Here is a 57,671-nt window from a genome sequence, read left to right on the forward strand (position 1 = left end):
CAAGTTATTACCGTGAGCAAATTTGTAGAGTGGGGGAAATTATGAAAACCCCAGTATTGTCTATCAAACCTTATATGTCGGTAATAGAGCTTGCGCAGTTGTTGTTAAAGGAAAAGCCACGAGTTTACCCCATTGTTGATGATGATGGGGTGCTTCTAGGCTGTATTAACCGAACGGCCGTGCTGCGCGCTATTGATGTTCAATTAAACGATGGATACCGACGCGCGGGCTAGACGTTGGTTGAGCTAACGCACTGTAATTTAGCTTGGTAGGATTTAGTGCTGCAGGTAGCGTAATGAATGAAGATGCGGCGCTGGGTTAGAAGGGCTAGAAGCTAGTGCGGCACTATGTATTTTTCATATACCGGGGAGGAGGCGTTGACTAGCTTAACGCCTCCTTTTTATTTACTTTTCGAATTATTCGTTACATGTCTGAGTGGCGTTTACGCTTGGCGTTCGCTAATTTTCTGATCGCATTCTTAAGTGAGGCACCAGCAACTAGCTTAAAGTTTTGGGTCTCGCTAGGCATGACGTTTCTTCCATCTTGTACTACCCAAAGCCCTTCGGTGAACCTTCCTCCCAAGTTAGCGTTGGTTACATCAAGCCCATCTGTTTCAGACACGCCGTCAATTTGCGCGGCTTTATCTGCCGTAATTTGAACAAGCCCCATAAGTTCCAAGACTTCAGAATTTTCAGGGTGTACGTGATAGATAGCATAGCTGTTATTACCCTGACTAGATGCGATTAGGTAAGTTTGTGCATCTACATTAAACAGAGCCAAACCTTCTACATCAGCTTCTACCGGGGCTTCTATCTCAGCGATGAACTGAGGCTGATTGCTGTTTGAAGTAATATCCAAGGCCCAAATCCCAGCACCTTCCTCACCTAGGTAGGCAGTTCTCGTTTTAGTATCCACAACACATCCTTCTGGCTGTGAGGGCAGTGAAAAGGACTGTGTTAAATGTCCATCAATAGTTTTGTCTGGGGCGATAGACACGCTATATCGTTCGAAGCGGCCACTGGTGTCGTTAGCAAATACATGAGCTATTCCGCCTGACACAAACAGACACATGCCGTATATATCATTGAGTGTAGTGCTTATGTGGCCAAGCTGAGTCATATGGCCGCGTTTATCTATTTCAAATACAGACAAACTGTTATTCGACCGGTTTGATGCCACTGCGATATCGATAAGTGGCGTATCGCTTTGCTGTGCTTTGATTTGTGCCATAGACACATTGTATCCCACATCAACGTTATTCACTCTGCCAACAGGAAGGCTTTGCACTAGCTTGCCGGCTAAGTCATAGCTATTTAACGCGCCTTTTTTGTCGGTGCCGATTATGCGGCTTTGTGAAGCGCTGTGCGAGTTAACCCAAATGGCAGGGTCGTCAGCGGCGTCGCCATGATTTTCCACTGGGTCAGTTTCAACATCGGGTTTAACCTTGATAGTTAGGTTTGCATGTTGGGACGCTCTGTTATCTGTATAAGCCTTCTCCATGTAATTTTCTTTTAGCGAGGTAGCTTTAAAATCGGTACTGCATTGTCGATTAAGTATAGCTGCGCTTAGTTTTGAAGGAAGCTCGGCAGTAAACATGTCGCCTGATTCGTCATCGTCAACAACAAAAGAAATGTGTGTGCCTTCTTCACTTAACAACAGGTGAACAAATTCAGGCTGAATAAAAGTAGACTTGTTGGTTGCTTTCAACTGGCGATCTGCTGAGTTACTTTCGTTCGCAGTATTCATTAGCGAGACAAATTGCGTAAGACATGGCGTTTTAAGCCATACCCCGCTGGCATCCGGACTCACCCAGGCAGCGATATCCACGCCATCTACCGTCGTTGAAGATAGGGTGGCTACACCTTCAATGGCAACATCTTGATCGTGAAAAATAAGGGTTTTTGCTAGCTCACTTTCAATATCGGTGGCTAATTGCCACACACCGGCAAATTCGTCAGCAAGGTATAGCGTTTCGGTGTTGGCATTTATCGCGCAACTTTTAATGCCTGGACCTATCGCAAAGTCTCTAAGCGATAAAAAGCGCCCGTCATGAAATTCATACTGATTCAGTGTGCCTGTCGCATCGATATTAATAATGTGCAGTTCGCCAGCGCTTGATGTTGTAGCACAAATGGCTTCAGAACCTTTGGTCAACTGGGTTTGCGGTTGACCAACCTCAAGAGACGCGGCGTTAATGCGATACACCTCTATGTACTGGGTGTTGTTATTGAACACTACTAAAGACACCCATTGTTTTGAATTAGACTCCACAACTTCAGCATTTGCTAAGGTGTAATGTCCCGCAATGAAGTGTTTTTTTCCTTCAGAGTTGCTTAGTGAAATACCCTTATGTTCGTTAACATTAATGTTGATAGCGTGGGTGTCATCGTAAGCTTTATGTTTGTTGTTGGCGCGGGCGTCCTTGCTAGTGTTGTTAGCATTGGTGTCTTTGTAAGCGTCTTTGTAAGCGCTTTTGGTGTTAGAATGGTCGGCGTGCGTTTGGTAGTGCAGAGTCAGACTTAGACCATTTTTTAGCTTTGTCAGCGGTAATGTGATGTCTTGGCTTTCTGCTTTTACTAGCTGGCTTTCGCTGTGCGCTAACTTGATATTCGCACTGGTATCTGTGCTGGTATTAGTATCGTGATTGGCTGCGCAACCGAACAACGTCAAGAGTGCGCTCGAAAGTGCCGCTGTGGTAAATGTGGTTTTAAAAACTGTTTTGGTGTGACGCTGATTGGTCATTGTTGTTATTGTCCTGAATCTTACTGAGATCAAACCATGCATGGCGCATTGACTAAAGCATGGCCTACAGATTATTAAGAGCAGGTTTGAAGGCCAAACTACCTACGGCCTTCAAACCCGATAATTAACTTTCGATATACCTGCCTAGTTAAGCTGCCAAGTAAAGCCAAGTTCGAACGTGCGGCCGTATTCTTCATACTGCGCGTTTTGGTTACGCGTATCGAAATAGTGATAGAAAGGTTCGTCACCTAAGTTGATGCCGTTGAAATACACCTGCATGCTGTCGTTGATGTAGTAGCGCGTCATGAAATCAACCTGTACGTGGTCGTCTTCAATTCTGAGCATGTCACCATCAATCTCTTCGAAATTGTCGCTTTTATAGGTGGTGGCTAGACGTACACTGAAGTCATTCGCTTCGTACCCAATGGTGATATTGCCAATACGGTCTGATTGATTTGGTAACTGGGTTTCAAATTTTTCGCCATCTAAGAAGGTAGTCGCTTCAGAATCGGTAAAAGTAGCATTGGCGGAAACAATGAAGCCATTGTTAAAGGCTTTCACCCAAGAAAGTTCTAAGCCGGTTAAATCGGCAGAGTCGCCGTTAATTGGCTGTATGACTTCTTCAAAACCTTCCCAACCGGTTGTATCTGCAACATCAGCGTATACAACGAAGTTATCGATATTCTTGTAGAACAGCCCTGCTGAAATTACACCGATGTCACCAGGATAGTATTCAATCGACAAATCAACGTTTTGTGCTTCGTAAGGCTGAAGGTCAGGGTTGCCAACTTCCGCCTCTCGTTCAGTTACAAATACGCCATCATCTTCTTCTGTTTTACTCTCGATGATTTGAAATGCCGCTACATCTTCAAATTTTGGCCTTGAAATAGTTTGGGTGTAGGCAGCGCGAAGCTGAAGTTTATCTGAAACAGTGTATCTGGCATTTACACTGGGTAACCAATGATCGTAGTCGTGCTCTGCTTCCCATGGCGTATTTACCACTTCTTCCACATCGGTTTCTTCGTTTTCTACAAGCTCTACTCGCATACCCGATGTAGAAAAGTCAGTACGTTCATAGCGTACACCTGCTACCAAATGAAGTTTATTTATATCTACGCTGCCCATGATATAAGCGGCAAAAATATCCTCTTCATTCACATAGGTCGCGCCACGAGACTCTACTTCAGAATTTAGGCTGTCTAATTCCAAGCTCTCGCGGTTTTCGTTAAAGTAGTTGCGCATTTCACTTCGATTAAGCCCAGGCCCAAAGTCATCAAGAGAATAGTCTGGACTGGCAGCTCCGAATTGCGAAGCGTTTAGGTCGTCGAATTCTCCATCAAAAATAGCGATGCTGCTGTCGCGGTCTTTTTCTCGGCTTCGGTATTTCGAGCCAATTTTTAACTCACCGATATAGCCACCAAGGTTGATGGGGCGGGCGGCGTCGAATTTAATACTGGTTTCGGTATCTTTCGTGTAGTTATCTTCAAAGCTGATCTCATCGACTTCATAGGTTGATAAGTCCATGGCATCAGCGTTTTGTGACACGGTTGGACGCATAGTATTTAAGTCTGCGTCGATACTGTCACTTTCGGTTTTGAATACGTAATACAGTGCATCTGGCTCGTCTTCATCAGACTTTGCATAACCGAGCTGCCAGTTTGCTTTCCAGGTATCTAGTTGGTGTTCACCACCAAGCGCCACAGTAAAAATACTCTGGCTTTCAAAGCGGTCTTTACTTTCTCTTTCTATTTCTGAGTCTTCGCCATCGAACGTGAATATATTACCTTGACGGTATTCGTCGTCAGAAAACTCACTGTAAAGTGTGCGAAGAAAGTATTGGTTGTTGAAGTCAGGACGAAAATCGATATTTAACGCACTACCCAAACGTTCACGAGTGATCGTGTAGTGACGTTGCTCAAGCTCATCGTCACCGTTACTTTCAACATTGTCTGAACCAAAATCTCGGTCAAAGTAGGAAATAGCGCCAGCCACCCCCCATTCAGGGGAAAGCTTCTTGGTAAACGTACCAGAAAGCTTTGGACTGGTTTCATCGCGTAAATCATTTTGACTGGCTTGCACGGTAATGCTCGCGGTATCTCGAGCCTTATCAAACGCACTCACGCTTTTCACCGCGACTGAACCACCAATGGCGTCTCCGTCCATATCGGGCGTTACCGATTTAGATACCTCTAATGTTTGGATGAGTTCAGAGGGAATAACGTCAAGGGCTACTGAACGTACGCCTGATTCAGGCGAGGGAATATTCAAGCCGTTAATGGTTACGTTATTCAAGTTGGGGTCGATACCGCGTATGCCGACGAAACGACCTTCACCCTGATCTCGCTCAATCGACAAGCCTGGTAAACGCTGTAACGACTCAGCAGCATTTTGGTCTGGAAATTGTCCAATGGCATCTGCGGATACAATAGACGAAATACGATCTGACGTTCGCTGCTGGTTTATGGCACTTGCCTGACCGCTTCGTTGACCACGCACCAAGATTTCATCGATAGTATCGCCGCTGCCAAACTCCACGGCTGCGCGCGCAATGCCGTTATCTGTCACTTTTATCGCTTGCGTAACCGTTTCCTCACCAAGATAAGAAATTTCTAGCGTGTAAGTACCCTCTGGAATAGAGGGAAACCGAAATGTACCGTCTGTGCCTGCTTCAGTAACTAGTCCTAATTCTTTAAGCTTAATTTGAGCACCGGTATAGCTGCGCGTCTGTGCGGCGTCTTTTACTGAACCGATAATTACGCCATCAGCAGCTGAAGCAGGTGTAGCGACGCTAAGGCCCATTGCCGCTATGCAGGCAAGTGTTAGAGAAGAGTACGCGGTTTTGATTTTCATTTATTTTCCAATTAATTAAGCAGTAAAAAGGCGTTTTGAATAAGTGCTAAGTAAGTGAATGAATACCCTAAGAATGCTGCATGACAGTTATATGACGATTTGATGGAACAAGCGGTACACAGTCGGTAATTGTCGCCTATTTGCAATTGGCTGAGCTAAATTGACCCTTGCTTAAATTACTGATTTTGTTTGGTTTGTGTGTCTTTTTTTATGCTCCTAAAGTTCGCTGCCATCAAGATGTCACATTGCTGAGCCAAACTGACCCTCGACAGTTTCATCAGATTTGGGCAAGACTCTCGTTTTGTTATAAACGCTGGCGGTGGCCGGACTAACGCGTGATGTATCCAATTCAAGAGATTTCCAAAGAGAGCACTATGTTTACCTTTACAAATTCAACACAATTTAGGCATCACAAGCTTTGGCTAGCATTTACATTTTGCGTAGTGGCGTTAGCGGTTTGTTTAGCTTTTATGTTTGGCAATGCAAAAGAAAGCACCGTGATATCAGGCCTCGATATTGTGGGGGAAGGAAGCATTGCTTTTTTAACTTTGGCGTGGATGCTAGCTGCGCTTGCCAGCCGTCCTCCAGGTAAAGTAACGAGCCTTCTCACGGTAGGACTCGGCTTCTTTCTATTTTCAGTCAGTTTAGATTTCTTGGATGAGTTTTTTCATTATCCCGAAGAGGCTTATTGGCTAAGCATGATTGAGTCTTATCCTGCGGCTGTGGGTATGGTAGTAATGACCGCGGCACTGTATCAGTGGCACCTAGAGCAGCGCGCGTTAAACTTGCAATTACGACGCAGAGAATGGGACTTTCGCGATCACGATGCTATCGACCCCATCACTCAGCTTTACCGCGCAGAGTATTGGAAAACACAAATTAATAAATTACAGCAGTCTGGCAAGTCAGCTGTCATCGCCATTATCGATATCAATAACTTCTCTTTGTTCAACCAAAAACATGGGTATACAGAAGGCGATAGGTATCTGCACGATATTGCGCAATTGGTGATCATGAATTTGCGTCAGCAAGATTTAGCGTGCCGCTATGCCGGTGATAGGTTTGCTATTCTGATACCTGACGTCTCGCCCATGCAGGCTGACGTTATTCTCAACGATATCAAAGTGAGCATTCAGCACCTTGCGTTTAGACACAGCCAAAATGCAAACGCTATTTACACTACCGCTCGCAGTACTCAAGTGACTTTGTTACCTAACCAACGCCTTGCGACAGTGCTTAACACCATGCTCTTAGAACTTGAACGTGCCCATGATAGCGCAGCGTAATTAGGCCGGTTTGATCAGTGTATTTGGCGAAAGTAATTGGTAGGGGTAACCGGTGAAGATGAATGAAGATGCCTGCAGCGAGTAACTTATGGATTTAATGTTACCAAGACTAATCGCACTACGAGACTCTGAGGACGAAGCTGCAATTGCAGGTGCTGAGTACCGTCATTCAACTCGTCTTTCTGGGGTGGGTGTCTCTCTAAAAGATGATGCTAAAGCGCTTGGCATGGGTGTCATCGAAAGTGCTGGTAGTGCTCATGTAGTGATGTCTAGCCAAGATAAAGTAATAGTTGGGTATTGGTTAGTGAGGGCAGCACTTAATGTGGCGCTCTCTCGTGGCGCGAATAAAAATAAGCTCTTGCGCGGTACAGGTATTTTTGAAGATGTGCTGAAACCCAATTCACTATTAAGCATAAAGCAATATTCATCGCTGTTAGTGAATGTTCAAAGCCAGGCGAGAGGCGGCGACGTTAGTTTTTTGCTGGGGGGAGCTTTCGCCTCGCAGTGGCTATCTAGTCCACTTAATGCGCTCAAAACATGTGAAAATGCAGAGCAGCTACTTTTACAGCTGACTCAACGCCAAACATTCCGGTGGTGTAGCCTACCGCTCTGTCAGTTTCAGCGTTTTGAAAACGCAGACCAAATAATGTTAGTGCCTCAGTTTACAGGGGTAAGCAGCAAACAGCTTCAGTTCTCCATTGAAGTGGCATTCGCAAGCGTTGTTGCACTTATGAAAAGTATAGCGAATAAGCGAATTCGTTTATCTTTCTCTTTTACCGATAGTCGACCAAGAAATATTGCTGATTACGAAACCCACCTTGGGCTTAAGTTGTCGTTTAATCGTGCTTTTAACAGTATTTGCATTGAGAAAGACGTATTACGCCAACCTTTGGAGCTAACAGTTCAGTCGGATTGTTCTGCTGAATCACATGTTTCTCTGGAAGGTGTCGTTAGTAATAGCGCAACGCAAACAAAAGGTGGGGCTTCTATTGAATTGCAAAACCGCTTGTCATTGCCTGATTTTGTGAGGCGTTATATTTATGCATCCTCCAACACACAGGCAGCAAATATCGGATTTCCTGAATTAGCGGAAACCTTAAACGTCAGTGTGGCTACGCTAAAGCGGAAACTAAAAGAGTACGGCACTAGCTATCGCGCGCTCTGCGAGGAAGTACAGCGCAATCATGCACTTTTACTTCTTTCGGTGCACAAAGTGAGTAACGAGACGGCGGCCAATGCAATGGGCATTAACGATTTACCTAACTTTCGACGAACGGTAAAACGGCTTACAGGTAAAACCCCTAGCGAGCTTAGAATTTAACGTGAATGACTGATAGCGCCTGTCCATATTTCTACGTAACAGAGCTATGCCACACACTTATGCAACACAGCTATGTAAAATAGCTATGAAAACTAGCTAGGCGGCAGTCGCGTTCTACGGCTAAATGGTTGTAGCTTCACTCCTTTAATAACTCGAAATCTAATCGTAGCGTCTGGCACAGTGCAGATGAGTTAAATATTGGAAAGTAAATTTCTTTTCAATGCTTTAAAAACCTTTTATCCTTTGTTGCTTTAGCTTTTCACCGTCAAAAACCGTCACGTTATGGTTTCGTTGAAGCTTTTTTTACGCACTCGCAACCGGCAGGTGGCTTTCCCGCGTAGCCTTTAAACTTTTGCTGTCACGCAATAAAACCCAAAAAGAGAGTTTTCTGTGCACGAAAATAATGACATTGCACCAAATTCTATCGCACCCAACCCGTTAGGTTTAACGCCCATTTTGCTTTTTGTAATTCTTGTTGTAGTGACCGGTATTACCACAAACGATATTACTGCGATGCCTATTTTGGTGGCGTTTTTTATCAGCGCTGGGTATGGCCTATGTTTAAATCCGAAAGGGAAAAAGGTCAGCTTCTCTGAAAAAGTACAAACGTTTTGTAAAGGCGGCGGTGATAAAAACATTATTCTTCTAGTGCTTATATTCTTGTTAGCTGGTGCATTTTATGCGGTGACTATTGATATTGGCGCTCGGGATGCCACGGTCAATATGGCACTACAATTTGTGCCTTCCGCACTTATATTGCCAGGCCTCTTTTTGATTTGCTGTTTCATATCATTTTCAATGGGCACGTCCATGGGCACCATTACCGCTCTCTCGCCAATAGGTGCGGGGCTTGCCACAAGTTTGGGGCTACCGGTAGAAATGGCGCTAGGTATTGTGGTGGGGGGCGCAATGTTTGGTGATAACCTCTCGTTTGTTTCAGATACCACCATTGCGGCAACCCGTACGCAAGGCGTACAGCTTAAAGATAAATTTAGGGCGAATTTAATGGTTGCTGTGCCGGCGTGCATTGTCACCATGGCGTTACTGCTTATGGTGGATGTCGATACTTCTGGCATCGTTGAAGGCGGCAGCTACGATTTTTGGCGCATAGTGCCTTACTTGTGCATTATCGCTTTTGCGCTAACAGGGTTTAACGTCATTAGCGTGCTTGCAGTGGGAATTGCCAGTGCCTGCGTAGTGGGATTGCTTCAAGGCAGCTTCACGCCACTTTCTATGATGCAAAGCATTCAAAAAGGGATGGGCTGGATGCAGGACTTGGCTATGATCGCCATAACCATAGGCGGTATTGTTGCGCTTATGCACGCTAACGGCGGTATAACATGGTTAATCGAGCGCTTAACCCGAAAGGTCACGTCAAAGAAAGGCGCTGAGTTCAGTATTGCTGGCTTGGTTAGCTTTTTGGACATTACAACGGCGAACAACACTATTGCGATTGTTACCGCAGGTCCAATTGCTAAAGACCTGAATGAAAAATACGGCGTCGACCCTCGTCGTACGGCATCACTTTTGGATATCTTTTCGTGCAGTTTCCAAGGTTTAGTCCCTTACGGCGCGCAGCTTTTAAGTGCCGCAGCCGTAGTGGGTATTTCACCATTAGCTATTACGCCGTACTGCTGGTATCCCATGCTGATTTTTGTGTTTGGTGTGGCGGCCATTTGGTTCGGTTTTCCCCGTTTTAAAACGCCCCAGGACGATGAATTAACCCAAAGCGCTTAAATTCTCGTAACGCTTAACACACTGGCTTTTTAGGGCGGTATCTTCTAGGATCACCGCCCGAATTTTATTGATGATTAGATACACGCTTTAGGATGTCACTTTGTCTTCACCATTTGCTATAAAACCTCTTTACAACCAACTAGACGATTGTTTAAGCGCAGATAAGTTTCGTTTAAAGCGACGCATTACGCAGCTTGCACAAAAAGTGAATGATACATCTGGTGTTGAAGGAAAAGGCGCGGAGAAAAAAGCTGCTAATCCCAAAGCTTCAAAACGTGACATTGCGGTTAGCGAAGAAAGCTTAAAAGCGCAGTTTGAAAAGCTCGAAAGCGACATCAATGCATCGATAGAAAAACGCCAATGGCGTAAAGACAACCTTCCTAAAGTTGAATACCCACCGCTGCCGGTTAGCGATAAAAAAGAAGATATCAAAGAGGCGATTGCGAATAACCAAGTGGTGATTGTTGCGGGTGAGACCGGGTCGGGTAAAACTACGCAGCTACCTAAGATATGCTTAGAGTTAGGTCGCGGTGTAAATGGCATGATAGCCCACACCCAGCCAAGACGTTTAGCGGCGCGAAGTGTAGCTACCCGTATAGCTGAAGAGCTAAACACGCCGCTTGGCGAAAAGGTGGGTTTTAAAATTCGCTTTAGCGATCAGGTAAGCGAGCGAAGCTACGTTAAGCTTATGACCGACGGCATGCTGCTGGCTGAAATGCAGCAAGACCGCTTTTTAAATCAATACGATACTATCATCATCGATGAAGCCCACGAGCGAAGCCTTAATATCGACTTCTTGTTGGGCTATCTGCGTCAGCTTTTAGATAAGCGCCCTGATTTAAAACTCATCATCACCTCTGCCACCATCGACCCAGAGCGATTCTCTCAGCATTTTAACAATGCGCCGATTATCGAAGTAAGCGGACGTACCTATCCGGTAGAAATTCGTTACCACGCGCCAGAAGACAATGATGACGATATTGATCAAAGCGACGCCATCGTAAACGCAGTCGACGAGCTGATGCGTGAAGCACCGGGCGATATCTTAGTGTTCTTAAGCGGAGAGCGCGAGATACGCGACACCCAAGATGCCTTGAGCAAACAGCATTATCGCAACACTGAAATTGTTCCGCTGTATGCGAGGTTGTCGGCGGCAGAGCAAAACCGCATATTTCAGTCGCACAGCGGCAGACGCATTGTACTTGCAACCAACGTTGCAGAGACCTCGCTTACGGTGCCTGGCATTAAATACGTCATTGACCCGGGGTTTGCCCGTATTTCACGTTACAGTGCCAGAAGTAAAGTTCAGCGTTTACCTATCGAGCCAATATCTCAGGCGTCAGCGAATCAGCGGGCAGGGCGATGCGGCCGTGTGTCTGACGGTATTTGTATTCGTCTTTACAGTGAAGAAGACTATTTAGGCCGCCCAGAATTTACGGACCCAGAGATCCTGCGAACCAACTTAGCGTCGGTTATTTTGCAAATGCTTGCTTTAGGGTTAGGCGATATCGCTGCTTTTCCATTTGTTCAGCCGCCTGATAACCGCAATATCAACGACGGTTTCCGCTTACTTGAAGAAATTCAAGCTATCGCGAAAGGCAAAGATAACCGAAAAACCAAGCAAAGCGGCAAAATGCAGCTTACTCCGCTAGGTCGTCAAGTAGCACGTTTACCTATCGACCCTCGCTATGCTCGTATGGTGGTTGAAGCCGAGCGTACTAATGCGCTCAGCGAAGTAATGGTGATTGCAGCGGGACTTTCAATTCAGGATCCGCGAGAGCGCCCACAGGAAAAACGCCAGCAAGCAGACGAGAAGCACAGCGAATACCACGATAAAGATTCTGACTTTATCAGTCTTTACAACTTGTGGTTGGCGTTTAGAGAGCAGCAAAACGCACTCAGTCAAAACCAATTGCGCAAATGGTGTAAGCAAAATTTCATCAACTATTTACGTATGCGTGAGTGGCAGGACATTGTTAGCCAACTTAAAAAGTCTATCGCTGAGCTGGGCTTTGGCATTTCAAAGCAAGAAGCCGACTATCAGGCTATTCACCAAGCTATTGCCAGCGGCTTGCTGTCGCACATGGGCTTTAAAGATAAAGAACGGGAGTATATGGGCTCGCGTAACTCGCGCTTTCTTATTTTCCCTGGTTCAGGGCTATCAAAGTCTCAGCCCAAATGGGTAATGGCAGCTGAGCTTGTAGAAACCTCTAAGCTATTTGCTCGTATGGTGGCAAAAATTGACCCAGCATGGGTAGAGCCTTTGGCCGAGCATGTTGTGCAAAGAAGCTATTCAGAGCCACACTGGTCTAAAAAGCGCGGTGCGGTGATTGCCTTTGAAAAAGTATCCTTGTTCGGGCTACCCATAGTAATGAAGCGTGCGAAGGTTTATAGCCTCATCGACCCGCCAATTTGCCACGAGCTATTTATCCGCGAAGCGTTAGTCGAGGGCAATACTAAACTCAATTACAGTTTCTTACAGGAAAATCAGGCACTGCTTGAGCAGGCAGACGAATTTGAACAAAAGACCCGTCGTCGCGATTTGATAGTCGATGATGAAGAGCTTGTAAGCTTTTACGCGAAGCGTATTCCGGTTGAGGCCAATAATGATGCGGCGTTTAAGAAGTGGTTTAAGCAACACGGAAGCAACGACAGTTTAACGTTTAAAGAAGAAGACGTGTATCGTCAGCAGCCTGGGCAGTCGGTAGCAAACGCGTTTCCCGATGTATGGCGCCAAGGCAATATTACGCTGCCGCTTCGCTATAACTTCGAACCTAACGCTGAAGATGATGGCGTAACTGTTGTCATCCCGCTGCCTGTACTTAACCAAGTCGACAATATAGGTTTTGATTGGCTGGTGCCGGGGCTAAGGCACGACCTCATTGTGGGTTTAATTAAAACCTTGCCTAAACGCTTGCGTCGTAACTTTGTGCCTGCGCCAAACTTTGCTGAAGCATGCCTTGCTGATATCAGTGAAACGGATAAAAACAACCGTCCAGTGCCTTTGCTTGAAGCCGTAGCCGATAAGCTACGCAAAATGACGGGCGTTATTATTGAGAGCGAAGAGTGGAATTTAGATCAGCTTGATAAGCATTTGAAAATGCACTTTGCGGTAGTTAACGACAACGGTGATGATATTGCTAAAGGCGACGACCTTCACGCGCTTAAACAGCAGTGTGCAGGGCAGGTGAAACAAACCTTTGAGAAAGCCGCAACACCTGAGTTAGAGCGCAATAACATCGAACAATGGGATTTCGAAAGCTTGCCGGAAACCTTCGTGCAGAAAGTTGGCGGGTTTGAAGTTCAGGCGTTCCCGGCTCTGGTGCAAAAGGGTGATAAGGTAGATATTGCGTTAATTGAAGAAGCGGATAAGGCCCAAGTGCTGCACAAGCAAGGCGTGAATGTCTTGATTAAAAACGCGATGCCGTCACCGCTTAATTATTTGCAAAGCAAATTACCTAACAAAGCCAAGCTGGGTTTGTATTTCAATCCATTTGGCCAAGTGAAAGCGCTAATTGATGATTGTATTTTTGCGGGTATCGATGCCATTGTCAGTGATTACTGCAAAACCAATAACACCGACATTCGCAGCAAAGCCGATTTTGAAGCCTGTTTAGAGATTGCTCGTGCAAACATTAATGACAGGGTGTTAGAAATTGCCAAACAAGTGGAGCAAGGGCTTACCCTTGCGCATCAATGTCAGAAGCAAATGAAAGGGAATGTGCCGCTGACCATGATAAACGCCTTAGGCGACTGCAAAGCGCACTTGGCATCGTTAGTTTTCCCTGGTTTTGTTTCTGAAATTGGCGAGAGTAGGTTAGATGATTGGAATCGCTATATTAAAGGCCTAGCCCGCCGTTTGGAAAAGCTTCCCGTCGATCCTAATAAAGACAGAATGCATCAGGTAACGGTAGAAAAGTCGATTAAGGAATGGGAGAAAGCGTGCAGCAAGTACCCCAAAGGTAAAGTGCCGCCAGCTCTTAAAGACGTGCGCTGGATGATAGAAGAATTGCGCGTTTCTTTGTTTGCCCAGCAACTTGGTACCGCATATCCCATTTCGGCTAAGCGTATTACTTTGCACCTTGCTGATTTTTAGCACAATACGTTGAGTAACAGTTAAATCGCCCCAAGGAATTGGTGTGCAAAACGTCGAAAAGGAAGATTTTTCATCCAATTCAAAGGCAATTGAAGGGTCTGAATTAGTCATATTTTTTACGTTGTGAAAATCGCTGAGATTAGACCAAAGTACACTTTTAAGATTTGTTGAGTAAATATTGTACAGTTCGATTGACAAGTTATCAGCATCGCCCTATAACATCAGATGTAGTTGTCAGCGTAATGCTAAAAATCAGGAGAAGTAGACATGTTGGGATACGACGATAAGCGAAATTTTTTCAGGATGATGGTAAATTCGCCTTGTCAGTTACAGATAACTGATGATGAGTCGAGCCGCACCATGCAGGCAATGTGTAGAGATATCAGTGCAACGGGGATGTCGTTGGAAGTTGATGAGCCGTCAATTGAAGTAGGTACGCAGGTAAGTGTCGCAATTGAATCGTCTAGCTCACAGATTCCTTCATTAGCCGCGTTAGCCACAGTGGTGCGTTGTGAACCCGAGTCTGAGTCAAGCTGCATTATAGGCGTTGAAATTTCTCAGATGAAGTAACCACTTCTTTTATAGTTAGGCGAAGCAATTTCTTCGCCTTTTTGCTATGGCTAATTACAGAGCCATTCACTTAATACAATCAATCGCGTTTCATTTTGATAGGGCGAAAAGCTTTTACAGTATGCAAGCGGTAGCCATCCTTACTCAATTTATTTTCACTTCTACGGTTCTCATTCATTAAACCGAACATGCTGTTCAAATTTTTCAATTTTCCATTGCGTCTCTAATTGATAATAATTCTCATTAATGCGTAAGCAAAGTGATTTAATTTTTGAGAGAGTATTGATTATGAAAAAGACGATTACCTTTGCAGTGATGCACTTTTCGGTAGCTTTTACTGTTGCCTACTTACTTACAGGTAGCCTGGTGGTTGGCGGAGCGGTAGCGCTGGTAGAGCCTGCCATCAATACCGTGGCGTTTTATTTTCACGAGATGGTATGGAAGAAAGTTGAAAGCAAAGGAAACGCTATTGAAGAACAGGCGAATGAACGCTCGCAACAGCTATCGAGTAGTTTTTCGAATAAAAATGTGACGTTTGCTTCTTAAGGAAATTTACTCGCTTCGAGTTCTTAGGTATTGAGAACAGCTATTAAAGACAGTTTAAGCGCCCCGGTTTTCAGAGTAACCAGGGCGCTTTTATAAAATTAGTCGTCGGTGACTTCACACACCAGGCCTTTCAGATAATAGCCTTCAGGATAGCTACCGATAATAGGGTGGTCTGAGGCTTGATTTAGCCTTGCGATAATTTTGATTGTACGACCTGCATCAAGTGCAGCGTCTGCCACAACTTTCTGGAATAAATCTGCCGGCATAAGGCCTGAGCAACTAAATGTAAGTAGCAGTCCGCCAGATTTTACTGCATGTATGCCGTACATATTGATGTCTTTATAGCCGCGCGCAGCGCGGTTTAATGTTGCTTTGCTGTCGACAAACTTTGGCGGGTCGAGTATCACCATATCAAACTGTTTGCCCTGCTCGTGATACTCCCTGAGTGCCTTAAATACGTCTTGATTTACGTAATTGGCTTTGTTCTCGTCTAAACCATTGATGGCTACATGGTGTTTGGCCAAATCAAGAGCAGGCTGAGAGACATCAACGTTTGTAACTGACTTAGCACCGCCAGCAAGTGCGTAGCAAGAAAACGTACCTGTGTAACTAAAACAGTTGAGTACGTCGGCATCTTTCGCATAATGCGCTGCCGCTGCGCGACTGTCTCGTTGATCTAAGTAAAAACCGGTTTTATGGCCGTTCTCGATATCAACCACTATGTTAATACCGTTCTCTTTTACCGTAACTTGCATAGGTGGTTCACCATGCAGTACACCTGTAACTGGCTCTAAACCTTCTTTCTTACGCACATCTACGTCGCTTCTTTCGTATATGTGCACATCAGGCATTAGCTTGGTAATTGCCCACACTATTTTATCTCTGTGCTTTTCTCCGCCCGCGCTCAAAAGCTGAAGCACTGCAACGTTGTCGTATAGGTCTATAGTGATCCCCGGAAGGCCATCACTTTCAGACGCTATCCAGCGAAACGCGTTGGTTTTGTTTGGGTCAAACAGGCGTTTTCGAAGCGCTAGCGCAGTTTCTAAACGGCGCAGGAAAAAGCCATTATCAATGCTTTCGTCTTTTTTGAACGTCCACATACGAACGCGAATTTTTGAATTTGGAGAGTAAGCGCCTCGACCCAACCAGTCGCCTTCAGAGTCAAATACGTCTACCGTATCGCCAACTCGCGCGCGGCCTTTTAGCTCAGCCACGGCGCTTTCGAATACCCAAGGGTGTTTGCGGCGAAGTGATTTGTCTCTGGATGGCTGTAAAATGACCTGTGCTGACATGAAGGCTCTCGTACTAATTTAATAAATGTGAAACAGAGTTAAGCGGATTTAACCGCTTATGAGAATGGACGCGATTATACGCAATTTCATACGTTCTGTGTTAATTATACCAGTCCACATAGATAATTACCCACTCAGCGAGAGTGAGCAATTATCTGTGCGGATTAGTATAAGAGTGCGTACATATGGTGAGTAACCACAGTTCGAACAGAGATTTTTAACACTTAGATTGGATGTAACTATGCAATATGTCGATTTTGAAAAAGGGTGCGGCCCAAGCGAACTCGTTGTAAAAGAACGTGCAGGGCTGTCGTTAGCACCAGGGAAAGTGAAAGTTGACGTTAAGGCATTTGGCGTAAATAGAGCGGATACGTTGCAGCGCCAGGGAAATTATCCACCTCCACCTGGGGAGAGCGATATTCTTGGGTTAGAGGTAGCCGGTGTAGTGTCAGAGGTTGCCAGTGATGTCACTGCATTCAAAGAAGGTGACGAAGTATTTGGTTTGGTTGCAGGTGGTGGCTATGCCACTGAAGTGATGGTTAATCCAGCGCACTTAATGCCTATTCCCAAAGGCATGCCGTTTTTTGAAGCCGCGGGTTTGGCCGAAGTGTTTCTTACGGCATTTCAGTGCTTACGCACAATTGCGCATATAAAACCGGCTGAACGGGCGTTAATTCATGGCGGAGCAAGTGGTGTAGGGCTGGCTGCCACACAACTTTGTCGATATTGGGGCGTACACAGTGCGGTAACGGCCTCAAGTCAAGAAAAGCTTACCCTGTGTGAAATCAATGGCGCAGAACACCTTATTAACTATAAGCGGCAACAATTTGATGATGTGCTTAAAAAAGTATGGCCAGAAGGGGTTAATATGGTACTTGATATGGTAGGTGGCGACTACCTTAACCGTAACTTAAAGGTTTTGAAGCAAGACGGCAAAGTCGTGTACTTGGCCATGTTGGCAGGCCGATATGCAGACAACCTTGATATGGCAATGCTATTAGGTAAACGAGCGTCAATTATTGGCACCACACTTAGAAATCGAAGTGACGAGTACAAAGCGGATTTGGTGCGGGATTTTACTAACGTATGCTTGCCAGCTTTTGAGAATAAAGAACTTAAGGTGAACATCGATACGCACTACGGCATTGATGACATCAACAAACCCCATGTACGTTTAGAAAACAACGAAACACAGGGTAAGCTAGTGCTCTCTTGGTAAAGTGCGTGATAGAAGTGCTAAGTAATAGCGCTTAGCAGCAAGATAGTTTAATTGCCAACAAAACCTTCATCCGCTTTTGTTGGCTTCGCTTCTGCCGCACTTCGGGCTAGTTCGTCGCAGCGCTCGTTTTCAGGGTGCCCTGAATGACCCTTCACCCAATGCCAGTTCACTTTATGTTTTTTTACCGCTTCATCTAAACGCTTCCACAAATCTGCATTTTTTACCGGCTTCTTATCGGCTGTGCGCCAACCGTTCTTGCGCCAGTTATGGATCCACTGGTTGATACCATTTTTCACGTACTGGCTGTCGGTAGTTAGTTCAACATTACACGGTTCATTTAAGCTGTTAAGCGCTTCGATAGGGGCTAAGAGCTCCATGCGGTTATTAGTTGTGTGGGCAAAGCCATCGCTCAACTCTTTTCTGTGTTGCTTATAAATTAACACAGCGCCGTACCCGCCCGGTCCTGGATTACCCAAGCACGAGCCGTCGGTGTATATATGAATGGTCTTTTGAGCCACAGCGTTTCCTTTGATTTAACTAGCGTAATTTATCTTGTCTTTTCCCTTAGCGGATTGCGAAGGGGTTGATATACTATCAAAAAATGAAAGTGTAATTATAGTAGAGGTTCCATGCGCCAAATTGTTCTCGATACCGAAACCACAGGTATTGACCCCAAAGAAGGCCACCGCATTATCGAAATAGGGTGTGTTGAAGTTGTTAACCGCCGTTTGACGGGGAATCACTTTCACGTTTACATCAATCCAGGCCGTCACATTGAACAAGAGGCAATTGAAGTTCACGGTATAACCAATGAATTTCTAGCCGATAAGCCTACATTTTCTCAAGTGGCTCAGGAGTTTGTGAACTTTATCAAAGGGGCACAGTTAGTCATTCACAACGCGCCGTTTGACGTTGGTTTTATGGATCACGAGTTTGGAATGGAGGCATCCACCAAAGGCGTTATCACTAACCAGATTTGTGATGTACTCGACACACTGACCCTTGCTCGCCAAATGCATCCAGGTCAAAAGAACAACCTAGATGCACTGTGTAAGCGTTATGGTATAGACAACAGTCATCGTACCCTCCACGGCGCATTGCTAGATGCGGAAATTCTGGCAGATGTTTATCTGTTAATGACCGGTGGGCAAACTAAGCTAAAATTGGCATCTAGTTCGGGCAGCGACGCAGACTCCACGGCAATTCGCAGGATTCAGCGAAGTGCAAATAAATTAAAGGTTATTAAAGCTACCGCCGATGAGATAACACAGCATGAGGCTCGCCTGGATATTGTTGAAAAGGCAGGAGGCAAATGCTTATGGCGCCCTCAACCTGAAGAGGTGTCTTAACACGTTTAAATAGAAATAAAATAGCCAAACAGTGCAGGAGCAGCGTAGCGTGAGAGTGTGGTTTTATTGGGTAATTTTTTTATCATTGTTTATACACTTAAGCGCTGGCGCGCAGTCGCAAGAAGCTGAACGCGACGCTGCTCGGCAGCTCACCGACAGTGCCCTACAAAATACGCAATCAAACAATGACGCACTGGACACATCCCCACTCACCGATTTAGGTGATGAATACACCAATTCAATTCAATTATTGCAAAACCGATTTCGCGTCGACTACAACGTTAAAGAAATCACCATGGTTTTCTTCAGAGAATATGGCTCTGCGCCAGTGGTGCTCGTTAGGCCTGACGGATCAAAGTTGTTTCAGGGGCGAGTAGATGAAGAAAAAGTAAAATGGTTTGACGCCGATACGTTTGACATGATCACGATTAAAGATCCTGTTCCAGGGCCTTGGCAGGCGGTGGGTCAAGTGTTGCCGCAAAGCAGAGTTATGGTTTTATCAAATGTAGAACTTCATGCTGAACCGTTACCAAATGTGCTTTTTGCTGGCGAAATATTGAAATCTACTGCCTACTTAACTAACAACGGTAAGCCGATAGAAAATAAGCAGTTTAGGGATGTCGTTGACTTGGATATAGAGTTCAAGAGTACCAATAACCCAAACTACGGTAATTTCGGTACGAATGACCAAAGCATTGCCACATTTAAAGACGACGGAAGGGGAATGGACGAGCGGCCTGGTGACGGGGTTTTTACAGGGCAGTTCAATTTGAAAATTCCGGCAGGCGAGTGGAAACCAGTTTTTCGCGTGAGTACACCAATGTACACCCGGGAACAAATAGGGGAGCTCATCATTTTACATGAAAATCCGGTGTCTATAGATGTAGAACTGGATGGTGGCGGCGATGGCTATCACAAAATTATTATTGATGTAGACCGTGACTTGGTCGACATTGAATCACTATTAGTCGACGGGAAAGTAAAGTTTCCCAACGCCGATATGCAGAATTTTTCGTTAACAGAGGGGGGAATAGACCCTCGTGAGCATCTAATTGTTGCTTATGAAGAAGGAATATTCAGGGTAAAGGTAACGGCTTACGGCACAACGATGGACGGTAGAGATTTTATCTTGGACGTTCCTGAGTACAGCTTTGTGGCACAAGGACCAACCCAAGCTGAAGTCGAAGATCCGTTAATTAATGGCAAAGACCCTATAGTTGATGGTAGTGAGCCATTAACGATGACTTCTGGTGCGCCTGGCTCGGTGGATGGTGAAAAAGAAAATCTTCCTGCAGATTCGGCAAAGGATGAAATGGATGATGGGACGCTCACTCTCATTCTCGTGGCAGTAAATGGCTCGATTGTACTTATTGGGGTTATTGCTGCAGTGGTCATTATTGTTATGCGTAAGCGGGCATCAACACCTAAGCAAGCTAGCGCAACTGTGAAATCGTCTTCACAAACTACCGATGCCGACCTTACTATGGAGTCTGAACCTAAAGGGTTTAAAAAACTGCTGGGAATATTTAAAAAGCGCGAGAAATCAGAATAAGGGCCGTCAGGCGATTCACTGTCATGCTTGGGCCGTTGTTAATTTGCTCACTTTGAATTTTATTTCGACATTATGCCTATTTAACAGGCAAACAAACCGCAGATGACAATTTTATTAATAAAAAGCGTTGACTCCACATAGGGGAATACGTATTATCTGCGCCGCAGTCAGGGGACAGGGCAACAACAGCCAAGTCAACTCACTGATAACATTGAAGATGTGGAGCGGTAGTTCAGTTGGTTAGAATACCGGCCTGTCACGCCGGGGGTCGCGGGTTCGAGTCCCGTCCGCTCCGCCACTCTCTCAATGGTATAACTAAAAGGTCTTCGGAGCGGTAGTTCAGTTGGTTAGAATACCGGCCTGTCACGCCGGGGGTCGCGGGTTCGAGTCCCGTCCGCTCCGCCATTTAGTTATACAGCGCAATCTCGATTATGTGGAGCGGTAGTTCAGTTGGTTAGAATACCGGCCTGTCACGCCGGGGGTCGCGGGTTCGAGTCCCGTCCGCTCCGCCATTAATCGAATAAAGCGCGCTTCCCATTATGCGGAGCGGTAGTTCAGTTGGTTAGAATACCGGCCTGTCACGCCGGGGGTCGCGGGTTCGAGTCCCGTCCGCTCCGCCATTAATGATAAGCTCTTCTTCTAAGATAATTCCCCTTTCTGGGGAAATCGTTATAAAATCTCTATCTCTATTTTAGCCCCTTTTAATTGCGCTACTTAGTCCTGTCTATATTTCATTTATCCGTTTTAATCGGGTTTCTGTGCGCAGCGATTTTACAGGCATTCTTTTTTGTTATTCAAAGCCCGCCATTGCCTAAAAAACACCCAGTAAACAGTAACATGCCCTAAAGTCGTAATGCCTTTTTTCAAATTTGTACTAAAGTTAGGTCGTTCACGCTAATAAACAACGGAAATTATGAATAAAAGCGACCAAAAACAGTACTTTCTTGCTGATAATTTAAAGGCAATAGGGATGTCACTACTTAGTGTTGTGGGAGTTACGCTACTACTCGCCATCATTATGTTTGTTTTCATTCGTGAGCAAGAAGAGAGCCGGGCTACCGAAATTCTGGAAAACGTACGCGTGGTGTTCAGAGATGCAGAAATTACTCTCGATTATCTTAATGCTCTGCCTTATCAAACCTGTGAAATGGACAACTTAGCGGAAATGCGGAAAACCCTGTTTCGCTCTCGATTCGTTAAGGAAATTGGTTTTTATCAAAACAACGAACTGCTGTGTAGTACTTACTTGGGCATTCTTGACGAGCCCATGAAAGAGGTTAAGCCAGACTTTTATACACAACTTGGCGATGCATTTTGGATAAATACGCCACTACAACTGTTCGATAAGCAAGCCACTGGTACCATAGTACAGCGCGGGCGATATAACGCGGTATTGGATATGGACAGCGTGATTGGCTATAGCTATACCCAGGATTGGCAGCTGTTTTACAATGGGGATCAATTCTACCATATGGCAGGAAACCCTAGTCTTGTAGGCTCAACGCTTAGCCAAGACGATATGGATGCGCGTACCGGCTATTTTTCTTTGCAGTTTATTCAGTGCGACGAGCGTTACAATCAAACTTGCTTAAAAGTAAAGTCTGACCATGGACGGGTGCTTGATTTGCATATGGGTAAAATGGTGTTGTTCATTTTTGTCATGCTAATGACCGCTGCATTAACCCATATGCTTACATTTAACTATTTAAGGCGCCGCCGCTCGCTTGAATCTCGGGTAAGCAAAGGACTGAAAGAACGTAAGTTCTACTGCCTTTATCAACCTTTTGTGAATTTGGAGTCGGGCAAGGTCATTGGGTGCGAAGTCTTAAGCCGATTTGAAGACGAGTTTGGTCCGATTTATCCAGACGAGTTTATACCTCAAGTTAAAGAACAGGACATGACCTGGGAATTCACCGTAGATATGATTACAACGGCCATGAAAGAGCTTAACGAAAATCCAGAGATACCAGAAGGCTTCAAAGTATCTTTCAATTTGTTCCCATTTGATTTTACGCGGGAAGGCTGTTTGGACTTAGATTTTGTTTTGGAAATGAACGTAAAAAACTTCAAATTGGTTTTAGAAATTACCGAAGATGAGCAGATCGCTACTCACAGTGCGGTAAAACACATTAAATCTTTGAAGAGTAAAGGCTTTCTCTTTGCCATAGATGATTTTGGGGTTGGTTACTCGAACTTGAGCCAATTGAAAACACTTAATTGTGACTACCTTAAAATTGATCGCAGTTTCGTTATGGATATGGAAGACAACAGTATTCGTTCATCACTCATTCCTCATATTGTGAGTATTGCAGAAGGGCTTAGTGTGGATCTGATAGCAGAAGGCGTCGAAAATATCGATCAATGCAACGAATTGAGAGGATTGACCATAGGATATGGTCAAGGATGGCTATTCGGTAAGCCACAACCTGTGGATGCATTAGCTAAATGCGTGCAAGAGACTTAATTACGCGTTTTCCCTCTGTTATTTTTCAGTTGGTGTTGGTAGTGTTTAACGCTACCATTCACCGTCTGGAAAATATAGAAGAACACTCGCATGCAGGACGTGCTAATTTGCCGCAATATTTTTAAAACCTATCAAGATGGCAGTAATGCCACCCCCGTTTTACACGATGTTTCTCTTTCAATAAAAGCTGGTGAACATGTCGCCATATTAGGAAGCTCTGGCTCAGGTAAAAGTACGCTTTTACATATACTTGGAGGGCTGGATAAGCCTTCCAGCGGCGAAGTTGAATTTAATGGAAAGTCACTCGGTCAATTATCTGGCAACGCATTAGCAAAGCTACGCAATGACCACATGGGGTTTATCTACCAGTTCCATCACTTGCTAGGTGAATTCACCGCTATTGAAAACGTAGCAATGCCACTGAGAATTAGGGGCGTATCAAGCAATGCTGCCCTTTCGAAAGCCCGTGAGATGTTAGAAGAAGTGGGACTTTCACATAGAATTGATCACTTACCCTCTGCCATGTCTGGGGGAGAAAGACAGCGTGTGGCAATAGCACGGGCCCTTGTTACCGAGCCTTCAGTAGTGCTTGCCGATGAACCTACCGGGAATCTTGATGATTCTACAGGTGAGCAAATCTATAAATTGCTAACCAGCTTAAGTGAAAAAAAGGGCACTGCGTTCGTGGTTGTTACTCATGACATCGCGCTAGCGAGCAAGATGGATCGGGTGCTTAAGATAAAAGACGGCAGACTGGCGAGCGAGTCGTTAACCAAGGAGAGCCAAGATGCTCGCCTTTGAATTGGCTCAACGCTTTAGGAAAGCGCGCTCAGAGCAGCGCTTCATCTCATTCATTTCTATGTCATCTACCATTGGGATTGGTCTTGGTTGCTTTGTACTTATCGTATTACTGAGCGTTATGAACGGGTTCGAAAAAGAACTTACAAGTCGAATTTTGAGTGTAGTACCTCACGGTGAGTTATACAGTAAAAGCGAAAGTGGTATTGAGAACTTGGATGCGCAACTCTATCGCTTGTCTCAGGATAGCCGCATTGCCTCTGTGACGCCCTATACCGGTCTAACCGGTATGCTGCAGTCAAAGGGGGAGTTAAAAGCTATTAGCGTTACCGGAATTTTAGTTGATAGTGTGGCCGAAAAATACGCCGAAAGAGTCGCTAGCGAAGATTGGCAACGCTTTTCAGAGCACAAGAATGGCCTAATAGTAGGGAAGGGCATTATGTCCTCGATGGGTCTTAAAATTGGTGACACTGTACAAGTATTAATTCCTCAAACCACGCAGGATTTAACGTTCAAAGCCCCACGCTCAATTACCCTTTCAGTCTCGGGTGTGTTATCTGTTGGCGGTGAGCTTGATAACCAATTAGGTCTTATGCACCTAAAAACGGCTTCCGAGGCAATTGGCATAGCGTCACAGGCACAAGGTATTCAATTTACCCTCAAGGATCCATTTTCCGCCTACGACACCATGCGAGATATTGGATACAACTACCCGCAGGCAGTGTATATGTCTGATTGGACACGCACACAAGGGCATTTGTACAACGATATTCAGCTAGTAAGGGCAGTGGTATATATTGCTCTGACGCTGGTCATTGCCGTTGCTTGTTTCAACATCGTATCGTTGTTAGTTATGGCTGTAAGAGATAAGCAGGCAGCCATTGCAATATTAAAAACCATGGGTGCAACCGACCGATTAATTCGCAACGCGTTTGTATTACAGGGTGTTATAAATGGGGTCATTGGCATTTCAGTTGGCGTCCTGCTAGCTTTGCTAGTGGCACCTAACCTATCTGGCATTGTACGTTTCATTGAAGTGGCGATAGGGATAGAAATTCTATCAGGCGATATATATTTTATCGATTTCCTACCTTCTGATCTGCATTGGCACGACGTTGTAGTAACTGTGGTTGTTGCTATGTTTTTGAGTGTTGGCGCTACTATTTATCCAGCACAAAAAGCGGCAAAAGTATCGCCATCGTCTGCACTTCATTAATGTGGTGTGTAATTAAAAGCCGAGGGGGCGTTCATTTACCAAATGAGAGGTGAATAAGCGTGCACAGCTTTTAGAAAGCTACCATTTTAACCTTTGCACTTCGCACATTTGGTTTAGGTGAATAAAAAGGCCAGCATTTAATGCTGGCCTTATAGTTTGCTAGTGCCTCTTCAAATTTATGTACAACCCAATCTAAAGAGGCTTTTTGTCAGGGTTACTTATTTCTTTCAAAGTGTTCGAAATCAACATCTTCTTGTTTCAAACCCGCTTTCGGGTCGTTATAAACGCTTTCATCTAATGCGCCTTCGCTTTTAGCTACAATACAAGACACCATACAGTCACCCGTAATATTCACCGCAGTTCGCGTCATGTCTAGCAATCTGTCTACACCGATAATAAGTGCGATACCTTCAACCGGTAAGTTCACTTGCTGCAATACCATAGCTAGCATAATAAGACCTACACCTGGAACGCCTGCGGTCCCAATTGATGCTAAGGTGGCGGTGAGTACTACCATCATGTAGTCACCTAGGCTCAAATCGACAGCGTAAACTTGGGCAATGAATACCGTTGCTACACCCTGCATAATGGCAGTACCGTCCATGTTAATTGTCGCACCTAGCGGTAGGGTAAATGATGATACCGAGTTACCAACGCCAAGCTTATTTTTTGCTGTTTCCATAGTGACGGGTAACGTTGCGCTACTGCTGGATGTACTAAAGGCGAATAGCGCCGCATCGCGCATTTTTTTCATCAGAATAACGGGATTTAATCCCGATAGGGCTTTTAGCAGAACGGAGTAAGTGACAAGGCCGTGAAGAATTAATACGCCAAATACCAAGAAGAAGTATTTTGCCAGGCTCAGTATGGTATCGCCACCAATGGTTGAGAAGAGTTTTGCCATCAACACGTACACGCCATATGGTGCTAAGTTCATGATGATGGTAACCAGGCGCATGATCACTGTATTAATATCTTCGAAGATAGCGGTTAGGCGCTTGCCAGCATCGCCTGTCATCGCCATTGCTATACCAAACAGTACAGCAAATACAATGATTTGAAGCATATTGCCTTGAGCCATTGAGTTAATAGGGTTGCTCGGGAACATATTAACGATGACGTCTGAAAGACTGGGGGCCTCTTTTGCTTGGAAGGCTGTATCGGTCGTTAGATTTAGACCATCACCGGGAGACACCACTAAAGCTATACTCATGGCTAGTGTTATGGCGATTGCGGTTGTGACAACATATAAACCAACCGATTTTGCGCCAAGTCTTCCCAACTTACTTGGGTCTGACAGCGTACTGGTTCCGCAAATAAGGGAAACAAAGACAAGGGGAACCACGAGCATTTTTAAGCTGGCTATAAATATTTGGCCGAGAGTGGAAAATATACCTTCTACAAGAATGTTATACGTTGAGAACTCTAAACCGAATATCGAAAAAGTAAAATCTCCGCTATCATCAAACAATAGTTGGAGAAAGACACCAGTCAAGATACCGGCAGCCATGCCGATAAAAATACGGGCGGTTAAACTATATTTATGTGCAGATGAAGACATTAATGTTCCCTGTGCATTTTTATATTTTTAATCTTTCGTAGTGTGCCAGATTCAGTTGATTTTTAAACATAAAAAACGACGCAATTGTCAATAAAAGAGGTTCAGGAACGAATTATGTCGACATTAGCGAAAACGCTTAGCCTAATTAGCGCATTATTTATGCTAACAGCATGTGGTGGTGGAGGCGATTCATCAGTCACTCGGGATAACACAGACAGTGGAAGCGGAGGCGGCGGCGGTTCTTCATCACCCTCTTATTCAATTGCTTTGACACTCGAAAACGAAAGTGGAGAAAGCGATAATAATCTCTCTGAAAATAATAGCTTGGTTATTGTTGCAACAGTGACAGATCAAGACGGTAATCCGCATTCAGACGCGTTGCTGACCTTTACCTTAAGCAATCAAGATTTAGCTGAATTTGGTAACGACACAGGTACAGCGCGTACTAATTCAGACGGCGTTGCTCGCTTAGGTCTTGAAGCTAGCACGGCATCTGGGGACGGTGAAATAACTGCGGCGCTGGGAACTGGTGAAACCGGAACCACCACGTTTTCAGCCACAGGCAGTACCACAGTTAGAGAAGAACCAGCTTCGTTAGAGCTTTATGCAAACAGTATTCAGCTTGCATCAAGTGGTAGTGATGAAGTTGAGTTGATAGCACTGGTTAAAAATGAACAAAGTGTGCTGATGGAAGGGGTAGAAGTAAGCTTCTCTGCCGCATCAGGCGATGGGGTTGAACTTCAATTAACTCAACCAGAAACCGCCGCAGATGGTACAGCGCGCGCAATATTAACGTCTCAAAACGATGCGTCAAACCGCACCGTCACCATTACAGCAGGTGCAGGCAGCCTTACGCAAACAGTTGAAATTACCATTGCTGGTACAGAAGTCACCATCAACGGTGCATCGTCAGTTATTTTGAACGACAGCGTAGATTATACAATTCGTGTTCAGGACTCTGACGGAACATCAATTCTCAACCAAGACGTAGTGCTAAGTGCGGTTAATGGAACGCTTAGCAGCACGACTGTTAATACGGGCGCAAACGGACAAGCGACAGTGTCTTACACTGCATCAACGTCTGGCGAAGATACTATCACTGCGGCAGCACTTAACGCTGAGACCAGCTTTACGGTGCAAGTTCAGCAAGACGAATTTAACTTTGTCAACTTGCCTACAGAGGAAGTGCCGCTAGGGCAGACTCAAACTATTACGGTCCAGTGGCGTCAAGACAACACGCCTGTGGTAGGTCAGAATGTTACTTTTAGCGCGTCACGTGGCGTTATTGCGGGCAACGCAACTGTAGTGACCGATGCAGAAGGGCAAGCGAGTATTGATATCAGTGCGAATAATGCTGGTATCTCTTCAATTACTGCATCAGCGAGTGACGGAAGTGGGAATGTGTTGGTTTCAGCACTCACTCAGATTGAGTTTATTGCTACCACACCTCACACACTGATTGCCGATGCATCACCTGACATTATTGGCCCTGACGGTCAAACCAGTACCATCAGTGCAGTTGTTCGTGACGTTGATGGAAACCTAGTGAAGAACAGTGTGGTTAACTTCTCTGTATCTGACGTATCGACCGGATTTGTATCACCTTCTCAGGCAACCACCGACAGCAAGGGGATAGCGACCACCGTCTTTACTTCAGGATCGGTATCGACTCAAGACGCGGTAGTGGTTACTGCGTTTGTTGCTGACGACCCAGCCATTGACGACGAGGTTGTGTTAACAGTGGGCGCACGTGCTTTTGATATCTCGCTAGGAACGGGTAATGAGCTTGAAGAAGCCACATCGACTTCTTACCTGAAGCGCTTTGGTGTGTTTGTATCAGATTCTGCAGGTCAGCCAGTCAGTGGCGTCAACCTGACTGCGTCAGTTGCGCCGGTAAAATACGTAAATGGCGGTGAGTATAGAACCGGCTTTTGGGTATTCGACGATGATGCTTCTCAATGGGTTGCAATAGTAAATCAAAACTGTGAAACCGAAGACGTTAACGACAACGGTATTTTGGATACAACGCCAAGAGATGAAGATACCAATGAAGACGGTATGTTAACTCCTGGATTAATTGGAACCATCGCGTTTGCCAACGGTGCAGCGGTGACAGATGAGAATGGCTACGCGGAATTGGAATACCGTTATCCTCGAAGTTATGCAATCTGGTATGACGCCGTCATTTCAGTGTTCGGTCAGTCTACAGGCAGTGAAGCAAGTGCGAAGATGCGTTACACCCTAAGTATTTCTGCTGACGATGTGACGGATGAAGGGGCGTCACCGCCGGCAAATCCATTCGGCGTAACTGACCAGTGTACGCTGGTCACACCATAAAGAGTTTATACTTAACAAGTAACAAAAAGCCGGCTTATAGCCGGCTTTCTTTTTCGCTTAATTTTAATCAGACTTAACTTACGCCTGTTGGAATGGGTAAACCGAACCAATTTTAAGGATTTGTGTAAGCTCATCAAGCGCAGTACGAGATTCAATGAGAAGCTGCGGATCGCGCAAGTCATCTTCACCTAATTCATCGCGATAGTGCTTGTCGACCCAAGCGTTTAGGCGAGCGAACTGTGTATCGTTGATTAACGTATTTTGATTAACTGCGGCAAGTTCTTGGTCATTCATCGCAACGCGCAAACGCAAACATGCCGGACCACCGCCATTACGCATGCTTTGTTTAACATCAAAATAATTAACCGACTTAATGGGCGTACCCAGAGTTACCAGCTTGTCTAAATAGCGCTTAACGGCTTCATTTTCCTCACACTCAGTTGGCGCGATGATGGTCATATCACCACCTGGAAGCGTTATAATTTGCGTGTTGAACAAGTAGGTTTTTACTGCGTCTTGTACAGAGACTTCAGCAGTCGGCACTTCAATAAAATGCAGCGGTTCGCTACCAAATTTAGCTTGAAGCTCTTTAAATCCAGCGTCTTTTTGATAAAACGCTTGCTCGTGGAAAAACAACACATTTTGGTTACCAACAGCGATCACATCGTTGTGGAATACGCCCTGGTCGATAACGTCTGGGTTTTGCTGCATGTAAACTACGCCATCGTCGTCTAGACCGTGTAAGCGAGCTACTGCTTGGCATGCTTCTAGCGTTTGGCGAGCAGGATATTTTTTCGGTGCTGGTTTGCTGGTATCAAATGCATGACGACCATAAACAAACAACTCTACGCCTGCCTGACCATAGTTGCGGCAAAGTCGCGTGTGGTTGGCTGCACCTTCGTCACCAAAATGCTCGTTATCTGGCAGGTGCTGGTGATGAGCAAAGTGCTTTTCATTGGCAAATGTACCGCGCAGGATATTGCCTGTAACCTGAGGCTCTAGTGAACGATGGAACTTATTAGTTAAGTTTGCAGGGGTAAAGTGAACGCGACCATCGGCAGTATCGGCACTAGGAGACACAGTGGCGGCATTTGCAGTCCACATGCTACTGGCAGAACAACAAGCAAGGAAAATCTCGCGAGATTGCTTTGCAGCGCTTTCTAGCACGCGAGCATCAGAGCCTGTGAAGCCTAAACGGCGCAGTGCGGCGATGTCAGGACGCTCTTGTGGGGCCAACACACCTTGAACCATTCCCATATCGGCTAACGCTTTCGCCTTTGCAAGACCTTGTTTAGCCGCTTGCTTTGGGCTGCTCTTCGCATTTGCATTGTTCAGGGAAGCGACATTGCCAAACGACAAACCGGCATAGTTATGGGTAGGTCCTACAAGACCATCAAAGTTAACTTCAAACTGCTTCATACTTTCCCTCATTCTTGGAGTTTTGGCGCTTGACCCTATATGTTACTTTTCCATACGCACTGCGATTAATTTAATAGCAGCGGCAACGCTTTCGTTCTTTTACAGGGACAAACGATGCACTTCTTCACACCTGAACATGTTGTCAGGCTAGGTTGGAATGGCTGGCATTATACGGCTTTTAAGGCCAATGCCAATCGCGCTGTTCATTTATTGTGCAGTTTTTGCGCGTGTTTAAAGCAAAGGAAAGAATAAGTATGAAGAAGATCTTGTTTTCCATTCACTTTGTAGATATATGTTAAAAAAGAGCGAGTACCCTATATAAAGCGCAAGGTTGCTCCAATTTTCAGAATTTGACGTAAATAGTCATTAAAAATCAATAGGTTTAGTTCAATTATATGGCAAAATCACTGGTCATAGTCGAGTCACCAGCCAAAGCGAAAACGATAAATAAATATCTCGGTAAAAATTTTATCGTAAAAAGTTCGGTTGGCCACGTGCGAGATCTTCCGACGAAGGCTTTAGGCAAAGTAGAGCCTAAAAAACCGGCTAAAGAACTCAAAACTTTAAGCGAAGAAGAGCGTCAAGAATATCTTCGCCGTCACGAATATTTGAAGCTTGTAGACAGAATGGGTGTGGATCCAGAGAAAGATTGGAAAGCCCACTATCAAGTGCTACAGGGTAAAGAGAAAGTCGTTAACGAACTTAAAAAGCTTGCTAAAGATGCTGACACTATCTATCTCGCGACCGATTTGGACCGCGAAGGGGAAGCGATTGCATGGCATTTACAAGAGCTGCTAGGTAAAAAAGACAAAACTTACCAGCGAGTGGTGTTTAACGAAATTACTAAAAACGCGATTCAAGATGCGTTCTCAGATCCGGGTGAGTTAAATATCTCCCGTGTTAATGCGCAGCAGGCTCGCCGATTCCTAGACCGTGTCGTAGGCTTCATGGTATCGCCACTTCTGTGGAAAAAAATTGCGCGAGGCCTGTCAGCTGGGCGTGTTCAATCGGTTGCGGTTAGGCTTGTTGTAGAGCGTGAGCGAGAAATTAAAGCGTTTGTACCTGAAGAGTTTTGGGACGTACACGCAGATTTAACTAGCCAGCAAAAAGCGGCACTACGCATGCTGGTAGCAAAGCACCAGGGCAATGCGTTCAAGCCTAAAAACAAGGCCGAAACTGATAAAGCGCTTGGTGACTTAGAAGGGGCTAACTACACGGTAGAAAGCCGCGAGTCAAAGCCTACGCAAAGTCGTCCTTCTGCACCATTTATTACCTCAACGCTACAACAAGCGGCAAGTACTCGATTGGGCTTTGGTGTTAAGAAAACCATGATGATGGCACAGCGCCTTTATGAGGCGGGCTACATCACCTATATGCGTACGGATTCAACCAATTTAAGCCAAGAGGCGTTGGACAGTGCTCGTGCATACATTTCAGATAATTTTGGTGACAAGTACCTGCCTGATTCGCCAAATCGCTACGGCAGTAAAGAAGGTGCGCAAGAGGCGCACGAAGCGATCCGTCCTTCAAACGTGAGCATAAGTGCTGCAAGTTTAGGCGATATGGAACGCGATGCACAGCGTCTTTATGAGCTTATTTGGCGCCAGTTTGTGGCCTGTCAAATGACTCCAGCTAAGTACGATGCAACCACTATCAAAGTGGCGGCGGGTGATTACGAGCTGACGGCGAAGGGCCGCGTACTTAAGTTCGATGGCTGGACTCGCGTTCAACCTCAGCTTCGTAAAAAAGGCGAAGAAGAGCTCATGTTGCCTGATGTACAAAAAGGCGATGTGCTTGACTTAAAAGCGCTTGATCCTAAACAGCACTTCACCAAGCCTGTAGCGCGATTTAATGAAGCTTCGTTGGTAAAAGAGCTTGAAAAACGCGGTATTGGTCGTCCATCGACCTACGCCAGTATTATTTCGACGATTCAAGATCGCGGCTATGTGCGCTTAGAGAATAAGCGTTTTTATGCCGAGAAAATGGGCGAAATAGTAAACGATCGTCTGATGGAAAACTTTGACGATTTAATGAGCTATGACTTTACTGCCAACATGGAGCAGCATCTTGATGATATTGCTGAAGGCAAGAAAGATTGGAAGGACGTGCTCAACGACTTTTACAGCGGCTTCTACGGAAAACTGTTAAACGCTGAGAAAGACCCTGAAGAGGGCGGTATGCGCTTGAATCAGGCAGTGCCTGCAGGTGTTGAGTGCGATAAATGCGGCCGTGAAATGAACGTGAGAACCGCGTCAACTGGCGTATTCTTGGGCTGTTCAGGCTACAATTTACCGCCGAAAGAGCGCTGCACAAACACCATGAATTTAACGCCTGGTGACGAAGTCGTGAAAGTGGACGATGAAGAAGAGCTCGAAACAGAAGCGCTTCGTTCTAAAAAGCGTTGTCCTAAGTGCGGCACGGCGATGGACAGTTACTTGGTTGACGAAACCCGTAAACTTCATGTGTGTGGTAACACGCCAACATGTGATGGCACCTTAGTTGAAACAGGCACATTCAAGATAAAAGGCTATGACGGCCCCATTATTGAGTGTGATAAATGTGGCAGCGATATGGAGCTTAAAAACGGTCGATTTGGTAAATACTTCGGCTGCACCAACGAAGAGTGTAAGAATACTCGTAAGCTACTTAGAAACGGTGAAGCTGCGCCGCCAAAAGAAGATCCGGTAGATTTACCTGAGCTTCCGTGTGAAAAGTCTGACGCGCACTTTATGCTACGTGATGGCGCTTCGGGAATTTTCTTAGCGGCGCATAACTTTCCAAAGTCGCGTGAAACTCGTGCGCCGAAAGTGGAAGAACTTGCTCGCTTTAGAGATAGAATTTCGCCGAAATTCTACTATCTTGCTGATGCGCCACAAACGGACCCTGATGGTAACCCTGCAATAGTTCGATACAGCAGAAAGACCAAACAGCAATACGTGATGTCTGAGAATGACAATGGTAAAGCAACGGGATGGTCTGCGTGGTACGACAATGGCAAATGGCAGGAGCAAGCCGCTAAAAAGCCAGCGACTAAAGCCAAGAAGAAGTAACGCCTTTACATCGGAAAAGGTAAAAATAGACCTTTAATTGAAATTCACAAGCCCGACATTGCTCGGGCTTGTTACGTAGTTAAAAGACGGTAAGCGTCTGCAAAGCGTATCAATAGAAAAAGAGTAACAGAGAGTAATTATGGCCTCCTTACAAGACCAACTACTGAAAGCCGGTTTGGCCGATAAAGCATCTGCAAAGCAAGCGCGTGCAGATAAACGCAAAAAACAAAAGCAAAAGAATAAGCAAAAACAACCTGTCGTTGATGAAGCGACTATTGCTGCTCAACAAGCAGCTGAAGAGAAAAAAGCGCGCTCACGCGAGCTAAACCAGCTTCAACAGCAGGAGCGAGAGAAGCGCTCAATTATTGCGCAGGTAAGGCAGCTTATTACGGTAAACAAACAACCGCGCAATGGCGAAACTTTACTTAACTTTACACACGACAACGTAGTAAAGCGTCTGTATGTAAGTGAAGAGATGCATAAGCAAGTGACAAAAGGTCGTTTGGCTGTTGTATTGTTAGATGACGCTTATGAACTAGTACCAGCCCCCGTTGCTGACAAAATTGCGCAGCGCGACGAGGCTTCAGTTATTTACCGTGCTGATTTAGATAAGAGCGGAGCCGACGGTAAAGATGAAGAAGAAGATGATTGGTACGCCGATTATGAAATTCCAGATGATTTAACCTGGTAGGCCCTCAAATTCATTCTCGCAGCCGCGCTCTGTATCACAGAGCGTGGTAAGCGGGAAAGTCGACGTAAAAAAGTTTCAATAATTCTCCCACTCCCAATACGTCATTGTGCCAATGGCGAACGACTTACCGTTAAGCATTCTCTGTTAAAAAATTCAACACGTTGATCTTTAGTAATTTTTACTTTTGCCGTTAACAAGCAATCTTTCTCATAACTACTTACGGTTTTCTCTACTATAGTTTTTTTAGTCCTTACCCTGTTGAGCTTTGAAATACAGCAAAGATAAACAGGCCTACGTTACTCATTTTATTTGCATCGAACGTTTTTTCTTAGTTTTGGAGGGGTGCCATGGGTGTCTCAATTAAGTGGTTCTTCAGTGTTGTGGTGTCGTTGTGTGTGTCTTTTTCAGCAAATGCAGGACTATTCAAAATTTCTATTAACGATCTTGGTGGTTTAACACCTTCACAATCCAGCGTTTTTGATGATGCAATCGCTTATTGGGAGTCTTACCTAATAGGCGTTCAAAGCGAGTTTAATCACAATATTGTTATAGATGCGAGTGGCGTTGCACTTGATGGTGTGGGTGGCGTATTGGGTAGTGCTGGCCCAACGGGTATCACTCAGCTACCAGACAGCACTTTTGTTTATGCAAATAAAGGCCGAATGCGTTTTGATACGGCAGACCTTGATAGCTTAGAAAGTCGCGGTACGCTTTTTGATGTCATCGTACACGAGATGGCCCATGTTATTGGATTTGGAACATTGTGGACGACCGACTTTTTTATTGCGGGCAGCCAATCTAACTACGTCAGCGGTTCAGGGCATTACACCGGAGAGTACGCTTTGGAAATTTATCGCCGCGAGTTTGTTGAAAACGCCACATTTATTCCTGTAGAACTGGGGGGAGGAGCCGGCACTGCCAACAGTCACTGGGACGAACCTTGGCCTGGTGGTTCATCAGACCTGATGACAGGGTATTTGGGGCCATATCCAATTTCGTTAAGTGATACCACTGTAGCGTCGTTTGCTGATATTGGCTATTTGACTACGGTTACTCATGCAGTAAGTGAAGCCGCAACGGTATGGCTATTTCTATTTTCAATGGGACTTGTTGTAAGAAGGCATCATCAAAGGTCAACAGGCGCTAGTACACGTCGTCTACAAATTTTTCAGGCGATGTCGGTCTAGCAGCGTTGCAGCGCTTGCGCAGAACAAATGCTAAATCTATGCTGGGCGAATAATCTTGAGTGATAGCTTCTATCAATCAGTATGTGCACATATCTTTGGGATTTTTGGCTTATTCTAAAAACATGCGTTTAATGTACTTACAAGTCAAGCATTCCATTGGTAGAATCATGATAGAAGCTATCAATCATGATTAAGGTATTGGTCTTTGGATATTCGTCAGCTCCGTTTTCTGGTCGCGTTAGATGAGACGCAGCACTTCGGTAAAGCGGCTAAGTCGTGCAATGTTACACAACCCACGCTTTCTTCACGCCTTCATAATTTAGAAGATGAGCTTGGTATTCAGTTGGTGGCTCGCAACCACAGATTCCAAGGCTTTACGCCGGAAGGTGAAAGAATTTTGGCATGGGCAAGGAATATCTTAGCGGCGTGTGACGGATTACAAGCGGAAGCTGCATCGTGCAAAGGCGCCTTAGTTGGCCGACTTCGGATTGGTGCCGTTCCTCTAGCGAGTGTCGATCCTATCGACATTATTGACACCCTCTCAAAACAGCACAGTGCACTACAGTTTTCCTTACAAACACATAGCAGTGAGTATATCGTTAACGCGCTACACCGTAACGAGCTTGACCTGGGTCTTTGTTACCTTGAAGGCATGAGCGCGCAACACTTCCATATTTTGCCGTTTAAAGCTACACCAATGGTGTTGCTGTATCACCCTAATCATTACTGCTTTGAGCAAGATACCCTAAGCTGGCAGTCTCTTTCATCACTGCCACTTGGGTTATTAACACCTTCAATGCACTTTAGGCAGTCAATCACGTTAAACATGGCTAATGTGGGCGTGAACAATGAGCCTGTTATTGAATCAGACTCGGTTCATTGTTTACTGCAAGCAGTGAAAAAGGGGATGTGTTGTACGATCCTTCCAACCAACGTCGCAAAGGCCAATGATGATTTAGGGCTCGCCTATGTTACTGTTGACGATGGTAAAACCATTTCGCCTTTAGGGCTCATCATGCGAAAAGGCGAACCCAGCTCTCCCATTGCAAAGCAATGCTTTGAGTTTTTAAAAGGATATGAGGAGATTTTCAATAAAGGAGGCATATGCAGTGAGTAAAGTGAATACGACACTCATCGGTTTAGTGCTTGCGGGTGGTCAATCGCGTAGAATGGGGCAAGATAAAGCACTTATGCGTTATCAGGGCCGTACTCTCATCGATAATGCTTCGTTACTTTTACAGTCTGCGAGTTGCGATAAAGTGTTAATTAGCCGCAACGCGCCAGGCTTTTTGAATGACAAAATTGAAGATGCAGGTCCGCTTAGCGGAGTACATGCTGTTTTAGACGCACTATCTCAATCTGATAATCACAATGGCAATCCTTGTGAACTACTTGTTCTTCCCGTTGACATGCCGCAGATGACGCCCGAGCTTTTGAGAATATTAGTTTCGCGAGGGCGAGAGGCTGAAAAGGCATGTTATGTGGAAAAACGCTTTTTGCCTTTCTATTTACCCGTTACTCAGGACACCAAAGCCCTCTTAGCCAACTATCTAGTTGAGCAAAGTAAAAGACGAGTGGTAGGATTTTTAGAAATTCTCAATGCAGTTTCTCTTAAAGAAGCCGGCCTCAAAAAAACAGCGCGTAAAGATGAAAGCGATAGCAAAAAGCGTCTCGCAAATATGTCTAATGACGATGACGTAGAGTGGCTGAATGTGAATACTCCAGGTGATTGGCCACATGAAAAGTAATACTGAACAACACGCTTTGGTTTTAGATGCTGCACCCTATACTCAAAAGTTTGCCCTTGCCGAAGAAGTCGCTTTAAGCATTAGTTATAACGGTATTAATTATGCCGTAATGCTGATAACGCCAAACGACATTGAAGATTTCATTGTGGGCTTCAGTTTAAGTAACGACATTATTGAACATCCCCGCCAGCTTTACGGTATTGAATTAACGCATCACAAAGAACACATCAATGCGGAAGTTGAAATTGCCAATCAGGCGTTCTGGAAGTTAAAGGAAAATAAACGGCAATTGGCGGGGGCGTCGGGCTGTGGGCTCTGCGGTGTTGAGGCATTAGACAACGCTTTGCCTCAATTAACGTCTGTGGATGTATCGCCTTTGCCTGATGTGAGCTGGTTTAAAGGATTGCGAAGCCTTATATCTAATGCGCAAGCATTAGCTCAGCAGAGCGGTGCGGTGCATGGAGCGCTCTACATTGATGCTAAGCGCAATGTGCTGGCATGCCGAGAAGATATAGGAAGGCATAATGCTTTTGATAAATTAATTGGTGCTATCACCACCAAAAAACTCTTTCAACCTGAAGGTATTGTTGTGCTCACAAGCCGCTGCAGTTTAGAGTTGGTTCAAAAAGCGATAAGAGCTAAATTACCTTTGGTAGTGACGCTATCTGCTCCTACAGCCTTATCAGTAAAGTGGGCAAGCCGTTATGGTCTCACCCTGATCCATGTACCTAAGTATGACCCTCCGAGAGCTTACGCACCGCAAGAAAAGTAGTGCGCATCGAGCCAGTTAGAAACAAAGGGTCTGTACTGATAAGTGCCTGATAAGCAAAGAAAAGCTTACACCGCAGAGACTGCTATTCGGCCATCTGATTCAGATTTCGAAAGTTTGATCGCGATAAATTTCGATGTTGGTGTGAACGTGCCATCACCGTAACTTTCTAGTGGTACTAACGGATTGGTTTCGGGGTAATATGCTGCTGCTTGACCTTGCGGGATGTCGTAAGCCACCAACATAAACTGTTTAACTTGGCGTGTTTTGCCGTCGTTCCACATTGACGTAATGTCGACTTTATCGCCATCGTTAAAACCCAGCTTCTTAATGTCACGTTCATTGACAAACAGAACGTCCCGCGCGCCAAACACGTTTCTGTAGCGGTCATCCATACTATAAATAGTTGTGTTGTACTGATCATGAGAGCGCAGTGTTTGTAAAATGAGGTCCGGCTCTTCACCTTTCGCAACGAGGTCAGCATTTAACAGTGAATCAGGCAGGGCGTTAGCAGCAAACTCGGCTTTGCCCGATGGTGTTAACCAGCGTCTCTCACCTGCTGCATTACCTAAATGAAAACCACCTGGTTGAGCGAGTTTGGTGTTAAAGTCTTTAAAACCGTCTATGGTGTCGGCAATGAGCTCACGAATATTGTCGTAATCGCTTATTAAGAAGTCCCAGTCTACCGGCGTGTTGCCTAACGTCGCCTTCGCGATACCAGCAATAATAGCGGGTTCAGAGCGAAGTTCGGGCGAGCTTGGCGGAAGTTGGCCATAAGAAATATGGACCATAGAAAACGTATCTTCCACAGTCACGCCTTGTTGCCCGCTAGCCTGCATGTCAATTTCAGTACGTCCCAAGCAGGGTAATATAAGCGCGTCTTTACCTGTGGTTAGGTGAGAACGATTTAACTTGGTGGCGATATGAACGGTTAAGTCGCATTGTGACAGCGCAGCGTGAGTACGCGGCGTATCTGGCGTCGCCTGGGCGAAATTACCGCCTAGGCCGATGAAAACTTTGGATTCACCACTTTCCATAGCCTGGATAGCTTGAATCGTATTGTGACCTCTTTCTCGTGGAACGGCGAAGTTAAACTTGTTCTCTAGTGCGTCAAGCAATGCTTTGGGGGGGACTTCGTTAATACCCACAGTTCTATCCCCCTGCACATTGCTGTGGCCACGAACGGGAGAAAGCCCTGCACCAGGCTTGCCCACGTTTCCTCGTAGTAGTTGTACGTTCACTATTTCCTGAACCGTAGCTACTGAGTGCTTGTGTTGGGTGATCCCCATTGCCCAGCACATGATCACCCGTTCTCCACGTTTGTACATGGTTGCCGCGTGACGTATTTCGTCTTTTGATAAACCGCTCTGCGCTTCAATATGCTCCCAGCTCGTCGCTTCAACGGCACTCAAATAATCGTCCATTCCATTGGTATGTGCGTTAATAAAGTCGTGGTCGAATACGGGAGGAGCATTGTTCGCTTTGGCTTCTTGCTCCCAAGTTAACAGCCATTTAGCGATGCCGCGCATAACCGCCATGTCACCACCAAGAGCAGGCCTGAAATAGGCGGTATTGGTTGGCTCAGAGCCATTGGTAAGCATTTCAACGGGATGCTGCGGGTTTTGAAATCGTTCAAGGCCACGCTCTTTTAACGGGTTGAAGCATACCACTTGCGCCCCTCTTCGTACTGCTTCACGAAGAGGTTCTAGCATGCGAGGGTGGTTAGTTCCCGGATTTTGGCCGATAACAAAAATGGTGTCTGCTTTTGCAAAATCATTGAACGTAACTGTGCCTTTGCCCACGCCTATCGTAGGTTTCATACCTTGCCCCGACGCTTCGTGGCACATATTTGAACAATCGGGAAAATTATTTGTGCCAAATGCGCGCACGAATAACTGATATAAATAGGCGGCTTCATTACTCGCCCGCCCGGAGGTATAAAACTCCGCCTGATGAGGGGAATGTAAACCCTTCAAGTGTTTGGCAATAAGTGCGAAGGCATCGTCCCATGATACTGGTTCGTAATGGTCTGCTTGAGCATTGTAGCGCATAGGGTGGGTGAGTCTCCCTTGTGACTCAAGCCAGTAGTCGGTGTGCTTTTTCAGTGAGCCGACCGAATACTTACGGAAAAATGTTGGGTCTACATAGCGACCGGTAGACTCCCAGTTCACTGCTTTAGCACCATTTTCACAAAACTTCACTAAACCACTTTCTGGTGATTCACCCCACGCACAGCCTGGGCAGTCAAAGCCTTTGTCTTGGTTCGTCTTGAGCATGGCTCGTAGATTCTTAAGTGGCTTTTCGCTTTGGATCCAGCTCTGGGTTACACTCTTTAGTGCTCCCCATCCGCCAGCGGGTTTGTTGTACGTTTTGATGTTACGCTTATCACTCATGTTCTGCCCCTGTGTCTACGCGGGCATTTGCCCTTGTCTACAAAACCTAACCAAGACTTTTTGTCTAAACAGCGTAACCATTCTGGTTACGGTATTCCAATTGATTACGCTAACTAGATGATAGGGTTCATCAATTAACCGCTTATTTCCAGTCGCCTGTCTTTAGTGCATAGGGGGACATGTCTGTAATCTCATGGGAGTAGGGATACACACCCGAAATATGTGTTACCGAGAGTACCGAAAGAGACACAAAGCGCTCTGCACCTTCAAATGCGGTTATATTCGATTCGAGGGATTCGATACTCGCCTTTGCTTTAATAAACAGAAGGTCACCTGTTTCATTATCCCAAAAACACAGACCGACGCGTGGGTCTAGTAGGATGTTGCCCAAGGTATTAAAGAATTTATTACCGCTAAAATCGGGAAAGATTAACGAATTCCCTTCCACTTTAACAAAGCCTGCTTTGCCCCCCCTGTGAGAAACGTCTAGCCCTTCATTCGCTGCATGGCCTAAAGATTTATGTCGTGAGGCAATAAAAAACGTTTCAGCCCTTGATATTAGCGAGCGTGCGTTTGGGGTGAGCACATTCGATGTTGAAGTAAAAAATGTAGAATCACCGGCACCTACTGTGTTTTTCATTGGGGCAGTCTGAACGGCACGTTGTTTTTTGACTGTGGTTCGTTTGTGAATGTATTGGGGGCAGTTACCGAAACTTTGATCTACCAATACCGTAAGGTTTTCATTAGTTGCGTGACTTATCGTACCGTTCAACCGATTTCTTCGCCTTGTAGCGTATTCAATACCGACGATTCCAATTTTGCTGCCTGAAGTCACGTCGAGATTTAACGAGTGTTGCATCATATTCCAAACTTCTACTGGTAGGCTAAAGCGTAATTGGGTAGCAGAGGGACTTTCTATGAAATCTCCTTCTCCCCAAACAGGCGTGGCTACAGGGTGGCCTTTTTCGTCTACCAAGGCGAAAACAGTGAACGGACTGGATGTAAAGAACTGCCTGTGTTGTTCCGGCATAAAGCTACGGATAAAACCATTCGTCCGCTCACCGATTTCCCTGTCAATTTCCAGCTTTTTTTGCAGTGCAATTTCGCCTTGATGAAACGCTGGGTTCAAGGATGATAGCTTAAGTAGAGACATAACGACCTCAATTAACTATGCGGACTGGTATTGCGCGCTGGTGCGATGTCAGACGCTGGCATTGGGACAAAATTATCCAGGCTCTCAACCTCATTTATCCAGGCATTGATAAGAGGAAACTTGGACAACGATATTCCTCCTTCAGGGGCATGAGCTATATACGAATACATGGCGATGTCTGCTGCGGTAACGTGTTCGCCAACCAAAAAAGCACTTACCGTGTTTTCTAGATGAGCCTCCATGTTTGCAAGTAACGTCTCGCTGGTGGCTAGTACTGTGGGCACATGAATCGTTGCTCCAAATACGTATTCTAATCGCGCGGCGGCCGGCCCTTTAGCAAGTTCACCCGCTGAGACTGATAGCCAGCGTTGAATTAGCGCTTTTTCTTTGGCGTCCCTTCCTAGCCAATAGTCACTGTCTGCGTATGCGTGGATCAAATAAACCAGAATGGCATTGGAGTCAGCCAACGTGATATCACCGTCTGTTATCACGGGGACTTGTTTAAACACGTTAAGTGAACTGAAGCGATCACTCTTGTGCTCGCCTTTGGCCATGTCAGGCTCAACGGTTGTGAAAGGGATGGCATTCAGTGCCATAAACAATGAAACCTTGTGGCAGTGGCCAGATTTAGGGTTTTGAATCAAAACAATAGGGCTTTTTGGCAATGTATTGCTTGTTGGATTTGTCATAAATTCATCCTCTCAATAGAAATGGTTAGTTGGGTGTTATTATCAACATTGTTTACAGCTCAAGCTCGGACAGCGTGGGAAAATCGTCAGGGCGTCGTTCGCCATCCCAGGTGAACTTTCGGTCACTTTCTGAAATAGGATGTTCGTTGATACTGGCAATACGTTTTTCCATTAGGCCATCAAGGTTGAACTGCCAATTTTCATTACCGTAAGCTCTATACCATTGACCAGAATCGTCCTTGTACTCGTATGCAAAGCGCACTGCTATGCGGTTTGCGTTGAATGCCCATAGCTCTTTTACTAATTTATAGTTGAGCTCTTTGTTCCACTTTCTCGTCAAAAAACTCACTATTTGAGCACGTCCTTCAATAAATTCTGCTCGGTTGCGCCAACGGCAGTCAAAGGTATAAGCACCTGCAACTTTTACCGCATCTTTGGTGTTCCATGCGTCTTCAGCAAGTCGCACTTTTTGCGCTGCGGTTTCAGGTGAAAAGGGGGGAAGCGGTGGTCTCATATTTAACTCCTGTAGGCATTGGGCTGTAGTGTAAAAACGTTAACCTGAACGAAAATGTGCAAAAGCTGAGAGCGATACTAGAACTTTCCTTTTATTTAATAATTAGCTATTTTTGAAATTTATAATTTCATTGAGTGAAATAATATGGACAAGCTTTTGTGCATGAGAGTGTTTGCAGAGGCTGCTAAGTCGGGAAGCTTTGTAGGAGCTGCAGACGCGATGTCGATGTCAGCGCCTGCGGTTACTCGGTGTATTGCACATTTAGAGGCACAGTTAAATACTCGACTTTTTCATCGGACAACGCGGCAAGTGAAATTGAGTGAGGTTGGTGAACATTACCTTATTCATGTTTCACGTATACTGGCAGATATTGAGCAAAGTGAAGCTGCTGTGTCTGGCATTGATTTAGTGCCCAGAGGTGAGCTTAATATCACGGCACCCATTTTGTTCGGCGAACGTTATGTAACGCCAATAATATCCCAATTCCTTAAGGACTATCCCGACATTAGGGTTAACGGGCATTTTCACGACGATGTGGTGAATCTAATTGATAGCAATATGGATGTAGCAATACGTATAGGTAACCCGAAAGACTCCTCGCTTTACGGTGTTACGGTAGGATACGTACGGCGTGTAACCTGTGCGGCGCCTAGCTACTTGGCGAGTAGCCCGGCCATAAAAAAGCCAGAAGATTTAAAACGGCATAGTGTGCTTTATCCGACGCGCTTTAACGAGCCAGCGGTATGGACGTATCACAAAAACGGCAGACCTATTGCCATTAAGCTCACACCTCGTTTTCAATCCAACCAAAACAGAGCGGCTATTAACGCCGCCATTGCAGGCGTTGGGGTTGTTCGGTTGATGTCCTACCAGGTTGCTGAAGCACTTAGAAGTGGTGATTTGGTAAGTTTATTAGAAGATGTGGAAGACAAAAAGTTGCCTATACAGGTGGTAAGTGTTGAAGGGCGTAAGAACCTTACTAAGGTTAAAATGTTCATTGACTATGTAAAGGCAGGCTTGGCAAACAACGAGTATCTTAACCCTAGGGCCTGAATAATCCAGAGTATCTTGACCTACGCGTAGGGTGTTCAGGCTGTAGCATAAGTTGTGAGTAAAATGGGTTGCGTTACACTAAACCAATCGTTATCGTCGCAGAGATTTCAAAGTTAGCATTTTAAAATTGACATCTATAACTTTAACAGGATCTGTTAAAGGCGCTACTCAAACGTTAATAATAAAAAATCATCGAGGCAACATGGTTTCCTGGCAATCACTTACATTTAATGAACTGACTAATCATCAACTCTTCGACTTGCTCAAGCTGCGTGTCGATGTTTTTGTCGTTGAGCAAAACTGTGCCTATCCGGAGCTTGACGAAAAAGACCGCCATCCAAAAACTCATCATTTAATGGGGTTTCAAGATAACAAATTGGTAGCGTGTGCACGATTACTTGGCGAAGGGGTTAGTTATCCATCGGTGAGTATCGGTCGAGTAGCTACCAGCGAAGCTTTCAGAGGTAAAGGGGCGGGCAGAGCACTTATGCGTGAAGCCATTGATCATTGTGAGGCGTTATGGCCAGGCTGTGATATTGAAATTGGCGCGCAAGAGTATTTAAAACGGTTTTATGAAGGTTTTGGGTTTGAAGCCACCTCGACTATGTACTTGGAAGACGATATTCCTCACATCGATATGAAAAGAGCAGGCACGGCAACAGCGTAGCTCAGTGCCTAGCTCGAAATATTGGTTGGCATGACCTTTTATGGCCCAGGCGTTTAACCTAATAATTATGTTTACCCGTGCCAACCGATAGGCTGTGCTTTTATGTGCACTTAGATACCATCAACCCTAACGCTTATTCGGCATCGGGTAATTGGGAGACTAATTCATCTAGTCCGCTTACCACCGTGTCAGGCGCTATTGCTAACGGGTAAAGTACCTTGCCGGGGCGTGCAATGAACGCGGCTTGCCAGCCTGCCTGTTTTGCACCAGCAATATCCCAACCGTGTGCCGCCACTAACATAGCGTCTTCTGCTGCTATACCCATTTTTTCAATAGCCCACTCATACGTGCGAGTATCGGGCTTATATAAGTTAATGTCTTCAACACTTAGTCGCTCGTCGAAATAGGACAAAAGATCGGCATTCTTAAATTGAGTATACACGCCTTGATTAGACGAGTTGGTAAGGCTTACTAGTTTATAACCCTTGTTTTTAAGTGCCTGTAAGCCATCGCGCACGTCAGGATGGGGTGGTAGGCTTCGCAATGGCGTGACAATTGCCGTTTTCGCTTGCGCTTTGGTCAATTCAATACCTTCAATTTCAGCCACCATCAGCAAGGAGGCAACGCCAATTTCTCCAAAGGTATGAAAGCGGCCAGTCGTTGAATCAACCAGTGAATGATGCAGCATAGTAGAGAACCACAGTGACAACAAATCATCTCGACCGCCCAAGGCTTCGCCTACCGAGCTGCGCATGGCGGTGAGGTCAAGTAAGGTCTCATTAACATCGAAAAAGATAACCTTTGGTGCTCGCAATTCCCGTGCAGACATTGCTGTATTCTTATCAGGCTGCGCGGCACCTCTGGTGTCTGTCTGAGCGAAGACTGGTGATGACAATAGACTAATGCCTACAGCGGTTGCGCAACATAGCCTTGAGAGTAATGAAGAAGGTGAGCGAGCCATAATTATCCTTTATAAAATTTGAACGAGTGTTCAAATTAGGCGGGATAACACATGAATGCAATAGCTAATGAGACGAAACGACTATTTTCTGGTGGTCAACCGATAGCCGTTGCCTCTCAGAGTTTCAATAAATATGGCATCACTGCTGTGAAGCTTTTGTCGCAGCCTACTGATATACACATCAACAACATTAGTTAGCGGATCGCTGTGACTTCGCCATACTCGACTTAATATGCGTTCTCGAGACAGCACTTTTTCAGCATTTTCTGCGAAGTAGTAGAGCATGTCGTATTCTAGTTTGGTGAGTGAAATCTCTTCCCCAGACAATGTCGCAATACGTGACTCGTCATCGATGTTTAACGGTCCGATGGTGAGGCCTAATTGGGTAACCGGTGTATTCGTCACTCTTCGGCTTAAGGCCGTTATGCGCGCAAGTAGTTCGTCAAAGTCAAATGGCTTGCACAAATAGTCATCCGCGCCTTGTTTTAAACCATTCACGCGCTCGCGTACTTCGTCCACCGCGGTTAGTAACAAAACCATAGGGGCATGGGGAAGCGACTTGATTGCGGGCAGCAGCTCTACGCTATCTTCATCACCAAACATGCGATCAAGTACAATAATAGCAGGGGCTTCATGGCGAATGCGCGTGACTAAGTTGTGTAATGCCGACTCTTCGATGCACTCAAAACCTTCAGCGCTTAAGCCTCGTGATAGAAAGCGTAGCAAGGGGGCTTCGTCATCAGCAATAAGAATTTTCATTGTTGTTATGATCCTAGTCGTTCGATGTTACTTAACGGTTGTTATTGGGGCCTGTTGACCGCTGCAAAAATGTACAGCAACGGTCATCAGGCCCTAGTCGCGTGGTCTTGTATAACTGGCAGCGTCAACGTGAACTGCGAGCCTTTACCTAATGTGGAATGCGCACTCAATGTACCGTGGTGGGCTTCTGCTATCGCTTTAGCGATAGACAAACCTAGCCCCATTCCATTGCCTTTGCGCTTTAACCTAACGAAGCGTTCAAAAACGTGCTGCAAATCACTTGAAGAAATGCCTTCACCGCTATCAATGACCGATACGTTGATATTCGGGCCTTCGCTCTCAACGCGCAGCACAATGGGCGTATCGGGATAAGAATATTTGTGCGCGTTTTCGATAAGGATGGTCAGTACCTGCGCAATTCTGTCTTTGTCGATGAGCACTTGGACCTCATTATTGGCAAGCCATTTAAGATCTAGGTCTCTTGGCTTTGTGAGCTTTTGCCATAACGCCATATTTTGTGTAAGCAGGTTATGTAAGTCAGATTTAACCAGATCTACAGTAAATTCGTGCATCTCGGCACGCGCTAGCAGCAGCAAATCATCAACCAACTTACTTAAGTTCACGGCTTGCTCAAGTATGGTTTCTAGCGTTTCTTTATAAATCTCGTTGCTAGCCGCAGCCTGCCTAAGGGTTACCTGCGCTTCGCCACGAATAATGGTTAACGGCGTGCGCAATTCGTGACTTACATCAGCCATAAATTGTCGGCGCTTTGCGTCCAGCTGAGTGAGTTTATTGTTGGCTTCTTTTAAAGCCCGGGTTCGGCTCTCCACTTCAAACTCTAAGTGCTTACGATGGGCATCAGCCTGGTCTTCGTGTTCTTGTAGTCGCGCTATCATCGAATTTAGTGCTTTGACCAAGTCAGTAAATTCGCTATCCAGGGTTTCAGGCAATCGATAGTGGTAGTTTCCCGAGGCAATGGCATCGGTACCCGTGCGAATAACTGTAAGCGGCTGATACAGGGCATTGAATAGCCAATAACAACCCAGCAGAATGAAAGGACAGGTGATAAGGCCTAAACTGATAGTAAACCACACAATGCTGCTGTTTAGCGTTTCAATGCTAGCGTTAATGCGCGATACAACGCCTGTTTGGCGGTTTACTGCAGAGTTGATGGCCTCCCTAAACTGGTTGTCGATAGTTACTTCAAGTAATGTTTGAAGGCGCTGCTGTTGATTAAGTGGAGTACTGTCGTTACTTAGCGCAATAGCTCTAAACTCTTCCACAATGCCTTGAATCAGCGCTTCAAGTTCATCGGTATCTTCAACACTTCCTAGTGTTGCCTCAAGCCCTAGTGCTTCGCGTTGAGCAAGTTCCAGAGATTTTATACGGTTCAACGAGTTTTCTATTTGTTGTTGCTTGTTTCTCACTTTCGCTTGGTTCGCATTCTTGCCAAAAATAAGCTCATCGGTTAGCTGTTTGAAAAGCCTGTAGGAAATACTTGATAACTGCTGGTGCTCTGACAGCAGGGATTGAGCGAGTTGAGCTTGCGCTAAGTTAGTGCGCGTTAAATGCGCAGATATGGCTGCACTGGCTAAAGCAATCAACAGAATAAAAGTGGAAAGTAGCCCAAAAAGGTAGAGTTTACGTTTGTACATTGGCAGCAGCGTTATGATTGTTTGTCACTATATACGCTAAATGTAATTTAATGGTGCAGTTTCACGGCAATAAAATAGTAAGTCTGAGCAGATGGGCTACCAGCGACATGTCGTCTGAATTGGTGTAGAAATAGAACGTAAAAAAGGGCGCGAGAGAGAAAAAAAGTACGTTCATAAAAGTAGTGATCACTATGAAAACGTAATCGTTTAAGCCGTGTGCTCAAGAATAGACAAGGCAATATCTGTTTGATATTGGAGCTCTTCATCTATTTTCCAGTGTTCGGGGCTCCAACCCGCTAAGAACCGATAAAAGTCAGCGCAGGCGAAGGGGTACAGGTACTTCCATTCAGCAATGATAAGCGCAATATCAGCACGCTTGAAACAAGCCGAGCTATCATTGTTAGCCAATCGAGTGTGTAGCGCATCTTCGAGCGCTTGAAAGTAGGTATTGAGCAGTGCATCACGATGTTTCATGTGGGTTTGGGTTGATAGTGCACTGCCCAAAAAATACGCCACGTCCTTTATGCCTGCGCCATAACCCACGTACTGAAAGTCGACAGCTGCACAGTCAGAAAAATCTTCGGTAAAACAAAAGTTAGCCACTTTAGCATCGCCGTGCACCAAAGTGTGATAGTGAGCGTTGCCTAACGTGGTAGATATATCGACAGCATGTTGCTTTAGTAATCCATCCGACATGGCGTTGAACTCATCTTCACGGGTTGCCAAGTGCCAATAAGTGCCTTCAGGCCATAATTGTAAACTTTGGCTATCAAATTCATCTCTTACATTGACAAAGCGTGCATGAAAGTTGGCAAGCCATTTTAGAACAGTGATGCATTGCTCAGCGGTAAGTGAAGAGGCCGTGCGAGAATAGCCGCTGTGTGCTAAGTCTTCCATAACAAGAAGGGAGGCTTCGCCCTGTTGGCTGTGCCCTAAATATTTAGCTGTACGGCACGACGCATCAGTTTGGACTTGAACATCACTATAAAAACTGTTCTCTACTTTAAAAGACTGGCACTTACGGTTGTGGCTAGCTTCACCATTCCAGCCTTTAGGGTGTGAGAGCCTGTGTGGCGGAGTGGCGCATTTCACGACTACTTTTAGCGCTGCTTCGTCTCCACCTTGTTGCGCGCCAAGTGGGCTTTGTTGAGCTTGGTGATACTGGCTTTCTTGGAAAGGGCTTCTCTCGTCGTGATTCTTTGAAAAAGTATTATTAGGATAGCCCAAAGTGGCACGAAAGCACGCTCCGTAGCCACTCCAAAGAGGTTGAATCATTTGTGTGTCTAATACTTGCGCGTTACATACTTGGCTTAACCAATCTATATACTGCTGGTTTACCGTATCTGGCATTTTATTCTCAACTCGGACTCGATGTTAAACGTACACTAACAAACAAAAAAGCCGCTCGAAAGCGGCTTTTACGTCAATTAGCTAGTAGCGCACTAGCGACTGAAATTTATTCAGCCACTGCTGCTACTTCGGCAACGTCATCTACCGACTGAGGAAGCGTTGTTACTGCTGATGCACGTGACGTTACGTGCGACATGGCTGCAGTTTTACCCGATACTGCGAGTGCAGGTCGTGTGTCGTCAGCTTTAGCGGTAAGCGCTACATCAACAAATGCGTCGTTTACTGCTGCAGGCAATGCCATAGGGTGCGATGCACCACGCTTTCCTTTGCCGCTCGCTGCTAGGCTAGAAGAAGGCGCTGCTGTTGTTTCAGCTTTTTCTTTAGCCGCTGGCGTATCTGCTTTCGCTTCTTGCACCTGTGCTTCTGGTTCTGCAACTACAGGTGCGTCAGCCAAGTTTATTTCAACTTGCTCTGGCGATGCCGTTGCTTCGTCTTTAGCTTCTGACGCCGTATCAGCTTGCGTTGTTTTAGCTTCAACTGCCGGTTCCGCTTGTGCTGCCGGAGCTGTTTCTTCAACGTTGCTTTCTTGCACTGAAGTTTGAGCTTCTTTAGCCGGTTTAGCTTCAGTTGTCGCATTATCGTCTGCTGACGTTACTTCATCAGTTGAGTCTACAGCTTCCGAAGGTTTATCGTTCGCTGACGGCTCTGCATCCGCTGAAGGTTCTTTATCCGCTGAAGGCTCTTTACCCGCTAAAGGCTCTGCATCAAACTGAAGTTCGTCCTGAACGGCTTCAACGTCAAGCTTTGCTTTCTCTTGCTTAGAAACAGGTTGCTCTTCAGCTGGCGCTAACTGCCCAGGCTCTTTTGCTTGTGTTTCTTCGACAACAGGTGCATCTGTCTTAGCTGTCGCTTCAACTTCTGCTTCTGGCTGCTGCGGTGACAACTCACCAGGCTGTTTAGCTTGCGTGTCTGAATCGTCAACTTGCTGCGACTCTTTCTTACGACGTTGGCCAGCCGCACGAACGTGACGTGGAGAGCGGCGTGAACGGCCACGGCCTTCACGTTTTTGACCATGCTCTTCACTGTTAGCGTCGGTATTCGCATCAGTGCCATCAACGGCATCACTAGTTATCGCTGATGAGTCACCTTCACCCTTAACAGCATCCGATACTGGCTTCGCTTCAGCAGGTTTATCCGCTGGCTTTTGCGCGGCTTTGACTGCTGGCTTTTGCTCATCCTTCTTCTGTTCAGCAGTGTTTTCAACCGGTGACTCTGCTTTCGGCGCTTTAGGCTTGGTGTCAGCTTTAGCTTTGTGCTGCGATGGCGCTTCTTTAACTACTGGCGCAGCCTGGGCTTCGTTTTGTTCAACAGTAGTTGCCCCGTTGTCATCTTTCTTCACACGGACGCTGCGGCGCTTGTCACGACGTTTTCTGCGTTCAGCAACTTCACGCTTCTTCTGCGCTTGGTTTTCTTGCTGCTCGCCGTCTTGCTTCTCGTGCTTAGGCTTTTGTTGCTCATCGCGAGGTTGTTGTGCCTTACGAGGCTTACGACCTTTGTTATTGCGCTTATCATCTTGATCTTGGCGCTGGTCTCGCTGCTGATCGCCGCGCGGTTTGCGATTATCATTCTGCTCACCATCGCGATTTTGGTCTTTACCTTGGTCTCTGTTTTGAGACTGATTGCCACGACGATTGTTCTTGTTGCGCGGCTTGCGGCGACGGTCGTCATTATTGCGGCTGCGGTTGTTTCTATTTTTATTACCAGACTGTGGCTTCTTGTCTTTATTGGTTTCTTCTTCGCTTTCGCTACCGAATAAATCACTAATCCATTTGCCAAATCGGGCAAATAGTGAAGGCACATCGTCGGCTTTCTTTGCTGTTTCTTCTTTTGGCGCAACTACAGGTGCAGCCGTTGGTGCAACAAGGCCTTTCAGTGCTGGCTCTTCACGCTTAACCGGTGCAGAAGTCGTTGTTTCCGTCTCAGCTTCTACCGCAGGCATTAGCTCTACGTCGTAACTCGCTTCAGATATAACGTCATCTGGACGTCTGCGTAATACCTGGTAGTGCGGTGTATCTAGATTCGCGTTAGGAATAAGTAACAAGTCAACACCGTGGCGCTTTTCTAGAAGCTGAATAGACTTACGCTTTTCGTTAAGTAAATAAGTCGCAACTGGAACAGGCAACTGTGCTTCAATTTGCCCTGTGTTTTCTTTAATGCTCTCTTCTTCCAAAATACGAAGAATAGACAGTGCCAAAGACTCAGTGCCACGAATGGTACCGTGACCAGAACAGCGAGGACACACGTGATGCGCTGATTCGCCTAAAGAAGGGCGTAAACGCTGGCGAGACATTTCCAAAAGGCCAAAGCGAGAAATGCGACCCAATTGCACTCGTGCTCTGTCGCTTCTCACCGCGTCTTTCATGCGGTTTTCAACTTCACGTTGGTGACGAACTGGCGTCATATCAATGAAGTCGATTACAACCAATCCACCTAGGTCACGAAGACGCAGTTGACGGGCAATCTCGTCCGCCGCTTCTAGGTTTGTGTTAAGCGCTGTCTCTTCAATATCACCACCTTTTGTTGCACGGGCAGAGTTAATATCTATAGAGGTTAGTGCTTCTGTTGGGTCGATAACAATTGAGCCGCCAGAAGGCAAACGCACTTCGCGTTGGAATGCAGACTCAATTTGGCTTTCGATTTGGTAGTGACTAAATAACGGCACTTCACCACGATAGAGCTTTACGCGATTTGCAAAGTCAGGGCGTACTAATTGAATGTGCTGTAAAGCTTGCTCATAAATACTGGTTTTATCGATAAGGATTTCGCCAATATCGCGACGTAGGTAGTCGCGGATAGCACGAACAATTACGTTACTTTCCTGGTGAATCAAGAAAGGGGCTTCACGTTCTTCAGCAACGCTAGAGATAGCTTCCCAATGGGTAAGCAAGACTTTTAAATCCCATTCTAGCTCTTCGTAAGATTTGCCAACGCCCGCAGTGCGAACAATCAAACCCATACCTTCAGGAAGGTCCAATTTGCTTAGTGACTCTTTAAGCTCTGTACGCTCGTCGCCCTCTATTCGGCGTGAAATACCGCCAGCGCGAGGGTTGTTTGGCATAAGTACGAGGTAACTGCCTGCAAGCGATAAGAATGTAGTTAATGCAGCGCCTTTTTGACCGCGCTCTTCTTTATCAATTTGAACAATTACTTCTTGGCCTTCTTTAATCACATCTTTGATGTTAGGGCGGCCTTCGAATTTGTAACCTTTAGGGAAGTAAGTGCGGGCAATTTCTTTGAGGGGTAGGAAGCCATGGCGCTCTGCACCGTAGTCAACAAAAGCAGCTTCTAAGCTGGGTTCAACGCGGGTAATTTTACCTTTGTAGATGTTCGCTTTTTTCTGCTCGTGTCCTGGACTTTCTATATCTAAATCATACAACCGTTGCCCATCGACAAGAGCAACGCGCAACTCTTCTTGCTGAGTTGCATTAATTAACATTCTTTTCATTGTATCTAACTCTGTTTTCGTACAGCCGTTAAGACACAAAATTAAAGTGACATGTGCAAACCCTCACCGCGCAACCTCACGGCTGGACGGGGACCTTGTTGTAACGTCGCATTATCCCTGGTGGGCAAACACTCACGCGAATAAACAAGCGCCTTTATCTTAAGCGCAAACCCATACGATCGTGAATTGACACGTATAATCGTACAGATGTATTCATGTTCACACTGCTTTAAGGATGTCGGGAGCGACTAGCCCTTATTACTCATTTCATTTTTTCAAGCGGCATCATTTTTGCCACTCAATTGTCATTTAATTCTGTTAGCTAAACGGCAAACTTATTTTATGTTCGCAAGCATGGCCTCGCTTTTTACGGCAGTGTAGTCGTTGCCTCTCTCGCGGGGTCGGTATGAATGTGTTATTTCATCGAACACTTATCATTGCTGATGTCACCGACGCTCAAACCATGCTTTTATCGTTTACAAGTTAAAACAACACACTCAGATGCGTGCTGATTTTCGGTCTTGTTGTTGTTTTTATAACGCTGTGTTTCACATTGTTAAAGTGCGGCAACGAAATGCCTGTTCCACACCTTTCTTTTTACGTGAATTTAATCGTGTTAAAAACATCGATAATTATCGCACTAAAAGTCAAATTTTAGCAAGGAAAGCGAATGAATAAATCCCATAAATTGAGATGTTAAATACAGAAAACATGCGCTTTGGATAAAAAGTATGCGCAAAGGTGGGTTTTCTTAGTCCTAGGGCCTGTTGACCTTTGGTGTACGAATTTTGGTCTAAATGGAAGCCTTTTAATCGCGAAACAGTCCTGCAAGCCTAGCGGGCTAAGTTAAAGGACTGTGACAAAGAGTAAAAGGCTTCCATAACGACCCCTTCGGGCAGCGGCTTTGTGCCATCTATACTGCGTTGAATGTTTTCGATTTAGAACCACTAAACCGTCAAACATCCGCCTTGTCTAGATGGCACACAGACCGCTGCAAAAATGTACAGCAAAGGTCAGCAGGCCCTAACTAAGCGCTGATATAATAATTATTTAGTAAAACGTAACTTTCAGTATGTTGGGCACTTTGCAATAGGGTATAATGCTTCTATGAAAGAAGAAGCTCCCCAAAAAGTACGATTTGTAACGGTTGAAGCCGACTTGGCTGGTCAACGTATCGATAATTTTTTACGCACCCAATTAAAAGGTGTGCCGAAAAGCATGATTTATCGCATTTTACGCAAAGGTGAAGTGCGAGTGAATAAAGGTCGTGTTAAGCCTGAATACAAGTTACAAGCCGACGATTTAATCAGAATTCCACCGGTTCGCGTGTCGGAAGGTGCGCCTGCGCCATCGCCAAAGCTCGATAAAATTGCATCATTAGAGTCGCATATCCTTTTCGAGGACGACCGTATACTTGTTATCAACAAGCCATCGGGAATGGCAGTTCACGGAGGAAGTGGCTTGAGTTTTGGTTTAATCGAAGGCTTAAGAGCCTTGCGTCCCGATGCCAAATTTATGGAATTGGTACACCGATTAGACCGTGACACGTCGGGCTGCATTTTAATTGCTAAAAAACGTTCTGCCCTTCGCCACATGCATGAGCAGCTTCGCACTGGCAAAATGGACAAGCGATATAATGCGCTAGTTGCAGGTGAGTGGCCTAAAACTCGATTTAAAGTTAAAGCGCCGCTTCGTAAAAATGTGCTGCAATCGGGTGAGCGCATGGTAAGTGTAAGCGACGATGGTAAACCGTCAGAAACTCGCTATCGCATATTAGAGGAATACGCGGGTGCAACCTTGGTTGAAGCGTCGCCTATTACAGGTAGAACCCACCAAATTCGCGTTCACTGTTTGCATGCGGGTCATCCTATTGCTTGCGATCCTAAATACGGTGATGCGGATTTCGACGCGGCAATGCGCCTAAAAGGGCTGAACAGACTGTTCCTTCACGCTCGCAGTATTTCATTGCTGCACCCAGCGACTGAAGAGCGCGTAACATTTACCGCGCCATTAGACGACACACTCTCAAATACACTTAAAGCGCTGTAAGTTATGCATAAAAAAAAACAGGCTGTGGAAACACAGCCTTTCATTTCGTTAGATAAAACACTGCCTAAGTACAAACTTGTTATCTTCGATTGGGATGGCACGCTCATGGATTCGGCGGCAAAAATTGTTAGCTGCATGCAGCTTGCTGCAAAGCAGTGTGATATGCCTGTTCCTACCTACGATGAAGTAGGTCACATTATTGGTATAAGTTTAAAGCCTGCCATTAAACAGCTTTTTAATATCAAAGACGATGAGTTAGCCGAACGTTTAGTCGCCGCCTATAAAGAGGCATTTGTCACTCGCGATACAACGCCGTGTCCTTTGTTTGATGGCGTTGAACAGTTACTTAGCAATTTGAAAGAAGCGGGATGCACATTGGCCGTTGCGACGGGTAAAGCGCGCCGCGGTCTTGATCGAGCGTGGGCACAAACAGGGACGGGTCCTTTCTTTAGTGCGTCACGTACCGCCGATGAGGCAGAATCTAAGCCTTCGCCCGACATGCTGCTACAGTTACTTGATGAACTGGGCTATGAAATAAAAGACGCAGTGATGATTGGCGACACAACCTACGACATGCAAATGGCGAAAACGATTGGTATGGATAGGATAGGTGTGTCATATGGCGTTCACGCGCAGGTTCATTTAGAAGCGTTGTTACCTGTAGCACTTGTACACTCTATAAGTGAACTAGAAACAGCGCTATTCAAATAGCGCTGGTTTGTAGCACTGCTTTGATACAACTGCTCTGAGAGAATTAGTGGCTTACTGTGCAGCCATTGCTAATAAATCGACATCGAAGTGTGCGCCCAATAATTCATTCAGCAGCATTATCGGAAGACCGATTAAACTGTTAGGGTCGCGGCTTTCTATTTTATCGAACAGTAATACACCCAAACCTTCGCTTTTAAAACTGCCAGCGCAATCAAGTGGTTGCTCTTTATCTACATAGGCGCGAATGGCAGCTTCACTGTTATGGCGAAAGAAAACGCGTGTTTCATCTACCTGTGTTATCGTTTTACTAGCGCTAGGTTGGTGAAGGCAAAGTGCAGTATAAAATGACACTTGCTTACCTTGGCATGCCATTAGCTGGTTTACTGCATTTTCAAACGTGCCAGGCTTGCCAAGTAGATGCGGGCCCGCATCGGTTTGGACCGAAGCTACTTGATCACTACCTATAATAATGGTGTCGTTATTTACCTTTTCTAATTCAGCGGCAACCTTGTGCGCCTTTTGTTCGGCTAAACGTAAACTCAATGCAGTAGGGCTTTCGTTCGCAAAGGGCGTTTCGTCAATATCTGGTGCGTGGGTGTCTACCTGAATACCAATGTTGGCGAGCAACATTTTTCGGTATTGCGATGATGAGGCAAGAACAAGGGAGGCCACAATTACTCCTTTTATAAAATCAATATGTTGCGTACTTTCAGTTAGTAGTACAATGTTACATTATCACTGCGCACCACATACAGCGTTTTATTGTAGGTTAAAACGCAATTTTGCTTTGACAGGAAGGGGTTGACCCTATATCATGCGCGCCCTATGCAGAAAGTGAAACTCCCTCATTCGGTTGAACCGACTAAAAGCGCCATGAAACGTTCCGATTACCGGGGCGTGATTGCGTCTAAAGATATGGAACGATTGAGTGAAGCAGTTGTCCGATGCAATGACTATGTGGACGCAGAAGTACAGTTCGAAAAAGACGCGCAGGGTCTTACTGTCTTTCACGGCCATTTAGCCACGCAGGTAACACTTATCTGTCAAAGGTGTAATGGTGAACTCGATTATCCCGTGGAAGCGGAATTCTGTTTTACTCCAGTGCAGGGAGACGAACAGGAAAGCGATGACATCATTCCCGAGGCTTACGAACCGGTAGAGGTCAACGACCACGGAGAAGTTAATCTGCTTCAAATTTTTGAAGACGAGCTACTGTTATCTTTGCCAATTGTGCCCCTTCATGCAGAGTCGGAGTGTACAGTGAAGCAAGACGATATGTCGTTTGGAAAGATTGAACCGGAACAAGAGCGACAAAACCCTTTCGCGGTTTTGAAAGAACTTAAGCGAGACCAGGAGTAAGTTATGGCAGTACAACAAAATCGTAAAACGCGTTCTAAGCGCGGTATGCGTCGCTCACACGATGCATTGACAGGCGCGACTTTGTCTGTCGATTCAACGTCGGGCGAAACTCACCGTCGTCACCACGTGACCGCTGACGGTTATTACAAAGGCAAGAAAGTAATCGGCGCGTAATACGGCGACTACATTTTGTCTAAACTAACCATCGCGTTAGATATCATGGGGGGCGATCATGGTCCCCCTGTTATCCTTCCCGCAGCCGTAAAGGCTATTCAACTTCACCCAGACGTGCACTTCACGTTATGCGGTGATGAAGATACCATCAAAGCAGGTATACAGCCCCTTACCAACGCTGAACGCAACCGCGTTACTATTGTGCATTGCTCACAAGTCGTTGAGATGGGCGAAGCGCCAACGTCAGCGCTACGAAACAAAAAAGATTCTTCTATGCGTCGCGTTATTGAACTTGTCGAAAGTGGCGAGGCAAACGCGTGCGTAAGCGCAGGTAATACCGGTGCACTGCTTACCTTATCATTCTATTTGCTTAAAACCTTATCAGGCATTGATAGGCCCGCACTCATTAATATGATGCCTACAACAGGGCACCATAACGTATTTCTTTTAGATTTAGGCGCAAACGTGAACTGTACGCCTGAAATTCTTTTCCAATACGGCGTTATGGGCTCAGTGCTTGCGCAAGAGGTGGCGGGCATAGCATCGCCACGGGTTGCCTTATTGAACGTAGGCGAAGAAGATATTAAAGGTAACGCACAGGTAAAATCTGCCGACCAGCTTTTTAAAGATGCGCCAGGCATAAACTATATTGGTTATGTAGAAGGCGACGACATTTTCACCGATCATGCCGATGTAGTGGTAACAGACGGTTTTACTGGAAATGTAGCGCTTAAATCGAGCGAAGGGCTGGCTAAGTTAGTGATAAACGAAGTAAAACGCCAGTCACAGAAGAACTTTTATACCCGATTATTGGCAAAAATTGCCTTCCCATTACTGAAATCTATCTATAACAGCGTGAACCCCGACCAGTATAACGGT

Annotated in this window: 43 protein-coding genes and 4 tRNA genes (2 of these 47 cut by a window edge); 31 read left to right on the forward strand and 16 right to left on the reverse strand. The window is 45.5% G+C overall.

What is annotated here, in order from left to right:
- On the forward strand, positions 1 to 233 hold the 3' portion of the coding sequence (locus tag ACFI6L_RS04115; RefSeq protein WP_014998106.1) for a CBS domain-containing protein. 187 nt of this gene lie to the left of the window's left edge; only the last 233 of its 420 coding nucleotides appear in the window; its start codon lies beyond the left edge, outside the window; its stop codon occupies positions 231 to 233.
- Positions 234 to 423: 190 nt separating this feature from the next.
- Here ACFI6L_RS04115 and ACFI6L_RS04120 read toward each other — a convergent pair whose 3' ends face one another.
- Complete coding sequence (locus ACFI6L_RS04120; RefSeq protein WP_462573477.1) at positions 424 to 2,742, reverse strand: phytase; 2,319 nt, start codon at positions 2,740 to 2,742, stop codon at positions 424 to 426.
- Positions 2,743 to 2,886: 144 nt separating this feature from the next.
- Positions 2,887 to 5,592, reverse strand: coding sequence for a TonB-dependent receptor (locus tag ACFI6L_RS04125; protein WP_462573478.1), 2,706 nt, complete (start codon positions 5,590 to 5,592; stop codon positions 2,887 to 2,889).
- Positions 5,593 to 5,966: 374 nt separating this feature from the next.
- Between ACFI6L_RS04125 and ACFI6L_RS04130 the strand changes: the two genes are divergently transcribed.
- The 6 genes from ACFI6L_RS04130 to ACFI6L_RS04155 all read left to right on the forward strand — a co-directional run bounded on the left by ACFI6L_RS04130 (position 5,967) and on the right by ACFI6L_RS04155 (position 15,148).
- Positions 5,967 to 6,878: a diguanylate cyclase domain-containing protein gene (locus ACFI6L_RS04130; RefSeq protein ID WP_421712454.1), complete on the forward strand. Its 912-nt coding sequence runs from the start codon at positions 5,967 to 5,969 to the stop codon at positions 6,876 to 6,878.
- An 88-nt stretch (positions 6,879 to 6,966) separates the two neighbouring features.
- Complete coding sequence (locus ACFI6L_RS04135) at positions 6,967 to 8,199, forward strand: helix-turn-helix domain-containing protein (protein ID WP_462573479.1); 1,233 nt, start codon at positions 6,967 to 6,969, stop codon at positions 8,197 to 8,199.
- A gap of 390 nt (positions 8,200 to 8,589) precedes the next feature.
- A complete protein-coding gene (locus ACFI6L_RS04140) occupies positions 8,590 to 9,936 on the forward strand; it encodes a Na+/H+ antiporter NhaC family protein (protein ID WP_421712456.1) in 1,347 nt (448 codons plus the stop codon).
- A 100-nt stretch (positions 9,937 to 10,036) separates the two neighbouring features.
- Positions 10,037 to 14,032 carry an ATP-dependent RNA helicase HrpA gene (gene hrpA, locus ACFI6L_RS04145; protein WP_462573480.1) on the forward strand — a complete coding sequence of 1,332 codons (3,996 nt, stop codon included), beginning with the start codon at positions 10,037 to 10,039 and terminating at the stop codon, positions 14,030 to 14,032.
- A 267-nt stretch (positions 14,033 to 14,299) separates the two neighbouring features.
- Positions 14,300 to 14,602: a PilZ domain-containing protein gene (locus ACFI6L_RS04150; RefSeq protein ID WP_014949177.1), complete on the forward strand. Its 303-nt coding sequence runs from the start codon at positions 14,300 to 14,302 to the stop codon at positions 14,600 to 14,602.
- A gap of 288 nt (positions 14,603 to 14,890) precedes the next feature.
- Complete coding sequence (locus tag ACFI6L_RS04155) at positions 14,891 to 15,148, forward strand: DUF2061 domain-containing protein (protein WP_462573481.1); 258 nt, start codon at positions 14,891 to 14,893, stop codon at positions 15,146 to 15,148.
- 98 nt (positions 15,149 to 15,246) lie between these two features.
- Here the strand turns inward: ACFI6L_RS04155 and ACFI6L_RS04160 are convergent, their stop codons facing one another.
- On the reverse strand, positions 15,247 to 16,440 hold the full coding sequence (locus ACFI6L_RS04160) for a class I SAM-dependent rRNA methyltransferase (protein WP_014998114.1): 1,194 nt from the start codon (positions 16,438 to 16,440) through the stop codon (positions 15,247 to 15,249).
- A gap of 241 nt (positions 16,441 to 16,681) precedes the next feature.
- Here ACFI6L_RS04160 and ACFI6L_RS04165 point away from each other — a divergent pair, with 241 nt between their 5' ends.
- Complete coding sequence (locus tag ACFI6L_RS04165; RefSeq protein ID WP_421712459.1) at positions 16,682 to 17,659, forward strand: NAD(P)H-quinone oxidoreductase; 978 nt, start codon at positions 16,682 to 16,684, stop codon at positions 17,657 to 17,659.
- A gap of 47 nt (positions 17,660 to 17,706) precedes the next feature.
- Here ACFI6L_RS04165 and rnhA read toward each other — a convergent pair whose 3' ends face one another.
- Complete coding sequence (gene rnhA / locus ACFI6L_RS04170; protein WP_014998116.1) at positions 17,707 to 18,177, reverse strand: ribonuclease HI; 471 nt, start codon at positions 18,175 to 18,177, stop codon at positions 17,707 to 17,709.
- Positions 18,178 to 18,288: 111 nt separating this feature from the next.
- Here rnhA and dnaQ point away from each other — a divergent pair, with 111 nt between their 5' ends.
- The 9 genes from dnaQ to ACFI6L_RS04215 all read left to right on the forward strand — a co-directional run bounded on the left by dnaQ (position 18,289) and on the right by ACFI6L_RS04215 (position 25,038).
- Positions 18,289 to 19,008, forward strand: coding sequence for a DNA polymerase III subunit epsilon (gene dnaQ / locus ACFI6L_RS04175; protein WP_014998117.1), 720 nt, complete (start codon positions 18,289 to 18,291; stop codon positions 19,006 to 19,008).
- 49 nt (positions 19,009 to 19,057) lie between these two features.
- Positions 19,058 to 20,560, forward strand: coding sequence for a TIGR03503 family protein (locus ACFI6L_RS04180; protein WP_462573482.1), 1,503 nt, complete (start codon positions 19,058 to 19,060; stop codon positions 20,558 to 20,560).
- Positions 20,561 to 20,781: 221 nt separating this feature from the next.
- A tRNA-Asp gene (locus ACFI6L_RS04185) sits at positions 20,782 to 20,858 on the forward strand.
- A gap of 30 nt (positions 20,859 to 20,888) precedes the next feature.
- Positions 20,889 to 20,965, forward strand: a tRNA-Asp gene (locus ACFI6L_RS04190).
- 30 nt (positions 20,966 to 20,995) lie between these two features.
- Positions 20,996 to 21,072: transfer RNA gene (locus tag ACFI6L_RS04195), tRNA-Asp, on the forward strand.
- A gap of 31 nt (positions 21,073 to 21,103) precedes the next feature.
- Positions 21,104 to 21,180 (forward strand) — tRNA-Asp (locus tag ACFI6L_RS04200).
- A 293-nt stretch (positions 21,181 to 21,473) separates the two neighbouring features.
- Positions 21,474 to 23,024, forward strand: coding sequence for an EAL domain-containing protein (locus ACFI6L_RS04205; RefSeq protein WP_462573483.1), 1,551 nt, complete (start codon positions 21,474 to 21,476; stop codon positions 23,022 to 23,024).
- Between the two features lie 90 nt (positions 23,025 to 23,114).
- The gene (gene lolD, locus ACFI6L_RS04210) at positions 23,115 to 23,825 is read left to right on the forward strand and encodes a lipoprotein-releasing ABC transporter ATP-binding protein LolD (RefSeq protein WP_462573484.1); all 711 of its coding nucleotides are present in this window, start codon (positions 23,115 to 23,117) and stop codon (positions 23,823 to 23,825) included.
- Positions 23,812 to 25,038 (forward strand): lipoprotein-releasing ABC transporter permease subunit, encoded by a 1,227-nt coding sequence (locus ACFI6L_RS04215; RefSeq protein ID WP_462573485.1) that lies wholly within the window; start codon positions 23,812 to 23,814, stop codon positions 25,036 to 25,038. Before lolD ends, ACFI6L_RS04215 begins: the two co-directional genes overlap by 14 nt.
- Before the next feature lie 214 nt (positions 25,039 to 25,252).
- Here ACFI6L_RS04215 and ACFI6L_RS04220 read toward each other — a convergent pair whose 3' ends face one another.
- Positions 25,253 to 26,599 (reverse strand): dicarboxylate/amino acid:cation symporter, encoded by a 1,347-nt coding sequence (locus ACFI6L_RS04220; protein ID WP_014998122.1) that lies wholly within the window; start codon positions 26,597 to 26,599, stop codon positions 25,253 to 25,255.
- A 114-nt stretch (positions 26,600 to 26,713) separates the two neighbouring features.
- Between ACFI6L_RS04220 and ACFI6L_RS04225 the strand changes: the two genes are divergently transcribed.
- A complete protein-coding gene (locus ACFI6L_RS04225) occupies positions 26,714 to 28,936 on the forward strand; it encodes an Ig-like domain-containing protein (protein ID WP_462573486.1) in 2,223 nt (740 codons plus the stop codon).
- 78 nt (positions 28,937 to 29,014) lie between these two features.
- Here ACFI6L_RS04225 and astB read toward each other — a convergent pair whose 3' ends face one another.
- Entirely contained in the window at positions 29,015 to 30,355 is a 1,341-nt protein-coding gene (gene astB / locus ACFI6L_RS04230) for an N-succinylarginine dihydrolase (RefSeq protein WP_101564296.1), read from the reverse strand.
- Between the two features lie 395 nt (positions 30,356 to 30,750).
- On the opposite strand from astB, the gene topA reads away from it, so the two are divergent.
- The 6 genes from topA to fdhD all read left to right on the forward strand — a co-directional run bounded on the left by topA (position 30,751) and on the right by fdhD (position 37,803).
- Positions 30,751 to 33,405: a type I DNA topoisomerase gene (gene topA / locus ACFI6L_RS04235; protein WP_101564297.1), complete on the forward strand. Its 2,655-nt coding sequence runs from the start codon at positions 30,751 to 30,753 to the stop codon at positions 33,403 to 33,405.
- A gap of 139 nt (positions 33,406 to 33,544) precedes the next feature.
- Positions 33,545 to 34,096, forward strand: coding sequence for a DUF2058 domain-containing protein (locus ACFI6L_RS04240; RefSeq protein WP_014976306.1), 552 nt, complete (start codon positions 33,545 to 33,547; stop codon positions 34,094 to 34,096).
- A gap of 347 nt (positions 34,097 to 34,443) precedes the next feature.
- The gene (locus tag ACFI6L_RS04245; protein WP_462573487.1) at positions 34,444 to 35,283 is read left to right on the forward strand and encodes a M8 family metallopeptidase; all 840 of its coding nucleotides are present in this window, start codon (positions 34,444 to 34,446) and stop codon (positions 35,281 to 35,283) included.
- Positions 35,284 to 35,488: 205 nt separating this feature from the next.
- The gene (locus tag ACFI6L_RS04250; RefSeq protein ID WP_014976308.1) at positions 35,489 to 36,400 is read left to right on the forward strand and encodes a LysR family transcriptional regulator; all 912 of its coding nucleotides are present in this window, start codon (positions 35,489 to 35,491) and stop codon (positions 36,398 to 36,400) included.
- The gene (gene mobA, locus ACFI6L_RS04255; protein WP_462573488.1) at positions 36,393 to 37,031 is read left to right on the forward strand and encodes a molybdenum cofactor guanylyltransferase; all 639 of its coding nucleotides are present in this window, start codon (positions 36,393 to 36,395) and stop codon (positions 37,029 to 37,031) included. The genes ACFI6L_RS04250 and mobA overlap by 8 nt, the downstream gene beginning before the upstream one ends.
- Positions 37,021 to 37,803, forward strand: coding sequence for a formate dehydrogenase accessory sulfurtransferase FdhD (gene fdhD / locus ACFI6L_RS04260; RefSeq protein WP_462573489.1), 783 nt, complete (start codon positions 37,021 to 37,023; stop codon positions 37,801 to 37,803). The genes mobA and fdhD overlap by 11 nt, the downstream gene beginning before the upstream one ends.
- Before the next feature lie 65 nt (positions 37,804 to 37,868).
- Here fdhD and ACFI6L_RS04265 read toward each other — a convergent pair whose 3' ends face one another.
- From ACFI6L_RS04265 to ACFI6L_RS04280, 4 genes are all read right to left on the reverse strand, one after another.
- A complete protein-coding gene (locus tag ACFI6L_RS04265; RefSeq protein WP_462573490.1) occupies positions 37,869 to 40,193 on the reverse strand; it encodes an FdhF/YdeP family oxidoreductase in 2,325 nt (774 codons plus the stop codon).
- Between the two features lie 142 nt (positions 40,194 to 40,335).
- A complete protein-coding gene (locus ACFI6L_RS04270) occupies positions 40,336 to 41,346 on the reverse strand; it encodes a pyridoxamine 5'-phosphate oxidase family protein (RefSeq protein WP_462573491.1) in 1,011 nt (336 codons plus the stop codon).
- 11 nt (positions 41,347 to 41,357) lie between these two features.
- Complete coding sequence (locus ACFI6L_RS04275) at positions 41,358 to 42,035, reverse strand: glutathione S-transferase family protein (RefSeq protein WP_462573492.1); 678 nt, start codon at positions 42,033 to 42,035, stop codon at positions 41,358 to 41,360.
- Between the two features lie 52 nt (positions 42,036 to 42,087).
- Positions 42,088 to 42,549 (reverse strand): nuclear transport factor 2 family protein, encoded by a 462-nt coding sequence (locus ACFI6L_RS04280; RefSeq protein ID WP_014979105.1) that lies wholly within the window; start codon positions 42,547 to 42,549, stop codon positions 42,088 to 42,090.
- 144 nt (positions 42,550 to 42,693) lie between these two features.
- Between ACFI6L_RS04280 and ACFI6L_RS04285 the strand changes: the two genes are divergently transcribed.
- Together ACFI6L_RS04285 and ACFI6L_RS04290 are read left to right on the forward strand one after the other, a co-directional pair.
- Positions 42,694 to 43,602: a LysR family transcriptional regulator gene (locus ACFI6L_RS04285; RefSeq protein ID WP_014976315.1), complete on the forward strand. Its 909-nt coding sequence runs from the start codon at positions 42,694 to 42,696 to the stop codon at positions 43,600 to 43,602.
- A 202-nt stretch (positions 43,603 to 43,804) separates the two neighbouring features.
- Complete coding sequence (locus ACFI6L_RS04290; protein WP_039229671.1) at positions 43,805 to 44,269, forward strand: GNAT family N-acetyltransferase; 465 nt, start codon at positions 43,805 to 43,807, stop codon at positions 44,267 to 44,269.
- Between the two features lie 133 nt (positions 44,270 to 44,402).
- On the opposite strand, the gene ACFI6L_RS04295 is transcribed toward ACFI6L_RS04290, so the two are convergent.
- From ACFI6L_RS04295 to rne, 5 genes are all read right to left on the reverse strand, one after another.
- Positions 44,403 to 45,230 (reverse strand): haloacid dehalogenase type II, encoded by an 828-nt coding sequence (locus tag ACFI6L_RS04295; protein ID WP_462573493.1) that lies wholly within the window; start codon positions 45,228 to 45,230, stop codon positions 44,403 to 44,405.
- Positions 45,231 to 45,311: 81 nt separating this feature from the next.
- Positions 45,312 to 45,989 carry a response regulator transcription factor gene (locus tag ACFI6L_RS04300; protein ID WP_014949203.1) on the reverse strand — a complete coding sequence of 226 codons (678 nt, stop codon included), beginning with the start codon at positions 45,987 to 45,989 and terminating at the stop codon, positions 45,312 to 45,314.
- Positions 45,990 to 46,075: 86 nt separating this feature from the next.
- On the reverse strand, positions 46,076 to 47,644 hold the full coding sequence (locus ACFI6L_RS04305) for a sensor histidine kinase (protein WP_462573494.1): 1,569 nt from the start codon (positions 47,642 to 47,644) through the stop codon (positions 46,076 to 46,078).
- Positions 47,645 to 47,851: 207 nt separating this feature from the next.
- The gene (locus ACFI6L_RS04310) at positions 47,852 to 48,994 is read right to left on the reverse strand and encodes an oxidoreductase family protein (RefSeq protein ID WP_462573495.1); all 1,143 of its coding nucleotides are present in this window, start codon (positions 48,992 to 48,994) and stop codon (positions 47,852 to 47,854) included.
- A gap of 106 nt (positions 48,995 to 49,100) precedes the next feature.
- Positions 49,101 to 52,499, reverse strand: a complete 3,399-nt coding sequence (gene rne, locus ACFI6L_RS04315) for a ribonuclease E (RefSeq protein WP_462573496.1) — start codon at positions 52,497 to 52,499, stop codon at positions 49,101 to 49,103.
- A 1,107-nt stretch (positions 52,500 to 53,606) separates the two neighbouring features.
- On the opposite strand from rne, the gene rluC reads away from it, so the two are divergent.
- Both rluC and ACFI6L_RS04325 read left to right on the forward strand, forming a co-directional pair.
- The gene (gene rluC, locus ACFI6L_RS04320; RefSeq protein ID WP_462573497.1) at positions 53,607 to 54,548 is read left to right on the forward strand and encodes a 23S rRNA pseudouridine(955/2504/2580) synthase RluC; all 942 of its coding nucleotides are present in this window, start codon (positions 53,607 to 53,609) and stop codon (positions 54,546 to 54,548) included.
- Positions 54,549 to 54,551: 3 nt separating this feature from the next.
- On the forward strand, positions 54,552 to 55,259 hold the full coding sequence (locus ACFI6L_RS04325) for an HAD-IA family hydrolase (RefSeq protein ID WP_462573498.1): 708 nt from the start codon (positions 54,552 to 54,554) through the stop codon (positions 55,257 to 55,259).
- Positions 55,260 to 55,310: 51 nt separating this feature from the next.
- Here the strand turns inward: ACFI6L_RS04325 and ACFI6L_RS04330 are convergent, their stop codons facing one another.
- A complete protein-coding gene (locus ACFI6L_RS04330) occupies positions 55,311 to 55,931 on the reverse strand; it encodes a Maf family protein (RefSeq protein ID WP_462573499.1) in 621 nt (206 codons plus the stop codon).
- 153 nt (positions 55,932 to 56,084) lie between these two features.
- Here ACFI6L_RS04330 and yceD point away from each other — a divergent pair, with 153 nt between their 5' ends.
- The 3 genes in view from yceD to plsX are tightly spaced (at most 15 nt apart) and all read left to right on the forward strand, a layout consistent with a single transcriptional unit that may run on beyond the window.
- Positions 56,085 to 56,618, forward strand: a complete 534-nt coding sequence (gene yceD, locus ACFI6L_RS04335; protein ID WP_049588743.1) for a 23S rRNA accumulation protein YceD — start codon at positions 56,085 to 56,087, stop codon at positions 56,616 to 56,618.
- A gap of 3 nt (positions 56,619 to 56,621) precedes the next feature.
- Complete coding sequence (rpmF, locus tag ACFI6L_RS04340) at positions 56,622 to 56,792, forward strand: 50S ribosomal protein L32 (protein WP_012518206.1); 171 nt, start codon at positions 56,622 to 56,624, stop codon at positions 56,790 to 56,792.
- A gap of 15 nt (positions 56,793 to 56,807) precedes the next feature.
- Positions 56,808 to 57,671 carry the 5' portion of a phosphate acyltransferase PlsX gene (gene plsX / locus ACFI6L_RS04345; protein ID WP_014976325.1) on the forward strand. 162 nt of this gene lie beyond the right edge of the window, so only the first 864 of its 1,026 coding nucleotides appear in the window; it begins with the start codon at positions 56,808 to 56,810; its stop codon lies off the right edge, out of view.

Source organism: Alteromonas sp. G4i35, assembly GCF_054960375.1.

Excerpts from the sequence above, each read along its gene's own strand:
- ACFI6L_RS04120 (WP_462573477.1), bottom strand. The coding sequence starts at position 2,742 with ATGACCAATCAGCGTCACACCAAAACAGTTTTTAAAACCACATTTACC.
- ACFI6L_RS04125 (WP_462573478.1), bottom strand. The coding sequence starts at position 5,592 with ATGAAAATCAAAACCGCGTACTCTTCTCTAACACTTGCCTGCATAGCG.
- ACFI6L_RS04130 (WP_421712454.1), top strand. The coding sequence starts at position 5,967 with ATGTTTACCTTTACAAATTCAACACAATTTAGGCATCACAAGCTTTGG.
- ACFI6L_RS04135 (WP_462573479.1), top strand. The coding sequence starts at position 6,967 with ATGGATTTAATGTTACCAAGACTAATCGCACTACGAGACTCTGAGGAC.
- ACFI6L_RS04150 (WP_014949177.1), top strand. The coding sequence starts at position 14,300 with ATGTTGGGATACGACGATAAGCGAAATTTTTTCAGGATGATGGTAAAT.
- ACFI6L_RS04155 (WP_462573481.1), top strand. The coding sequence starts at position 14,891 with ATGAAAAAGACGATTACCTTTGCAGTGATGCACTTTTCGGTAGCTTTT.
- ACFI6L_RS04160 (WP_014998114.1), bottom strand. The coding sequence starts at position 16,440 with ATGTCAGCACAGGTCATTTTACAGCCATCCAGAGACAAATCACTTCGC.
- ACFI6L_RS04165 (WP_421712459.1), top strand. The coding sequence starts at position 16,682 with ATGCAATATGTCGATTTTGAAAAAGGGTGCGGCCCAAGCGAACTCGTT.
- dnaQ (WP_014998117.1), top strand. The coding sequence starts at position 18,289 with ATGCGCCAAATTGTTCTCGATACCGAAACCACAGGTATTGACCCCAAA.
- ACFI6L_RS04205 (WP_462573483.1), top strand. The coding sequence starts at position 21,474 with ATGAATAAAAGCGACCAAAAACAGTACTTTCTTGCTGATAATTTAAAG.
- lolD (WP_462573484.1), top strand. The coding sequence starts at position 23,115 with ATGCAGGACGTGCTAATTTGCCGCAATATTTTTAAAACCTATCAAGAT.
- ACFI6L_RS04215 (WP_462573485.1), top strand. The coding sequence starts at position 23,812 with ATGCTCGCCTTTGAATTGGCTCAACGCTTTAGGAAAGCGCGCTCAGAG.
- ACFI6L_RS04220 (WP_014998122.1), bottom strand. The coding sequence starts at position 26,599 with ATGTCTTCATCTGCACATAAATATAGTTTAACCGCCCGTATTTTTATC.
- ACFI6L_RS04225 (WP_462573486.1), top strand. The coding sequence starts at position 26,714 with ATGTCGACATTAGCGAAAACGCTTAGCCTAATTAGCGCATTATTTATG.
- astB (WP_101564296.1), bottom strand. The coding sequence starts at position 30,355 with ATGAAGCAGTTTGAAGTTAACTTTGATGGTCTTGTAGGACCTACCCAT.
- topA (WP_101564297.1), top strand. The coding sequence starts at position 30,751 with ATGGCAAAATCACTGGTCATAGTCGAGTCACCAGCCAAAGCGAAAACG.
- ACFI6L_RS04240 (WP_014976306.1), top strand. The coding sequence starts at position 33,545 with ATGGCCTCCTTACAAGACCAACTACTGAAAGCCGGTTTGGCCGATAAA.
- ACFI6L_RS04245 (WP_462573487.1), top strand. The coding sequence starts at position 34,444 with ATGGGTGTCTCAATTAAGTGGTTCTTCAGTGTTGTGGTGTCGTTGTGT.
- fdhD (WP_462573489.1), top strand. The coding sequence starts at position 37,021 with ATGAAAAGTAATACTGAACAACACGCTTTGGTTTTAGATGCTGCACCC.
- ACFI6L_RS04265 (WP_462573490.1), bottom strand. The coding sequence starts at position 40,193 with ATGAGTGATAAGCGTAACATCAAAACGTACAACAAACCCGCTGGCGGA.
- ACFI6L_RS04270 (WP_462573491.1), bottom strand. The coding sequence starts at position 41,346 with ATGTCTCTACTTAAGCTATCATCCTTGAACCCAGCGTTTCATCAAGGC.
- ACFI6L_RS04275 (WP_462573492.1), bottom strand. The coding sequence starts at position 42,035 with ATGACAAATCCAACAAGCAATACATTGCCAAAAAGCCCTATTGTTTTG.
- ACFI6L_RS04280 (WP_014979105.1), bottom strand. The coding sequence starts at position 42,549 with ATGAGACCACCGCTTCCCCCCTTTTCACCTGAAACCGCAGCGCAAAAA.
- ACFI6L_RS04285 (WP_014976315.1), top strand. The coding sequence starts at position 42,694 with ATGGACAAGCTTTTGTGCATGAGAGTGTTTGCAGAGGCTGCTAAGTCG.
- ACFI6L_RS04290 (WP_039229671.1), top strand. The coding sequence starts at position 43,805 with ATGGTTTCCTGGCAATCACTTACATTTAATGAACTGACTAATCATCAA.
- ACFI6L_RS04295 (WP_462573493.1), bottom strand. The coding sequence starts at position 45,230 with ATGGCTCGCTCACCTTCTTCATTACTCTCAAGGCTATGTTGCGCAACC.
- ACFI6L_RS04300 (WP_014949203.1), bottom strand. The coding sequence starts at position 45,989 with ATGAAAATTCTTATTGCTGATGACGAAGCCCCCTTGCTACGCTTTCTA.
- ACFI6L_RS04305 (WP_462573494.1), bottom strand. The coding sequence starts at position 47,644 with ATGTACAAACGTAAACTCTACCTTTTTGGGCTACTTTCCACTTTTATT.
- ACFI6L_RS04310 (WP_462573495.1), bottom strand. The coding sequence starts at position 48,994 with ATGCCAGATACGGTAAACCAGCAGTATATAGATTGGTTAAGCCAAGTA.
- rne (WP_462573496.1), bottom strand. The coding sequence starts at position 52,499 with ATGAAAAGAATGTTAATTAATGCAACTCAGCAAGAAGAGTTGCGCGTT.
- rluC (WP_462573497.1), top strand. The coding sequence starts at position 53,607 with ATGAAAGAAGAAGCTCCCCAAAAAGTACGATTTGTAACGGTTGAAGCC.
- ACFI6L_RS04325 (WP_462573498.1), top strand. The coding sequence starts at position 54,552 with ATGCATAAAAAAAAACAGGCTGTGGAAACACAGCCTTTCATTTCGTTA.
- yceD (WP_049588743.1), top strand. The coding sequence starts at position 56,085 with ATGCAGAAAGTGAAACTCCCTCATTCGGTTGAACCGACTAAAAGCGCC.
- rpmF (WP_012518206.1), top strand. The coding sequence starts at position 56,622 with ATGGCAGTACAACAAAATCGTAAAACGCGTTCTAAGCGCGGTATGCGT.